This is a genomic window from Erwinia sp. Leaf53 (assembly GCF_001422605.1).
Lineage (GTDB): Bacteria > Pseudomonadota > Gammaproteobacteria > Enterobacterales > Enterobacteriaceae > Erwinia.
The window spans coordinates 1-56560 of sequence record NZ_LMLK01000026.1; the positions used below are offsets into that span (position 1 = coordinate 1).

General features: G+C 60.2%; 51 protein-coding genes and 1 pseudogene (1 of these 52 cut by a window edge). 26 read left to right on the forward strand and 26 right to left on the reverse strand.

All coding sequences use genetic code 11. The features are described 5' to 3' along the window. Nucleotides 1–441 precede the first annotated feature (441 nt). Nucleotides 442–924, reverse strand: coding sequence for a GNAT family N-acetyltransferase (locus ASF13_RS20880; protein WP_056241229.1), 483 nt, complete (start codon nucleotides 922–924; stop codon nucleotides 442–444). Nucleotides 925–1277: 353 nt separating this feature from the next. On the opposite strand from ASF13_RS20880, the gene ASF13_RS20885 reads away from it, so the two are divergent. Then, complete coding sequence (locus ASF13_RS20885; protein ID WP_056241232.1) at nucleotides 1278–2378, forward strand: Fic family protein; 1101 nt, start codon at nucleotides 1278–1280, stop codon at nucleotides 2376–2378. On the opposite strand, the gene ASF13_RS20890 is transcribed toward ASF13_RS20885, so the two are convergent. Further along, on the reverse strand, nucleotides 2367–3296 hold the full coding sequence (locus tag ASF13_RS20890) for a nucleoside recognition domain-containing protein (protein WP_056241235.1): 930 nt from the start codon (nucleotides 3294–3296) through the stop codon (nucleotides 2367–2369). The two genes, ASF13_RS20885 and ASF13_RS20890, sit on opposite strands and share 12 nt — an antisense overlap. A 236-nt stretch (nucleotides 3297–3532) precedes the next feature. On the opposite strand from ASF13_RS20890, the gene ASF13_RS20895 reads away from it, so the two are divergent. Then, entirely contained in the window at nucleotides 3533–3892 is a 360-nt protein-coding gene (locus ASF13_RS20895; protein WP_056241239.1) for an MmcQ/YjbR family DNA-binding protein, read from the forward strand. Nucleotides 3893–3945: 53 nt separating this feature from the next. On the opposite strand, the gene ASF13_RS20900 is transcribed toward ASF13_RS20895, so the two are convergent. Beyond that, nucleotides 3946–4155, reverse strand: a complete 210-nt coding sequence (locus ASF13_RS20900; RefSeq protein ID WP_056241241.1) for an osmotically-inducible lipoprotein OsmB — start codon at nucleotides 4153–4155, stop codon at nucleotides 3946–3948. 207 nt (nucleotides 4156–4362) lie between these two features. Here ASF13_RS20900 and ASF13_RS20905 point away from each other — a divergent pair, with 207 nt between their 5' ends. Continuing rightward, nucleotides 4363–5379 carry a lipoate--protein ligase A gene (locus ASF13_RS20905; protein WP_056241244.1) on the forward strand — a complete coding sequence of 339 codons (1017 nt, stop codon included), beginning with the start codon at nucleotides 4363–4365 and terminating at the stop codon, nucleotides 5377–5379. 110 nt (nucleotides 5380–5489) lie between these two features. On the opposite strand, the gene ASF13_RS20910 is transcribed toward ASF13_RS20905, so the two are convergent. Continuing rightward, entirely contained in the window at nucleotides 5490–6389 is a 900-nt protein-coding gene (locus ASF13_RS20910) for a LysR family transcriptional regulator (RefSeq protein WP_056241245.1), read from the reverse strand. Between the two features lie 566 nt (nucleotides 6390–6955). Between ASF13_RS20910 and ASF13_RS20915 the strand changes: the two genes are divergently transcribed. Both ASF13_RS20915 and ASF13_RS20920 read left to right on the forward strand, forming a co-directional pair. Next, nucleotides 6956–8278: an MFS transporter gene (locus ASF13_RS20915; RefSeq protein WP_056241247.1), complete on the forward strand. Its 1323-nt coding sequence runs from the start codon at nucleotides 6956–6958 to the stop codon at nucleotides 8276–8278. Nucleotides 8279–8280: 2 nt separating this feature from the next. After that, the gene (locus ASF13_RS20920; protein ID WP_056241249.1) at nucleotides 8281–9753 is read left to right on the forward strand and encodes an amidase; all 1473 of its coding nucleotides are present in this window, start codon (nucleotides 8281–8283) and stop codon (nucleotides 9751–9753) included. A gap of 57 nt (nucleotides 9754–9810) precedes the next feature. Here ASF13_RS20920 and ASF13_RS20925 read toward each other — a convergent pair whose 3' ends face one another. Next, the gene (locus ASF13_RS20925) at nucleotides 9811–10230 is read right to left on the reverse strand and encodes a TraR/DksA C4-type zinc finger protein (RefSeq protein WP_056241251.1); all 420 of its coding nucleotides are present in this window, start codon (nucleotides 10228–10230) and stop codon (nucleotides 9811–9813) included. Nucleotides 10231–10443: 213 nt separating this feature from the next. Further along, the gene (locus tag ASF13_RS20930; protein WP_056241253.1) at nucleotides 10444–11640 is read right to left on the reverse strand and encodes a GTP-binding protein; all 1197 of its coding nucleotides are present in this window, start codon (nucleotides 11638–11640) and stop codon (nucleotides 10444–10446) included. A gap of 122 nt (nucleotides 11641–11762) precedes the next feature. Here ASF13_RS20930 and ASF13_RS20935 point away from each other — a divergent pair, with 122 nt between their 5' ends. From ASF13_RS20935 to ASF13_RS20950, 4 genes are all read left to right on the forward strand, one after another. Then, nucleotides 11763–12755, forward strand: a complete 993-nt coding sequence (locus ASF13_RS20935) for an ABC transporter substrate-binding protein (RefSeq protein WP_056241762.1) — start codon at nucleotides 11763–11765, stop codon at nucleotides 12753–12755. After that, nucleotides 12752–13771 carry an iron ABC transporter permease gene (locus ASF13_RS20940; RefSeq protein ID WP_056241256.1) on the forward strand — a complete coding sequence of 340 codons (1020 nt, stop codon included), beginning with the start codon at nucleotides 12752–12754 and terminating at the stop codon, nucleotides 13769–13771. Before ASF13_RS20935 ends, ASF13_RS20940 begins: the two co-directional genes overlap by 4 nt. Further along, nucleotides 13771–14559 (forward strand): ABC transporter ATP-binding protein, encoded by a 789-nt coding sequence (locus ASF13_RS20945; protein ID WP_056241258.1) that lies wholly within the window; start codon nucleotides 13771–13773, stop codon nucleotides 14557–14559. Before ASF13_RS20940 ends, ASF13_RS20945 begins: the two co-directional genes overlap by 1 nt. Nucleotides 14560–14906: 347 nt before the next feature. Then, entirely contained in the window at nucleotides 14907–16832 is a 1926-nt protein-coding gene (locus ASF13_RS20950) for an ABC-F family ATP-binding cassette domain-containing protein (RefSeq protein ID WP_056241261.1), read from the forward strand. Between the two features lie 136 nt (nucleotides 16833–16968). Here the strand turns inward: ASF13_RS20950 and ASF13_RS20955 are convergent, their stop codons facing one another. Further along, a complete protein-coding gene (locus ASF13_RS20955; protein ID WP_056241263.1) occupies nucleotides 16969–17364 on the reverse strand; it encodes a YgiW/YdeI family stress tolerance OB fold protein in 396 nt (131 codons plus the stop codon). Between the two features lie 176 nt (nucleotides 17365–17540). Next, nucleotides 17541–18449, reverse strand: coding sequence for an SDR family oxidoreductase (locus tag ASF13_RS20960; protein ID WP_056241267.1), 909 nt, complete (start codon nucleotides 18447–18449; stop codon nucleotides 17541–17543). Between the two features lie 379 nt (nucleotides 18450–18828). Here ASF13_RS20960 and ASF13_RS20965 point away from each other — a divergent pair, with 379 nt between their 5' ends. The 4 genes from ASF13_RS20965 to ASF13_RS20980 all read left to right on the forward strand — a co-directional run bounded on the left by ASF13_RS20965 (nucleotide 18829) and on the right by ASF13_RS20980 (nucleotide 23513). Then, on the forward strand, nucleotides 18829–20067 hold the full coding sequence (locus tag ASF13_RS20965; protein ID WP_056241270.1) for an MFS transporter: 1239 nt from the start codon (nucleotides 18829–18831) through the stop codon (nucleotides 20065–20067). A 22-nt stretch (nucleotides 20068–20089) separates the two neighbouring features. Then, a complete protein-coding gene (locus tag ASF13_RS20970) occupies nucleotides 20090–21154 on the forward strand; it encodes a sugar phosphate isomerase/epimerase (RefSeq protein ID WP_056241273.1) in 1065 nt (354 codons plus the stop codon). Next, nucleotides 21151–22299, forward strand: coding sequence for a Gfo/Idh/MocA family protein (locus tag ASF13_RS20975; RefSeq protein WP_056241274.1), 1149 nt, complete (start codon nucleotides 21151–21153; stop codon nucleotides 22297–22299). Before ASF13_RS20970 ends, ASF13_RS20975 begins: the two co-directional genes overlap by 4 nt. A 233-nt stretch (nucleotides 22300–22532) precedes the next feature. Then, nucleotides 22533–23513, forward strand: coding sequence for a LacI family DNA-binding transcriptional regulator (locus ASF13_RS20980; protein WP_056241277.1), 981 nt, complete (start codon nucleotides 22533–22535; stop codon nucleotides 23511–23513). A 278-nt stretch (nucleotides 23514–23791) separates the two neighbouring features. Here the strand turns inward: ASF13_RS20980 and ASF13_RS20985 are convergent, their stop codons facing one another. The 4 genes from ASF13_RS20985 to ASF13_RS20995 form a co-directional block, all read right to left on the reverse strand. After that, nucleotides 23792–24652, reverse strand: coding sequence for a sugar phosphate isomerase/epimerase (locus ASF13_RS20985; protein ID WP_082502401.1), 861 nt, complete (start codon nucleotides 24650–24652; stop codon nucleotides 23792–23794). 235 nt (nucleotides 24653–24887) lie between these two features. After that, nucleotides 24888–25748 (reverse strand): hypothetical protein, encoded by an 861-nt coding sequence (locus ASF13_RS20990; protein WP_056241280.1) that lies wholly within the window; start codon nucleotides 25746–25748, stop codon nucleotides 24888–24890. 102 nt (nucleotides 25749–25850) lie between these two features. Next, the gene (locus tag ASF13_RS24535) at nucleotides 25851–26009 is read right to left on the reverse strand and encodes a hypothetical protein (RefSeq protein ID WP_156365633.1); all 159 of its coding nucleotides are present in this window, start codon (nucleotides 26007–26009) and stop codon (nucleotides 25851–25853) included. Between the two features lie 129 nt (nucleotides 26010–26138). Further along, nucleotides 26139–27404: an MFS transporter gene (locus ASF13_RS20995; protein ID WP_056241283.1), complete on the reverse strand. Its 1266-nt coding sequence runs from the start codon at nucleotides 27402–27404 to the stop codon at nucleotides 26139–26141. Nucleotides 27405–27770: 366 nt separating this feature from the next. Here ASF13_RS20995 and ASF13_RS21000 point away from each other — a divergent pair, with 366 nt between their 5' ends. The 5 genes and pseudogenes from ASF13_RS21000 to ASF13_RS21010 all read left to right on the forward strand — a co-directional run bounded on the left by ASF13_RS21000 (nucleotide 27771) and on the right by ASF13_RS21010 (nucleotide 29831). Then, entirely contained in the window at nucleotides 27771–27980 is a 210-nt protein-coding gene (locus tag ASF13_RS21000) for a YdgH/BhsA/McbA-like domain containing protein (RefSeq protein ID WP_056241284.1), read from the forward strand. 247 nt (nucleotides 27981–28227) lie between these two features. Then, nucleotides 28228–28350 (forward strand): annotated as a pseudogene (locus ASF13_RS25090) (DUF2778 domain-containing protein); the annotation flags it as partial. Nucleotides 28351–28402: 52 nt separating this feature from the next. Continuing rightward, nucleotides 28403–28894 (forward strand): type VI secretion system tube protein TssD, encoded by a 492-nt coding sequence (locus ASF13_RS21005; RefSeq protein ID WP_056241287.1) that lies wholly within the window; start codon nucleotides 28403–28405, stop codon nucleotides 28892–28894. 80 nt (nucleotides 28895–28974) lie between these two features. Next, entirely contained in the window at nucleotides 28975–29334 is a 360-nt protein-coding gene (locus ASF13_RS23855; RefSeq protein ID WP_072166467.1) for a tlde1 domain-containing protein, read from the forward strand. Continuing rightward, nucleotides 29331–29831 carry a hypothetical protein gene (locus ASF13_RS21010; protein WP_056241290.1) on the forward strand — a complete coding sequence of 167 codons (501 nt, stop codon included), beginning with the start codon at nucleotides 29331–29333 and terminating at the stop codon, nucleotides 29829–29831. Before ASF13_RS23855 ends, ASF13_RS21010 begins: the two co-directional genes overlap by 4 nt. Nucleotides 29832–29928: 97 nt before the next feature. Here ASF13_RS21010 and ASF13_RS21015 read toward each other — a convergent pair whose 3' ends face one another. From ASF13_RS21015 to ASF13_RS21045, 7 genes are all read right to left on the reverse strand, one after another. Next, nucleotides 29929–30561 carry a TetR/AcrR family transcriptional regulator gene (locus tag ASF13_RS21015; RefSeq protein WP_056241292.1) on the reverse strand — a complete coding sequence of 211 codons (633 nt, stop codon included), beginning with the start codon at nucleotides 30559–30561 and terminating at the stop codon, nucleotides 29929–29931. Nucleotides 30562–30594: 33 nt separating this feature from the next. Then, nucleotides 30595–31746, reverse strand: a complete 1152-nt coding sequence (locus ASF13_RS21020; RefSeq protein ID WP_056241295.1) for a pyridoxal phosphate-dependent aminotransferase — start codon at nucleotides 31744–31746, stop codon at nucleotides 30595–30597. A gap of 132 nt (nucleotides 31747–31878) precedes the next feature. Next, nucleotides 31879–32685, reverse strand: a complete 807-nt coding sequence (locus ASF13_RS21025; RefSeq protein ID WP_056241298.1) for an SDR family oxidoreductase — start codon at nucleotides 32683–32685, stop codon at nucleotides 31879–31881. Further along, nucleotides 32682–34370, reverse strand: a complete 1689-nt coding sequence (locus tag ASF13_RS21030) for a hydantoinase B/oxoprolinase family protein (protein WP_056241302.1) — start codon at nucleotides 34368–34370, stop codon at nucleotides 32682–32684. The genes ASF13_RS21025 and ASF13_RS21030 overlap by 4 nt, the downstream gene beginning before the upstream one ends. Next, the gene (locus tag ASF13_RS21035) at nucleotides 34370–36457 is read right to left on the reverse strand and encodes a hydantoinase/oxoprolinase family protein (RefSeq protein ID WP_056241305.1); all 2088 of its coding nucleotides are present in this window, start codon (nucleotides 36455–36457) and stop codon (nucleotides 34370–34372) included. Before ASF13_RS21035 ends, ASF13_RS21030 begins: the two co-directional genes overlap by 1 nt. A 53-nt stretch (nucleotides 36458–36510) precedes the next feature. Then, on the reverse strand, nucleotides 36511–37851 hold the full coding sequence (locus ASF13_RS21040; RefSeq protein ID WP_056241306.1) for an MFS transporter: 1341 nt from the start codon (nucleotides 37849–37851) through the stop codon (nucleotides 36511–36513). A 66-nt stretch (nucleotides 37852–37917) separates the two neighbouring features. Continuing rightward, nucleotides 37918–38550 carry an aldolase gene (locus tag ASF13_RS21045; protein WP_056241309.1) on the reverse strand — a complete coding sequence of 211 codons (633 nt, stop codon included), beginning with the start codon at nucleotides 38548–38550 and terminating at the stop codon, nucleotides 37918–37920. 1228 nt (nucleotides 38551–39778) lie between these two features. Between ASF13_RS21045 and ASF13_RS24540 the strand changes: the two genes are divergently transcribed. The 6 genes from ASF13_RS24540 (at nucleotide 39779) to ASF13_RS21070 (ending at nucleotide 49527) form a co-directional block, all read left to right on the forward strand. Then, complete coding sequence (locus ASF13_RS24540) at nucleotides 39779–39994, forward strand: hypothetical protein (protein ID WP_156365634.1); 216 nt, start codon at nucleotides 39779–39781, stop codon at nucleotides 39992–39994. 103 nt (nucleotides 39995–40097) lie between these two features. Then, nucleotides 40098–41384, forward strand: a complete 1287-nt coding sequence (locus tag ASF13_RS21050; RefSeq protein WP_056241312.1) for an HlyD family secretion protein — start codon at nucleotides 40098–40100, stop codon at nucleotides 41382–41384. Further along, complete coding sequence (locus ASF13_RS21055; RefSeq protein ID WP_056241315.1) at nucleotides 41377–43476, forward strand: peptidase domain-containing ABC transporter; 2100 nt, start codon at nucleotides 41377–41379, stop codon at nucleotides 43474–43476. Before ASF13_RS21050 ends, ASF13_RS21055 begins: the two co-directional genes overlap by 8 nt. Nucleotides 43477–43557: 81 nt before the next feature. Further along, the gene (locus ASF13_RS21060) at nucleotides 43558–44907 is read left to right on the forward strand and encodes a hypothetical protein (RefSeq protein WP_056241319.1); all 1350 of its coding nucleotides are present in this window, start codon (nucleotides 43558–43560) and stop codon (nucleotides 44905–44907) included. Next, a complete protein-coding gene (locus ASF13_RS21065) occupies nucleotides 44904–46817 on the forward strand; it encodes a hypothetical protein (protein WP_156365635.1) in 1914 nt (637 codons plus the stop codon). The genes ASF13_RS21060 and ASF13_RS21065 overlap by 4 nt, the downstream gene beginning before the upstream one ends. Then, complete coding sequence (locus ASF13_RS21070) at nucleotides 46804–49527, forward strand: DEAD/DEAH box helicase family protein (protein ID WP_056241323.1); 2724 nt, start codon at nucleotides 46804–46806, stop codon at nucleotides 49525–49527. Before ASF13_RS21065 ends, ASF13_RS21070 begins: the two co-directional genes overlap by 14 nt. Nucleotides 49528–49542: 15 nt before the next feature. On the opposite strand, the gene ASF13_RS21075 is transcribed toward ASF13_RS21070, so the two are convergent. Continuing rightward, a complete protein-coding gene (locus tag ASF13_RS21075) occupies nucleotides 49543–50124 on the reverse strand; it encodes a flavin reductase family protein (RefSeq protein ID WP_056241327.1) in 582 nt (193 codons plus the stop codon). A gap of 103 nt (nucleotides 50125–50227) precedes the next feature. Next, nucleotides 50228–51136, reverse strand: a complete 909-nt coding sequence (locus ASF13_RS21080) for a DMT family transporter (RefSeq protein ID WP_056241330.1) — start codon at nucleotides 51134–51136, stop codon at nucleotides 50228–50230. Between the two features lie 80 nt (nucleotides 51137–51216). On the opposite strand from ASF13_RS21080, the gene map reads away from it, so the two are divergent. Next, nucleotides 51217–52005 carry a type I methionyl aminopeptidase gene (gene map / locus ASF13_RS21085; RefSeq protein WP_056241333.1) on the forward strand — a complete coding sequence of 263 codons (789 nt, stop codon included), beginning with the start codon at nucleotides 51217–51219 and terminating at the stop codon, nucleotides 52003–52005. Between the two features lie 39 nt (nucleotides 52006–52044). Here the strand turns inward: map and ASF13_RS21090 are convergent, their stop codons facing one another. From ASF13_RS21090 to ASF13_RS21110, 5 genes are all read right to left on the reverse strand, one after another. Beyond that, nucleotides 52045–52680: an NrsF family protein gene (locus tag ASF13_RS21090; protein ID WP_056241334.1), complete on the reverse strand. Its 636-nt coding sequence runs from the start codon at nucleotides 52678–52680 to the stop codon at nucleotides 52045–52047. After that, nucleotides 52664–53221, reverse strand: a complete 558-nt coding sequence (locus ASF13_RS21095; RefSeq protein WP_056241769.1) for an RNA polymerase sigma factor — start codon at nucleotides 53219–53221, stop codon at nucleotides 52664–52666. Before ASF13_RS21095 ends, ASF13_RS21090 begins: the two co-directional genes overlap by 17 nt. Before the next feature lie 116 nt (nucleotides 53222–53337). After that, complete coding sequence (locus ASF13_RS21100) at nucleotides 53338–54588, reverse strand: protein-disulfide reductase DsbD (protein WP_056241337.1); 1251 nt, start codon at nucleotides 54586–54588, stop codon at nucleotides 53338–53340. A 26-nt stretch (nucleotides 54589–54614) separates the two neighbouring features. Further along, nucleotides 54615–55190: a peroxiredoxin gene (locus tag ASF13_RS21105; RefSeq protein ID WP_056241340.1), complete on the reverse strand. Its 576-nt coding sequence runs from the start codon at nucleotides 55188–55190 to the stop codon at nucleotides 54615–54617. Between the two features lie 454 nt (nucleotides 55191–55644). Next, nucleotides 55645–56070 carry a hypothetical protein gene (locus ASF13_RS21110; protein ID WP_200929802.1) on the reverse strand — a complete coding sequence of 142 codons (426 nt, stop codon included), beginning with the start codon at nucleotides 56068–56070 and terminating at the stop codon, nucleotides 55645–55647. Nucleotides 56071–56493: 423 nt separating this feature from the next. On the opposite strand from ASF13_RS21110, the gene ASF13_RS21115 reads away from it, so the two are divergent. Further along, on the forward strand, nucleotides 56494–56560 hold the beginning of the coding sequence (locus tag ASF13_RS21115; RefSeq protein ID WP_056241772.1) for a cupin domain-containing protein. The gene runs 329 nt beyond the window's last position; 67 of the gene's 396 nt are visible here — the first part of the coding sequence; its start codon is at nucleotides 56494–56496; its stop codon lies off the right edge, out of view.

Below are 56560 nucleotides of genomic sequence, written 5' to 3' on the forward strand. Positions count from 1 at the left end.
AGAAAAACTCCGTTCCGTATGCCGTCATGAGTCTCATCCTTTGAAAGCAGAGAAAAACTCCGTTCCGTATGCCGTCATGAGTCTCATCCTTTGAAAGCAGCGATCGCTGTGGTGAGACTGTAGCGCGGACATGTCTATTTGGTCAGAGACGGACATCTGAATTTAGCTACTACACTATCAGTGCGCATAATGTATATTATGTTAAATTGAATATCAACCTGGCGATACCCATTCAGGCTCAGCCCTGACCTGCCTTTCCCCAGCCAGATCGTCGTTATTATGCTGTAGTGCTCTGTTATTATGCTGTAGTGCTCTTATGAAACCTGACCTGCCTAAACGGCCAGGCGATGAACATCAGATATTCCGGCGCCGTGCCGGCTTCTGTCAGTCATCAGCACCAGCGCCTACCTTCCGGATTCAACGTCTGGCGTTTGCGGTGGTTCAACTCTCCTCACTCAACGCCTTACTCATCCGGTAGTTCACAAAGGTTTCTCCTCTCACTTCCACCTGCTGCTGTTCCAGCACCTGATAACCGCGGCCAAGATAAAACGGCTGCGCGGTAATGCTGCCGTGCGTGGTGACCTGTTTAATACCTTGCTGCCTCAGGTCGCTTTCGAGGCGATCGGCCAGCCGCGTTGCCACACCACGGCGCGGAAAATCCGGATGGGTAAACAGCAAATCGAGATACCCGTCTGGCTCAGTACGGCTGAATCCGGCAATTCTCTCACCGATAATCGCCAACAGGATCTGCCCGCTGCTCATCATTCGCTGCCAGCGTTCGCGGTCGCAGGTCGACCAGGCCGCAATCTGGCCAGGAGTGTAATCACCGGCGGCCAGCTGCCTGACCGATGCCTGGTAAAGAGTGATAATCTGCTCCAGGTCCTCTGGCTGGTAAGGCCTGAGTACGATTTTATTGCAATTCATCTGTAACCTCATGATTATATACAATACATTCCTGCCGATCGCGCTACGTGAAATCTGCAAAAACATCAGGGTAATGGATACTGCAGATTTCACACAGCGCAGGCAAAATCCGGCCGCAGAAATTGTCTTAATCCGCTCGCCGGCCTCTACGATAACGCATTCAGCACTATCCCGATCGGGATTAATCACGTTCTTACCCCCACAACCTCATCATGGATCCCTGCCCGACCGCGTAATCCTCAGTCGGTGAGTCAATTAACTCTTATAATCGACTCGTTTTATGAGTAGAATAAGATTTTAATCGACTCATAAAGTGAGGCGAATACCCCTTCTAATTGACTCAGGAGCGCAGCATGTGGATTTGGCAGCAGGAAAACTGGCCGGCGTTTGGCTGGGATCGCCAGCAGCTCGATCCGCTGCTGCGTGACGTACGGTTTCTGCAGGGAAAACTCTACGGCAGCAGCCTGCTGCTGGATACCACAACCAGTACGCTGGATAACGTGCTGGCCAATATCCTTTATTCCAGTGATATCGAGGGCGAAAAGCTTAACGCCCGTTCGGTACGTTCATCGCTGGCGCTGCACCTGGGCGTGGATAACGAGCTGGCCTGGCCGGTGGACCAGAAAACTGAAGGTCTGGTCGCCTCGGCGCTGGACGCCATCGAAAACCTTGACCAGCCGCTGACTCGTGAACGCCTGCTGCACTGGCACGCCCTGCTCTTTCCGGATGGCGCGGCACTGTTTCATCCGATCGCCGGCGGGCAGTTTCGCAGCGGCCCGGTGCAGGTCGTTTCCGGCCGGCTGGATAAACCGCTGGTTCACTTTGAAGGCCCGGCGAGTGAAGCGGTTGACGGTGAGGTCGACGCTTTCCTCCGCTGGTTTAACACCAGCGGCGACGATCGGCAGATCGATCCGCTGCTGCGCGCCGGCATCGCCCACCTGTGGTTCTTAACCCTGCATCCGTTTGAAGACGGCAACGGCCGCATCGGGCGCCTGATAATGGACCTTGCGCTGGCGCAGGCCGAACGTAATACGGTACGACTCTACGCCATGTCGCGGACCATCAATACCCACCGACGTGACTATTATCAGGTGCTGGAACAGACGCAGCGTGGCGAACTGGAGATCACCGGCTGGCTCAGCTGGTTTATCGATATGCTGAAAGCCTCGATCGAAGAGACGCTGACGGTGATTGAGCAAACGGTGTTTAAAACCCGCTACTGGCAGCGCTTCGGGCGGTCGGCGTTAGGCGGTGAACAGGTTAAGGTACTGAACCGCCTGCTCGACGGAGACTTTAGCGACGGGATTAACAACAGCCAGTATAAAGCGGTGGCCAGAGTCAGCCGCGCCACCGCCACCCGTCATCTGGCCCAGCTGGTTGAGCTGGGCTACCTGGTCGTTAACCCCGGTGGCGGCCGCAGCACCCGTTACAGCCTTCCAGCGCTAAAACAGTAAAGCATGCAGCACCGAACGTAGCGCAATACCGATCAGCGCGCCGGGCAGCGCAAAGCGGAACAGACGCACAAAGCGGCTGGCGATGCCGAGGTAAATACCAATACCGGGCAGATCCAGCGTCTGCACCATAAAGCCGGCCGAGGCGTTGATCTGCTGCGGGGTTAACAGGCCGCGCTGCAGCAGGTCGGATGCCACGCCAAAATACGCGGTGCCGCCGGCCAGGCACTTGGTCAGCGCCGGTAACACGTAGACGTCGGAAATACTTACCGCGGCCAGCAGCGGCGAAATCAGACGGGTAAGCAGATCGATAGCGCCCGCCTCTTTCAGAATGCCGACGATGGTCAGCGACAGGATCAGCATCGGCACCGAACCGAGCGACAGACGAATGGCGTCCGAGCCTGCACCGTTAATAATGGCGATCGCCCCGCTGGATGACTTGTCCTCAACCGGCATGGTCTCCGGCAGCAACGATCTAACCGATAAGCGCCGGCCAGACAGATACCAGGTCACCGCCGACGCGGCCAGCCCGCCGGCCACTGAGATCCCAATCGCCGCGCCCCACTGCAGCCCGAACGGGATCAGCGGATAGAACACGTTACCCTGCCCCATGGCAAACAGCATCGCCAGGGTAGCGGCCAGATGGCGATCGGAGGTACCGCGTTTTTCCATAATCGCCAGCGCCGCCAGCGGTGCGGCAAAGCTGACGAAGTTAAGCTGGATCAGCGCGAAAATGCCCAGTCCGGTAATGCCAAAAGGTTTTAACAGCGGGCTGAGCAGCGCCACGATGCGATCGAGTATCCCGCGTGCTTCCAGATACTTCATAATAATCAGCATCACTACCATAACCGGGATCAGCGTGTAGAGCGCCACGTCAACCGAAGCCTTGCCCGCCGCCATGATGATCCCAATGATATCCATTCCCTGCTCCGTAAGGTTGAGTAAAGTTTGGCTTAGCTTATCGCATTTTTTGCCTCTGCCAATGCTTAAGGCTGGTTGGCAGAGAAATAATTTGCTGAGTAATCATTTGCATAAAGCAGTATTAACGGCAGAATGTAAGCAAGAGTGTGGAATCGTTTCTGACTAATCACCACGCTGGCGCTTAACAACGTTGGTGAACATGGGTGAACGAGAAAAGACGTTTAAGGAGAGCAACAATGCAGGGTAATGAGATCCATCAGGCGGCGATCGCCACGGCAGAGCTGTTGGCCGCCTCGGCGTGCAGCTATCCGTTCGGGCCGGAACATCAGGTGTTTAAAGTCGCCGATAAAATTTTTCTGTTGCTGACCGAACGTCACGGCGAGAAGATCGTTACCCTGAAGTGTCGCGAGCAGGACGGTGAGCTGCACCGGGCTATTTATGACAGCATCAGACCGGGCTATCATATGAATAAGCGCCACTGGATTACGGTGTGGCCGGGGGAAAAGATTAGCGCAGCGTTAATTAGCCAGTTGGTTGAAGAGTCGTATCGTTTAGTATTAGAGGGTGTACCGAAATACCGGCGGCCGAAATTTTAAGCGGAATTTGTGGCGGCAGTTACCGGAGATAACCACCGCCAGGCAAGCGAGACTCAGCGGCTCACTTCGTGTCCGACCAGGCCACCGATGGCCGCGCCGCCCAGAGTACCCCAGGTGCTGCCGCCGGTAAGAACCGCGCCACCCACGGCACCGACACCCGCGCCAATGGCGGTGTTACGTCCGCGGTGGGACATACCGCACGCGGTGATCGAGAAGGTGACCAACAGGACGACGGCAATAGTACAGCTGCGTTTTAAGAGCATCAAAGACCTCATTACCATTAATGATAATGGAATGTAGTAGAGTTAAGTGTGTTATTTGTACTGACCCGATCCGTTTTAGCCTGCTATTCCCTTTGCAGTCAATTTACTCTCTGCTAGTTTATTACGATAGGTAAAAATTCTTATTTTTTAATGAGTAAAAAAGCATCTTCCAGGATGGTTTTAATAACTAAATGAACGGGAAACTGAATGTCCTCACTACGCCTGCTGTTGTCGCTGTCGCACGATCCCTGGTTTAACCTTGCCGTTGAAGAGTGCATCTTCCGCCAGATGCCGCCGACCCAGCGGGTGCTGTTTCTGTGGCAGAACGCCGAAACGGTGGTGATCGGCCGCGCGCAGAACGCGTGGAAAGAGTGCAATACACGGCGAATGGCGGAAGATAATGTGCGTCTGGCGCGGCGCAGCAGCGGCGGCGGCGCGGTGTTTCACGATCTCGGCAACTGCTGCTTTACCTTTATGGCCGGCAAACCCGGATACGATAAAAGCGTTTCTACCGGTATTATCCTGCAGGCGCTCGCTTCGCTGGGCGTGCAGGCGGAGGCGTCCGGCCGTAATGACCTGGTGGTCAACACCGCAGACGGCGTGCGGAAAGTTTCCGGGTCGGCCTATAAAGAGGCGGCGGATCGCGGTTTCCACCACGGCACGCTGCTGATCGATGCCGATCTGTCGCGGCTGGCCAACTACCTCAACCCGGACCAGAAAAAGCTGCAGGCCAAGGGTATTACCTCGGTGCGGGCCAGGGTGGCCAATCTGCGGGAGCTGGTGCCGGGGATCGACTTTGCTCAAATCTGTGAGGCGACACAGGAAGCCTTTTTCAGCCACTTTAACGAACGCTGCGAGCCGGAACTGATTTCGCCGGATGCCCTGCCCGACCTGCCCGGTTTCGAAGCGCTGTTTGCCCGTCAGAGCAGCTGGGAGTGGAACTTTGGTCAGGCGCCGGAGTTCAGCCATCAGCTGGACGAGCGCTTTAGCTGGGGCGGCGTGGAGATCCATTTCGACGTTGAGCGTGGGACGATCGCGCGCTGCCAGATTTTTACCGACAGCCTGAATCCCGCCCCTCTGGAGCAGCTGGCGCTGGCGTTACCGGGCGTAACCTATCGACCGGCGGACGTAGCCGCCTGCCTGGCGTCGGTACAGGCCGACTATCCACAGCAGCAGGCTGAACTGGCACAGCTGCGCGAATGGCTGCTGATTAGCATTAGTTAGCAGCGGCCCTGCCGCTTTCAGGGGCCGGGCATCCGTTACCTGCCGGTCCGGATTGCGCTGGCCGACGCGCAGCTGCCCTGCGGGTCGGCGATAGGATATGACCCCAGCTGTCAGCCGTTCTGCCTGACCACGATCGCCGCCAGCTGCTGATGGAACAGCCGGGTGGCCATCGACAGATTGCGCTGGCGCGGCAGACACAGGTCAACCTTTACCCGCCCCATCACCGGGTCGGCCAGCGATACCGCAATCAGCTGGTCGTGGTCGGTACTATCGTTAACGTTCAGCTGCGGCTGGATAATCAGCGCCAGGCCGAGCACCGCCAGCCGCTTCTGCACGTCCAGCGAGCTGGCAACGTAGCGGATATCAAAGGTCAGCCCTTCGCGGCGGGCGGCCGACTCCATCAGCTGGCGTACGGCAAAGTTCTCTGACGGAATGCACAGCGGGTACTGCGCCACCTCCTTCAGCGTCAGGCTACTTTTCACCGCCAGCGGATGCTGATGCGACATCACCACCTTGTGCTGCAGTTCACAGCTGTGGGTGATCTGCAGGTCGGCGCTGACCGGCAGATAAAAGGTCAGCGCCACGTCAGCCCGCCCCGCCAGCAGTTCTGCGGCGATATGGGGTGCGCTGCCGGTTTCAATCTCAAACGTCACCCTGGGATGCAACGCGCTGAATCCGGCAATCGCCGGCGCGATAAACGAAGACATCAGGCTTTCGGCGGCGCACAGCCGCACGCTGCCGGAGACAATGCTGTTCGAGGCGGCAATCTTATCCTTAACGCTGTCCAGCTCGGTCAGCGTGGCGTGGATCGCCTGCGCCAGAAACTCCCCTTCGCGCGTCAGCTTAATGCCGCGCGGGCTGCGTTCAACCAGAGCGGCACCGTAATAGTGTTCGAGGATCTCAATCTGGCGGCTCACCGCCGTGGCGGTGACAAACAGTTTCTCCGCCGCCTCGCGCAGCGACGCGGATTTGGCGACCTGACTGAAATATCGCAGTGCCCTGAGCTGCATAATTGCTCCTGCCATGCAAAGTTATAAGATGAAAATTATCATCACCGTTTTTTATTGATGATGCAAATACCCTCAGAGACAGGAATGAATATATCGCTGCCCGCTTATGGCGCATCGCGATCGCTATTTGTGCAGCGTTGAATTTAAGCGTCCGATCACATTTTTCGTTCTGAAAGAAACAGGTTAGCAATCATCATATTAACCGGAAAACCCCTTTCAGCGGATCGATAAGCAAACCATGACAGAGCGCACATTTTTAGTGCGTTATCATCATTTTTATTTTTGAAAACAGATCGCTGTGACGGCATAGCCGGACTCTAATCCAGCAATTTCAATGCATTACTGTAGTTCATCTTCACGGACGTTTTTATCACTACCTCCTGAGTGCTCACATTTTGTTGACACTACTCCAGCGCAATTGTGCTGGTCGGGGCACGCGGCCTTTGTTATATCTGACCTTCGCAGCCTGCTGCGGCAATTAATTCAGGCAGTCATCATCATCACGACGGGCATTAACCCTGACCAGCAATAATAACATTCTGCTCAATTCAACAGGAGCTTCTGCTATGTCGCATGAAACAACCGCGCCCCGGCGCGCAAGCCGTAAAGAAGTGGTTGCCGTGGTGTTGGGGGCAGCGGTCGAGTTTTTTGATTTCAGCGCCTACGCCACCTTCGCTATTATGATCGGCAACGTCTTCTTCCCGTCGGAAACGCCGTTTATGAGCCTGCTGCTCTCCGTTTCCGTGTTCGGCATCGGCTTTATTGTGCGGCCGCTGGGGGCGATCTTTATCGGCAGCTACGCCGACCGCGCCGGGCGCAAACCGGCGATGCTGCTGACCATGGCGCTGATGACCATCGGCACCGGCGGGCTGGTGTTCCTGCCCGGCTATGAAACCATCGGTATCGCCGCGCCGATCCTGCTGGTGCTGATCCGCATGATGCAGGGGCTGGCCTGGGGCGGCGAAGCCGGACCGGCCACCACCTTTATTATGGAAGCGGCACCGGAAGGCAAACGGGCATTCTACGCCAGCTGGCAGATTGTCGCCCAGGGAGTTGCCGGCATCAGCGCCGGGCTGATCGGCTACTCGCTGACCGTCTGGCTGACGCCGGAGCAGCTCGCCAGCTGGGGCTGGCGCCTGCCCTTCGCCTTTGGCCTGCTGATCCTGCCGATTGCCATCTACCTGCGCCGCCACCTGCATGAAAGTTTTACCCCGGCAGAACAGAGCAGCAAAACCACCACCCGCGGGCTGCTGTCACAGGTGATGAAAAATCACCGCAGCCTGGTATTGCTGGGGATCTTTATGCTCTCCGGCAGCACCATCACCCAGTACTTCCTGAACTATATGACCACCTATGCGCTGAGCGAGCTGCACTTTGACTCCGGTACGGCAATGATCTCCACCATGATGATCGGCGGCTGCGTGGTGGTTTTCTCGCTGGTCGGCGGCTGGATGGCGGATCGCTTTGGCCGCAAAGTGACCATTATCGCGCCGCGCCTGCTGCTGTTGATACTGCTGCTGCCGGCGCTGGACCTGATTAACAGCACGCGCAGTGAACCGGTGTTCTTTGCGGTGATCGCCGTGCTGGCGGCACTGCAGTGCATCAGCGGCTCCGGCGTTCTGGTCGTGCTGTGCGAGAACTTCCCGAAAGCGATCCGCTCCACCGGTTTTTCCATCGCCTATGCCTTCGGCATCACCCTGTTCGGTGGTACCGCGCAGATCGTCTTCTCCTGGCTGATCAAAAGCACCGGCGACCCGGTGTCGCCCGGCTGGTATCTGATTGCCGCCAATATTCTGTGCCTGATCTCGGTGGCGCTGATTAAGACCCGCACCTCGTCGCGGCCGCCGGTCATCACGCATCGCCCTCTGTTAAACCCTGAGGATCTCTGACTATGAGCACTGTAATGAGCTGGGAGGCATGGGCCTCCGCGGATGCCGTCGCGCTGGCGGCAAAGGTTAAATCGGGTGAGGTAACGGCGGCGGAACTCGCCCATCAGGCCGCCGACGCCGTTGCCCGCGTCAATCCGACGACTGGCGCGGTGGTTGAACTGTTTGACGACGCCATCCACGCGCCGGCCACCGACGGTACGCGGCTGGATGGCCCGTTTGCTGGCGTACCCTTCCTGATGAAAGACCTCGGCCCGGGCGTTAAAGGCCGCCTGCAGGAGCAGGGATCGAAATTTCTGCGCGGCAATCGCCCGGCGGCGGATGCATTCCTGACGCAGCAGATCCGCCACGCCGGGCTGAACATTATCGGCCGCAGCGCCACGCCGGAGTTTGGCGTCTGCGGCTCGGCGGAAAACCCTGACATCTACGTCACCCGCAATCCGTGGAATCCGGAATACACCACCTTTGGTTCTTCGGCCGGGGCTTCGGCCTCGGTGGCCGCCGGGGTGCTGCCGCTGGCGCACGCCACCGACGGCGGCGGTTCGATCCGTATTCCCGCCGGATCGCACGGGCTGATCGGCCTGAAAAGCTCGCGCGGCGTGTTCTCCATCGCCCCGGCGCTCTCCGATATCAGCGGCTACGTCTCCACCCAGGGCTGCGTCAGCCGCTCGGTGCGGGACAGCGCCCTGTTTGTCGACAGCTGCCGCGGCGGTGCGCCGGGGGAGTTTATGCCCTACTGGCAGAGCGCGGAGCCGTGCAGCGAGCTGATCAAACGCGACCCGCCGCCGCTGCGCATCGCTATCTCCCATGAGTGGGGGGATTACCGCGCCGACCCGCACTTTGTTCGCGAACTGGAGCGCGCCGCCGGGCTGCTGGCCGAGCTGGGGCATCAGGTAGAGTGGCAGGTGCCGGATATCGACTTTGAGGCGGCGTTTGCCGCGCAGACCAGCTGCTATATCGGCAACTTTGCGCAGTTTATCGCCCGCCTGCTGGAGAAAAAGGGGCTGGATGCGCCGCCGGAAGATCTTGTCGAGCCGATCAATATTAAGATCTGGCAGAAAGGCATTGATATGAGCTACAGCGAACGCTGGAAAATGCAGGACGTGTTTAACACTACCGCACGGCGGCTGGGCAACTTTTATCAGCAGTGGGATATTATCCTCACCCCGACCTTTGCCAAACCGACGCCGCTGCTGGGCGATAAACGCTATCTGACCACCAGCGACAACCCGGACGTGCTGGACTGGTTCTACGGCCTGTGGGATATCTTCGCCTATACGCCGCTGGCCAGCGTCACCGGCACCCCCGGCATCTCCCTGCCGCTCGGCCACCAGCAGTCCGGCATTCCACTGGGCATTCACGCGCAGACCCGCCAGGGCAACGACGCGCAGCTGCTCCAGCTGGCCGCCCAGCTGGAGCGTGCGCTGGGGGGAAGATTTGGTGTTGGCCACCAGCCAATGGTGCACGTGACAGGGTAAAAACAGAAAGCCGCGATAAATCATCAGATTATCGCGGCTTAAACGGATTCAAAACAGTTACTTCCTGTACCCCAGTTCCCGAATCTCCTGCGCTGCCTTGGCATCAATACTCAGCTCCGCCGTGGGCCGTAGCAGCAGGCGCGGCAGGCCGATTGGGTCGCCGGACTCCAGGCAGTAGCCGTATTCGCCGTTACGCAGACGCAGCAACGCCGCATCTATTTTCGGCAGCAGACGACTTTGGCGATCGATCTGCCGGAACAGCAGCCGCAGTTCCTCCTCTCTTAACGCTTTATCCGCTTCGTCACCGTGATTATCGCCGCCCTGCAGCCCCTGCTTCAGCTCGGCAATATGCAGCAGCAGGGCCTGTTTCTCCTGCTCCAGCCGCTGACGGAAAAATGCCTGCTGTTGCGTATTCATATAGTGCTCTGGTTTCATCGCCAGGATTTTCTGTTCTTCGGTCTGTTTCTTTGCTGGCATCTTTGCCCTCTGCTGCTTATGAACGGTCATCACGCCGTCTTAGTAGATAGTTGATGCGGTAGTAGTCATGATTCTTTACGTGCTCTGCACACTCTCCGGTCAAAGCCGTAGCCGCGTGATTCGCTCACGCAAAGGGTTTTGACTGTTCAGCGGCTATGTATGACCAATACGTCGATGGACGCGGGGCCTTTCCCTGAAGCTGAGTGGTGGCGGTCAAACCTGCAGCCGCGCCACGCTCGTCGGCCAGGGATCGCTAAACTCCCCGCCCGCCTGCCACCAGGCGATCTCCCGTTCGGTCAGAAAACAGCGTTTAAGCGCCGCGACAAACGGATCGAGCTGGTCGCGCAGGCCAATCACCGTCAGGCTGCAGCGCCGGTCGCCAAAGCGCCCCGGCATCGCGTCCAGCTGCTGTTGCAGCATCGCCCGCTCCCCGGCATTGAGTCGGTTATCCTCGTGGCGCAACACCCCCGCCTTCCAGTAGCTGATAAACTCCAGCCCGATGCTGCCCGCCGTCTGGTTCCACAGCAACGCCAGATCGTCGCGCCCCGGCAGCCAGAAGAAGCCTTTACTGCGATGGATACCCATGCCGGTAAACTGCTGCCAGGTATCCCACAGCCGCTGCGGGTGGAACGGTCTGTCATCCTCAATCACCCGTGACTCAATATCATAGGGCGCGCGCTGCGGCGTCATGCGGTCCACCTGCGGCGCCAGCTCCTCAATCAGCCGTCCCACGCGATGAAAGTCATAGTCCGGCGCGTTGAGCACCCTCTCTATCGGCAGATTCCCCCACGGCAGGGCCATCACCGCCACGCCCGGATTAATCGGATGTACCGCCTGGGCGATACTGACCACCTGCTCTGCCGTCAGCCGGTCGGTTTTCGTCAGCAACAGCTGGCTGCAGAACAGCAGCTGCTCGGCCAGCAGGTTCTCCACGCCGCGTTGCCCGGCAGCCAGATGACGCTGCCAGCGTGGCAGCAGGTCCGCGCCGCCGTGATAGTCGCCGTTAAGCATCACCGCATCCATCAGCGTCAGAAATCCCGTTAACCGGACTAAGGGATGGTCGCGCAGCGCTCTCACCAGCGGCAGCGGATGGCTGCTCCCCGAGGTTTCCAGCAGGATATGTGCGGGGCGATTGCCGGAAACCAGCCGTTGCAGCGCCAGCTCAAGCTTCTGAACACCGGTAACGCTGCTGATACTGTCGGCTGAGAGCGTAATAAAGCGGTTTTCGTGGCCGGCGATACCGGTACTGGCAATCAGCACGCCGTCCACGTCCAGTTCGCTCATGTCGTTAACGATCACGCTAACCGGCAGCGACCGTTGCCCGGCCTGCTGCAGCAGGCTTTTCAGCAGGGTGGTTTTACCGGCGCCAAGAAAGCCGTTAAGGATGGTCAGGGGAAGTCGCGGTTGCATGCTGAGATCTCACTGTCACGGCGCTTGACTCGGGATACGCCTGAATGCAGAATAATTGTTATGTTATAACATATCTAAATTCAGGTGTTAACCCCGTGAAATCCAGAAAACTGCTGTTGCCGATGCTCTCCGCCCTCTCCCTTGCCGTCTCTCTTTCCGTCTCTGCCGCGTATCCGCTAACCGTGCATAACTGCGATCGCGATGAAACCTTTCAGGCCGCCCCACAGCGGGTGGTAACCATCGGTCAGCATGAAACCGAACTGCTACTGGCGCTGGGTCTGGAGAAGAAAATTGCCGGGACTTCGGTGTGGTTTGGTCCGCTGCCGGATGGGGTACGGGCAGCCGGAAAGGATCTTAAGCGACTGGCCGATAATGCCCCCGGCTTTGAGGCGGTAGTGGCACAGAAGCCGGATCTGGTATTAGCGCAGTACAGCTGGCATCTCGGCCCCCAGGGGGAAGTCGCCAGCCGCGAACGCTTTGAGCAGCTGGGGATCAACACCTGGCTCTCCCCCGCTGACTGCATCGGCAAAGCGGTGACGGCGGAATCAAACGGTGACGGTGCCCGCAGCGCGCCATTCTCGCTGGATGCGATCTACCAGGAAATCAGCCAGCTGGCGCAGATTTTTGACGTTGAGCCGCGTGGGCTGGCGCTGACCGAACAGCTGGCCGGGCGCATTACCCGCGTACAGCAGCAGCTGAAGGCGTCGCAGGTGCGGCCGCTGAAGGTGCTTTACTGGTTCTCCAGCACCCGGCTGAACGGCGATCCCTGGGTGGCCGGGCGCGATGGCGCGCCGGGCTGGATCAGCCGCACGCTGGGCCTGCAAAACGTGATTGCGTCAAATCAGGAGTGGCCGGCGGTCAGCTGGGAACAGATCGCCCGCCTGCAGCCGGACGTCATTGTGCTGGCCAGTATGGATCGCCGCCTCTACCCGGCAGACGATATCACGCAGAAAATGGCGTTTCTGCACAGCGATCCGGTGACCAGAGAGCTACCGGCGGTAAAAAATAACCAGTTGATCGTGGTACCGGCGATGTCGCTCAATCCGTCGCTGCGTAACGTCGACGCCGTTGAGCTGATCGGTCAGCAGATTGCCCGTTCTGCGGCGCAGCCATGAACCCGCTGCTGAAAACGTCCCTGCTGCTGACTGCGGGAACGCTGAGCACGGGTGCTCTCACCCTGCTGGCCGCCGCCAGCGGCGAGCTGCCGGTCTCCTTCAGCCATACCCTGCAGGCGGTGAGTAACGGGCTGGGTGTGAGCCAGTATCCGCTGCCGGCTATCGAACAGGGCGTGGTCTGGCAGTACCGGATGAGTCGGGCGGTGATGGCGGCGTTTAGCGGTGGCGGGCTGGCGATCTGTGGCGTGGTATTGCAGGCTCTGCTGCGTAACCCACTGGCCGAACCTTATCTGCTGGGTATATCCGCCGGTGCCTCCACCGGCGCGGTGCTGGTGATGCTACTGGGTTTCGGCGGCAGCCTGCTGTCGGTGAGCGGCGGCGCGTTTCTCGGCGCGCTGGCGGCGTTTGCGGTGATTATGCTGCTGGCGCGCGGGCTGCGCGACGGCCCGGCGCGCATTATCCTCAGCGGTATTGCGGCAACGCAGCTGTTTAACGCCCTTACCGCCTGCGTGGTCAGCACCTCGGCCAACGCCGAGCAGTCGCGCGGCGTGATGTTCTGGCTGCTGGGCAGCCTGAGCGGCGTGCGCTGGCCGGACGTGCTACTGAGCATGGCAGTTACCGGTCCGGCGCTGCTGCTGTTTCTGTCGTTTGCCCGCACGCTGGACACGTTCAGCTTTGGTGAGGAGGTGGCCAGCACGCTGGGTACCGCCGTCACACCGGTACGTATTCTGCTGTTACTGACCGCCGCGCTGCTGACCGCGGTGCTGGTGAGCATTATCGGCGCGGTAGGATTTATCGGGCTGGTGATCCCGCATCTGACCCGCTTCTTTATCGGACCGCCGCATCTGCGGCTGCTGCCGGCTGCCTTCCTCGCCGGGGCACACTTTATGATTATCGCCGACCTGCTGTCGCGCAGCCTGATTGCCCATCAGGTACTGCCGATCGGCGTGGTTACCGCGCTGGTCGGTGCACCGGTGTTTGCCGCGATCCTCTGGCGGCAACGGGGGGCAGCCTGATGCAGCTTAGCGCACGGCAGCTGACCCTGACCCGCCAGGCGCAGACGATTTTACAACGGATTGATTTTGACGCCGCCAGCGGGCAGACCGTTGGCCTGCTGGGGCCGAACGGCAGCGGGAAATCGACGCTGCTCAAGTGCCTTGCGGGGCTGCATCCCGATCCGCAGCGCACGGTGCTGCTTGACCGGCAGCCCTTACGCCTGCTCTCGGCCCGCCAGCGAGCGCAGCGGCTGGCGCTGGTCAGCCAGCACGCCGAGGCAGAAGATGCGCTGAGCGTGGAGGAGATCGTGCGTCTTGGCCGCAGCCCGCACCGGGGAGCCTTTAGCCCGTGGCAGAGAGAGGACGCACAGGCGGTCGCCGCCGCGCTGGAGATGACCCACCTGCAGCCGCTGCGCCAGCGCCGCTGGCAGCAGCTCTCCGGCGGCGAAAAACAGCGCTGTCAGATTGCCCGTGCGCTGGCGCAGCAGCCGCAGGTGCTGCTGCTGGATGAGCCGACCAACCATCTGGATATTCAGCACCAGCTGGCGCTGATGCAGCTGATCGCCAGCCTGCCGGTAACCGTGGTGGTGGCGCTGCACGATCTCAACCTCGCCGCGCGCTACTGCCAGCATCTGGTGGTGCTGAAGCAGGGTGAGGTCGCCGCCGCCGGCACGCCGCAGCAGGTGCTGACGCCGCAGCGTATCGCCGCCATCTGGCAGGTGGATGCCAGCGTCGAGCAGCGCCATCCGGGGGTGATGCGCATCGATTTCCACTGCCCGCTCTGTGCAGCTGGTGTTACGGCGGGTTAACCAGCCAACAATTCAGCGCTGATTTGCCGCTATTTAACTTAACCCTGAAGCCACTGTAATCCGGCCAGTTTTATTATTTAGCTGGCCGCCGCTGCGGTTGTTGCTTATACTTTTTTCACCGATTCACTCAGATAAATATATTAAGGAGGATGGCTATGCTCACACGTGAATGGTTTCTTTATTCACCTGTCATCAGCGATCGTCGCTGCTCAGACCTCTCTGCTATGGTGCTGCGATAACGGGTCTGAGAGAAGCCCACTAATCTGAGTTCTTCCCTCCGGCTTACCGGTTATCGTCAGCGACTATGACGAGGGCATTGTTACGCCCAAAAAACTGGACCAGTCATTATGAGTACACTTCTTTCTGCCCAGGCGCTGAGCCTCGATCTGGCCGGCGGCCCGCTGCTGTCTGACCTGAACTTCACCCTCAATACCGGCGACCGTATCGGCCTGATCGGCGATAACGGCTGCGGTAAAAGTACCCTGTTAAACCTGCTCAGCGGCAGGCTGGCCCCCGGCCGTGGCAGCCTCACCCGTGCCGCCCGCTGCGTGGTGGCGCAGGTGGAACAGTTTCTGCCGCCGGAACTGGCGCGACTGCCTCTGCGGGAGGTGCTATTAAACGGCCTGCCCGGCAACGCCGAACCGCCGCAGCGCTGGCAGGCTGAGCTACTGCTGGAGCAGACCGGTTTCGCTCCCCCGCTCTGGCAGCAAACCGCCGCCGAACTGAGCGGCGGCCAGCAGACCCGCCTGCTGCTGGCCCGCGCGCTGATCCGCCAGCCGGACCTGCTGCTGCTGGATGAGCCGGGCAACCACCTCGACCTGCCGACGCTGCTGTGGCTGGAGCAGTTTTTACAGCAGTGGCGCGGCAGCCTGGTGATGGTCTCCCACGACCGCCAGCTGCTGGACGCCGTCACCAACGTGAGCTGGATCGTGCGTGACCGTCAGATAGTCAGCATTGCGCTGCCCTGCACGGCGGCACGCACCGCGCTGGCGGAGCAGGATGATGCCGACCGCCACCGGCGTCAGGCGCAGCAAAACGAGATCGACCGGGTGGCGAAAAGCGCCCGCCGGCTGGCATTGTGGGGGCGCGACTATGACAACGAAGGGCTGGCGCGCAAGGCGAAACAAATGGAGAAGCAGGTGGCGCGCCTGCAGGAGCAGCAGACCGGGGTCAGCGCCGGTTCGCGCTGGCAGCTGCGTCTGGCCGGTGAGGCGCTGGCGGCGGACCGGCTGCTGGCGCTGGAGGGGCTGACGGTGCGCGCGGCGGCCGCGGCACCTGTGCTGTATCAGCTGCGCCACCTGCAGGTGAAAAGCAGCGACCGTATCGCGCTGGCCGGGCAGAACGGCAGCGGTAAGTCCTCGCTGCTGCAGCAGCTGTGGCAGGCGTATCAGCAGCGCCCGGCGCAGGTACCGGGCATCACCTTCCACCCGCGCGTGCGCATCGGTTACTACAATCAGCACCAGCAAACGCTGCGCGACGGGCACAGCCTGATCGAGGCGCTGGCCGGGTTCGCCCCGCTCAGCGAGGAGCAGCGACGCCGCGCGTTAATTAGCGCCGGCTTTGGCTGGCAGCGGCATCAGCAGTCGGTGAGCACGCTGAGCGGCGGTGAACGCGCGCGGCTGCTGTTGGTCGGGCTGTCGCTGGCCCGCTACTCGCTGTTACTGCTGGATGAACCGACCAACCACCTCGACCTGGCGGGTAAAGAGGAGCTGGCGGTGGTGCTGCGGGACTATCCGGGGGCGGTGATTATGGTGTCACACGACCGCACGCTGATGACGCAAAGCTGCAACCGCTACTGGCTGATTGACGGCGGGGAACTGACCGAGTGGCACGATCTGGCGGCGGTGAACGATCGGCTGCGCGGCGAGGCTGCGGCGGTGTCGTCTGGTTCGGCCACATCAGCCACCTCGGGTTCCGCACTCTGCTTATCCCCGACGGCAGCAGGTGAGGCGCATATGAAGGCTGACAGCGTTCTGTCCGGAAGCCTCGCATCCGGCAAGGCAGCGTTATCGGAGGCGGGCCCGGACGGCGACGATCCTGGCGTTGCGCTGCAACGTGAAAGCGAAGCCAGAATGCAGGGCCTGACATCCCTCTTTGAAGCGAACGGCGACGTGCAGCAGGTTGAGGAGCAGTGGCTGGAAGAGCTGGTGACGCTGGAAAGCCGGCTGATGGCGGACCAGCAGCGCAAGCCTCACCATCAGAAGCCCGCCCTGCAACAGCAGTGGCAGCAACGCATAAGCCAGCTGAACGGGCTGCTGGGGATCGGCGAGTAACAGCGGCCCGTTGCGCCGCCGTTCCTGACAACAGCAGACGCCATAACAATAAAAAAGGCCGCTGAAAGGCGGCCGATATTCCTATCGCGATCGTGTCCATCAAATCGCGGACTAACCAGGAGGTTAGGATCCGCACTCAGGGCTCACCCAGCTCCTTAACCTCAAGGTAGCGCTTCTCGCCTTCGCCGCGCGCGTAGCCGTTTATGCGCACCAGATCGTCGGCGGAGAACTCTTTGCCGCGAAACGATGACGGGCTGATGGTCAGGTTGAGCGTGCCGGTTTTATCGCGGAACGCGTAGCGGTCGCCGCCGTGGTGCTGGATCAGAAAGCCTTCCAGCGTCATCCACTGCCCCTCTTTAGCCTCTTGCACGTCCTTCACGCTGCTCTCTTTGGTGTCTTCGGTGCCCTTATAGCCGCTGTCCAGCTTGTGCGGCGGCGGGGGCGCTTCGCCAGAGCGGAACCCGCCACCCTCTTCGGCAAGGGCTCCGCCGCTCAGCAACAGCAGTGTGGCAAGGGTCAAAACTTTTTTCATGCTGACCTCCTGGTCGCGAACGTTCTGAATAATGTGACTGAGGCTGCGGCGACAGTATCGCCGCCGCAGCAGGAGATTACAGGTTGACCAGGGCTGCGACGTTTAATACACCGCCGCAGGCGAAGATGACCGGGTGCCTAAGACTGCGGCGGCAGTGTTGCCGCCACAGCCAGAGATTACAGGGTGCCGGTACCGCCGTCCGAGCACCACACCTGGCCGGAGGTGTAGCTGTTTTCTGCCGCGGCCAGCGTGACGTACAGCGGCGCGATCTCGGCGGGCTGGCCTGGGCGGCCGAGCGGCGCGGAGGCACCAAACTCCTCGACTTTGCTCTGCGGCTGACCGCCACACACCTGCAGCGCCGTCCAGTATGGTCCCGGTGCTACCGCGTTGACGCGTATGCCCTGCGGGCCAAGCTGTTTGGCCAGTGATTTGGTAAAGGCGACGATCGCGGCCTTGGTCTGCGCGTAGTCGAGCAGGATTTCACTCGGCTTAAACGCCTGCACCGAGCTGGTGTTAATCACCGAAGCCCCGGCGGGCAGGTGCGGCACCGCCGCTTTGGTGATCCAGAACATCGCATAGACGTTGGTTTTGAAGGTAGCGTCAAAATCCTCGGTGCTCAGGTCAAGAATTGATTCACGGAACTGCTGACGTCCGGCGTTGTTGACCAGCAGATCCAGGCCACCCAGCTGCTCAACGGCCTGACTGACCAGCCGCTGGCAGAAGGCCTCGTCGGTAATATCACCGGGGATCGCCACCGCCTTGCGTCCGGCCTGGCGGATTAGCTCCACCACCTCGCGTGCGTCCTGCTCCTCGTCCGGCAGGTAGTTAATCGCCACGTCCGCCCCTTCACGGGCGAAGGCAATCGCCACCGCGCGGCCGATACCGGAATCACCGCCGGTGATCAGCGCCCGGCGACCGCTCAGCCGGCCGCTGCCCTGATAAGAGGTTTCACCGTGGTCCGGGCGCGGCTGCATTTCGCTGGCGAGACCGGGGAACGGCTGTTTCTGCTGTGCAAACGGCGGCACGGGATAAGTGCTGGCATTAGTGGCGTTAAGTGAGTTGAAAGTACCGGTTTTCTGGCTCATGGGAACTCCTTTGTCGCGACGAATGAAGGGTAAAGCTTAGAACAGGCTGCCGCTGGCGGAAGGTCTGAGCGGCAAAATAATCACCGTGCTGCCCTGTAAACCCTGCTGTTTTAAGTGGGTGGTTTTAGATTAAGGTAATGATAAATAATACTTTAAGGAAATTAGCGAGGCTGATTCTCCGCTCTCAACCTCCACTCATCATCGCCAGAGGCGCAGGTAACAAACTGTGTCTGAGACCCCGCCGGTGACACAAATGGCGAGAAATATTGATTGTGATCCTCCTCGCACTTCAACACGATCGATATGAAATCATAAAAGTAATCGATTACATTTGCCCTGTGATAATAATGTAATCGATTACTTTAGAAGGGGTCCGATAATGGTTTCTTCCGCTACACACACGAATACAGCCGGGCAACATCGCCTGCTGGTCCCGCGCCTGGCGCTGATGATGTTTTTGCAGTTCTTTATCTGGGGCACCTGGTCGGTGACGCTGGGCCTGGTGATGAGCCAGCACAACCTCAGCAGGCTGATTGGTGACGCCTTCTCCGCCGGGCCGATCGCCTCAATCCTGTCGCCGTTTGTGCTGGGTATGGTGGTTGACCGCTTCTTCCCGTCGCAGAAGGTGATGGCGCTGCTGCACCTGGCCGGTGCCGTATTCTTATGGCTGGTACCACAGGCGTTAGTCGCTGAAAACGGCCCGCTGTTGATCGGCCTGCTGTTTGGCTACACCCTGTGCTACATGCCGACGCTGGCGCTGACCAATAACATCGCCTTCCACAGCCTGAGTAACAGTGAAAAAAGTTTCCCGCTGGTGCGGGTGTTTGGCACCATCGGCTGGATCGTCGCCGGCGTGTGCATCGGCGTCAGCGGCATTGCCGCCAGTACCGCCATCTTCCAGCTGGCGGCGGTATGTTCGGTGCTGCTGGCGGCCTACAGCATGACGCTGCCGCACACCCCTGCCCCGGCCAAAGGCCAGCCGTTCGCCCTGCGCGACCTGCTGTGCGCCGACGCCTTCGCGCTGCTGAAGAAAAGCCACTTCCTGATTTTTGCCATCTGCGCCACGCTGATCTCGGTGCCGCTGGGCACCTACTACGCCTTTACCGCTTCGTTCCTGTCCGATGCTGGCATTGCGGACGTCAGCAGCGCGATGTCGTTCGGCCAGATGTCCGAAATCTTCTTTATGCTGATTATCCCGCTGCTGTTCCGCCGGCTCGGCGTGAAGTACATGCTGCTGATCGGCATGGTGGCGTGGTTTGTGCGCTACGTGCTGTTCGCCTACGGCGTCAGCGAAGAGACGCGCTGGCTGCTCTACGCCGGCATCCTGCTGCACGGCGTCTGCTACGACTTCTTCTTCGTGATCGGTTTTATCTACACCGACCGCGTCGCCGGCAGCCAGGTGAAAGGCCAGGCGCAGAGCCTGATTGTCATGTTCACCTACGGCATCGGCATGCTGCTCGGCTCACAGATCTCCGGCGCGTTGTACAACCGCCTGTTTACCCCCGGCGTGGCGCACCAGCCCGCCGACTGGACGACGTTCTGGCTGATCCCGGCGGTGGCCGCGCTGGTTATCGCGGTGATCTTCCTGTTCTCGTTCCGCTACAAAGAAGAACGCTAATTTTTACCCTCAGGAGAGTGCAATGAACACATTAAAAGGGCCGGGTCTGTTCCTGTCGCAGTTTATCGGTCAGGAAGCGCCGTTTAATACGCTGGATAACCTCGCCGCATGGGCGGCGAGCCTCGGTTATAAAGCGCTGCAGATCCCCTGTAACCATCCGCACATTTTTGACGTGCAGCAGGCCGCGGCCAGCCAGGCCTACTGCGACGACATTCAGCAGCGGCTGGCGCGCCACGGGCTGGTCATCAGCGAACTATCCACCCACCTGGAGGGGCAGCTGATCGCCGTGCATCCGGCCTATGATGACGCCTTTAACGACTTTGCCCCGCCGGCGGTACGCGGCGACCGCCACGCCCGCCAGCAGTGGGCCACTGAGGTGCTGATGCAGGCGGCGCAGGCCTCGGCGCGGCTGGGGCTGACCGCGCATGCCACCTTCTCCGGCGCGCTGGCCTGGCCTTACTTCTACCCGTGGCCGCCGCGCAAAGAGGCGCTGATCGACACCGCCTTCGCTGAACTTGCGGCGCGCTGGCGTCCGATCCTTGATGAGTTTGACCGCCACGGCGTCAACCTCTGCTACGAGCTGCACCCGTCGGAGGACCTGCACGACGGGGTCAGCTTCGACCGCTTCCTCGCGGCGGTGGACCACCACCCACGCTGCCATATCCTGTTCGACCCCAGCCATATGCTGCTGCAGCAGATGGACTACCTGGCGTTTATCGACCTCTACCACGAACGTATCAAAGCGTTTCACGTCAAGGATGCCGAATTTATCCGCTCCGGGCGCTGCGGCGTGTACGGTGGCTATCAGCCGTGGCGGGAACGTGCCGGACGCTTCCGTTCACCGGGTGACGGCCAGGTCGACTTCAAGGGCATCTTCAGCCGGCTGGCGCAGTACGGCTATAACGGCTGGGCGGTGCTGGAGTGGGAGTGCTGCCTGAAGGACGCGGCGACCGGCGCGGCCGAAGGCGCAGGGTTTATCGCCGGGCAGATGATTCCGCTGGCGGATCGGGCGTTTGACGACTTCGCCGTCACCGGCAGCGAACTGCCGGCCATTCGCCGCATGCTTGGCCTGGAGGCGCAGCCATGACCATTAAAGCAGCCATTATCGGTTCCGGGTTTATCGGCCCGGCCCATCTCGAAGCCATTCGCCGCCTCGGCTTTGTCGAGGTGGTGGCGCTGTGCGACAGCTCGCAGGCCGCCGCGGAGGAGAAAGCCCGCCGCTACCATATTCCCCATGCCTACGGCGACGTCGCCGAACTGCTGCAACATCCGGGGCTGCAGGTGGTGCATAACTGCACGCCAAACCATCTGCACGCGGCGATCAACCGGCAGATCCTGCAGGCCGGTAAACACGTGTTCTCGGAAAAACCGCTATGCATGACCGCCGCCGAAGCGCGGGAGCTGGTGGCGCTGGCCGAAGAGGCCGGCGTGGTGCACGGCGTCAGCTTTGTCTACCGCCAGTTTGCAATGGTGCAGCAGGCGGCCAGCATGATCCGCCAGCAGCAGGCCGGGCGGATCTTTGCCGTGCACGGCAGCTACCTGCAGGACTGGATGCTGCACGATACCGATTTCAACTGGCGCATCGACCCGCAGCAGGGCGGCGTCTCGCGCACCGTGGCCGATATCGGCTCCCACTGGTGCGACACGCTGCAGTTTGTCACCGGACGCAAAATCGTCGGGGTGCTGGCGGATTTCGCCATCGTTCACCCGTTCCGTAAGGCCAGCCGCGGCGCGCAGAGCACCTTTACCAGCGGCGAGGCGGTGACCGAGTACGACGAGGTGGCGGTACAGACCGAAGATTTCGCCTCGGTGCTGCTGCGCTTCGACGACGGCAGCAAGGGCAGCATGACCGTGTCGCAGGTCAGCGCCGGGCGTAAAAACCGGCTGGCGTTTGAGGTTAACGCCAGCGAACTGTCGCTGGGCTGGGACCAGGAGGTGCCGCAGAAACTGTGGATCGGCCGCCGCGACGGGCCTGACCAGCTGCTGAGCGACGATCCGTCGCTGCTTAATGCGGATATCGCCGCCGCCGCCCACTTCCCCGGCGGGCATATTGAGGGCTGGCCGGACGCGTTTAAAAATATGCTGCTCAACTTCTACAGCACCATCCGCGACGGCGATAGCGCGGCGGCGGGCAACTTTGCCAGCTTCCACGACGGAGCCAACGTGATGTGTATCATCGAGGCGATGGTGCAGAGCCATCAACAGCAGCGCTGGGTGAAGGTGGCGGACTGACAACCTGCCACCCTGCTGCGCTCGTTTCCCCGCCCCGGCGGGGAAAGTCTGCCAGGCTCCGGCCGGTGAGCCGCTAAAAACGTTGCAGACTCCCCCGGCAGCAGGCTGAAGCGGCTCTGCATCACGGGGGATCGTTACGGGCAGGCCAGCCCGGTGCCCTGCCATCCTGAATACAGCGGCATCAGGAACTGTGTTACCCTGTTTTTAACTCATCAGCAGGGACAGTTATCGGGATGTCGATTCAAAAAATTGCACGCCTGGCGGGCGTCTCCGTCGCCACCGTTTCCCGCGTGCTCAACAATCTCGGTACGGTAAAGCCGCAGAATCGTGAACGCGTGCTTAACGCCATCAAAGAGAGCAACTACCAGCCCAACCTGCTGGCGCGCCAGCTGCGTACCGCGCGCAGCAATATGCTGCTGGTGATGGTCTCCAATATTGCTAACCCGTTCTGCGCCGATGTGGTCAAAGGCATTGAGGCCGAGGCGGAAAAAAACGGCTACCGCATTCTGCTGTGCAACTCCGGCTCCGATCTCGCCCGTTCCCAGTCCAGCCTGCAGCTGCTCTCCGGCAAGATGGTCGACGGGGTGATCACCATGGACGCCCTCGCCGCCCTGCCCGGACTGCAAAACCTGATCGGCGATGCCCCCTGGGTGCAGTGCGCCGAATACGACGAGGCGTCGCGCGTTTCCACCGTCGGCATCGACGATCGCCAGGCCTCACGCTTTGTGGCAGAGCAATTCCTTGCCGGCGGCCGGCGGCAGCTGGCGATGATCAATCACGATCTGACCTACAAATATGCCCAGCAGCGTGAACAGGGTTTCCGCGACGTGCTGGCAGAGCAGCAGCAGGCGGTGCCTGAGGTAGCCTACGCCAGCGAACTGACTTACCAGGCGGGGAAAGCGGCGATGGCACAGCTGTTGCAGCACGGCCAGCGCCCGGATGCGGTCTTTGCCGTTTCCGATACGCTGGCCGCCGGGGCGATCGCTACCCTGCGCGAGGCGGGCATTCGCGTGCCCGAAGAGACGGCGGTGATCGGCTTTGACGGCACCGAGCTGGGCCACCTCACCTCGCCGCCGCTCTCAACCATTGAACAACCCTCGCAGGAGATTGGCCGCCAGGCGGTGCTGCTGCTGCTGAACAACATCAACGACCCGGACAGCCAGGCCCAGCACACTACGCTGGCCTGGCGCTACCTGGCGCGGGGATCGGCCTGACGGGTCAGCAGGTCAGCGTGACACCGTCACGAAAGAGAGGATAGTGTTTTGATAAGAAAGTGGCGACTCTGGGCCTGTTGGCTGGTTGGTTTAGCTTTTGTGCTGGCGGCTCTGCTCTTTATCCGCCTTGCCGATTTCGAACCGGACGGCAACGCTTAGCACTTCTTCACGCGGCGAATCAGCAGATGCATTCGCGATAAAACTTCCGTTGAATGCATCCTCAAGCTTTGCAGCGGACTGAACACGCAACGTTCAGCACACGAACCCTGCCTGCTGACTTATTTCTCCAGCGTCTTCAGCTGGCTGACCAGGTAACTGTTGGCCTGCACGATAATCGCCTGAGGATCCTTAGGCAGGTCGTGCTCGACGATAAACCAGCGGGTGTTGGCCTTTACCGCCGCCGGTAGCACCTCATTCCACGCCAGCAGCCCGCTGCCCGCCGGGGCAAAATTCATCTCGTCATCGCGAATGCCGATGCCGGCGTTATCCTTGGCGTGGATCGCCACCACTCTCCCGGCATATTTGTTCAGCAGCCGCACCGGATCCTGCCCGCCGCGTGACACCCAGGCGGCATCCATCTCCAGCTGCAGGTTAGCGGGCTGGCTGTTGTCCAGCAGGATCTCCAGCGCCGTTTTGCCGTCATACTTTTTCATCTCAAAGTCGTGATTATGGTAGGCCAGCGTCATCCCCTGCTGACGCAGCTGACCGCCCAGCGCGTCCAGTTCGTGTGCCAGTTTTTTCCAGCCTTCGGCCGAAGTCGGCCGCTCTTCCGGTTTCAGCCACGGCATCACCAGCAGCGAGTTGCCTACCGCCTGGTTAAACGCCACCACCTCGCGGCTGTTGCTGCGCAGCTCCGCCAGCTGGACGTGATCGGCAATGGCCTTTAACTGATATTTCTTCAGCAGCGCCTGCATCTGCCCGGCACTGACGCCGTGGTTGCCGACCAGCTCCACCGCGCTAAAGCCGCTCCGCTGCGCCAGAGCAAACTGCTGCTCCAGCGTGCCGACGTTGCGCAGCGTGTACATCTGCAGCGCCAGGTGCTCTCTGGCGGCGGTCTCACTGGCGACGGCCGGTGCCAGGCTGGTGAAGGATAACAGCGAGAACAACACGCCGCCGGTGATGAGGTTTACGCGAGCCATGGGAAATCCTTATTGTAGGGTAAGATGCCTAAAGTAATCGATTACTTTTCTGATTTGATAAATGTAATCGATTACTTATGCTACTGGCAGCAGAGGTTTGCTGGCAAGCACGCCATCGTGCGGCTTAGAGTTAATGCTGTAATTTATGAAGCCGATCACAGAAGCGCCCGCTGGCTCCTCTGCCTGTTCTGGCCGTAGTCAATAAGAAGCGCTACCGGTGGTTCCGCATGCCTTATCACGGATTAATCGCGGCGATCCTTTCAAACTCTTTGTGAAGATAGTCCACTGTACGCGGCAGTTCCTGGGTATAAAATGCCTCTGGAACGTCATAATCAGCGGGTGACTCCGCCAGCTCTGACAGCAACTGCGCCACAATGATATAAAGCGGGATATTGTGTTCGACCTGGAATCTGCGGTAGCCCCGCTTCCAGATCATCGAACAGTAATAATCGACATACTTTCGGCTTTCTCTGAAAGGCAGGTTTTCTATCTTGTTCAGCAGGAAGTTGTAGACAGGCAGCGCCAGAACTTTTATACGAGCTACTTCTGTCAGTCTGTCCTTACCCATCGGAACCGTGGCATTTGAAAGACGCGATCGGATACAGGCAATAGGGTTAAGGACGCGCACCAGCTCGTTGCTCATTTCGTCCCCATGCTGTTCTGGCATGACAAGATAGGGTTCTGTATTCAGCAGCAGTTTTTCTCCGACGAAATCCCCCGGCTCAAAACCATTCGGCCTGTCGATAATATCGACCACATTAGGTTCATTTACCCTCTCATTGAGGAAAACCCCCTGTTCGTCCTCTTTAACTTTACCGGTGTCTTTATCAATAAGGTTCAGCACGGCGATCGAAGGCGGGTTAAAAATTTCCTGCACGCGGGCATCGACATTGAAAATCCGGGCGATCGGCTCCACCCCTTCCCTTCGGGAAACGTAGTCAACATCTATCGACGTGATATACGTCATCTCAGGCTGAACCGGATAGGCATCCATATAAGTGGCATACCAGTACATGACAGCCTGACCGCCAACGGTGATCACAGGCGACGGGAGCTGGTGAGCGTTTTTAATCAGATAGCGGTTGAGTTTAACCATCTGATCTTCCGGAGGTATCGATGTTTTAGTCATAAAAAAGCCCATCGGTTAAGATGGGCTCATTGTAACATTGTCATACCAGCCGGGATAATGCGTGATGGCTTACATTGAGAAGAAAGTGACCTTCCGGGCGTTTTTCGCAGGCACAATACCAGCGGGACGTTTTTGCATCACGCTGCCAGGTTGCTGACCATTACGGACAGCTTCGACACGCTGCTGATACTCACGTTGATGACTGATTTTTGCATCTTTAGCTGACATGGTATTTACCGATTAACCGTGTGGGCGTTTGCCTCGAATTTCAAATATACGCAATTTCATAACGCCTTGCAAACCGTATTCGGATGTAAAAACCGTTCCAGAATAGCAACCAGCTGCGACTGCGTTAAGTCAGTTTCCGGTGACCCGATTATATGCCGCAGCCTCATTTTCCAGCGTTTGCCGCCGGCGCAGGTGCGGGAACAGCGTCATCCACACGCCGACCACCACCAGCGTGCCTACCCCGCCCAGCACCGCGGCAGGCACCGCGCCCATCAGCGCCGCCAGCATCCCCGATTCGAACTCGCCGAGCTGGTTCGAGGTATTAATAAAGATGCTGTTCACCGCATTCACCCGCCCGCGCATTTCGTCCGGCGTGTCCAGCTGCACCAGCGCACCACGGATCACCATGCTGACCATATCAAAACCGCCGAGCAGCGCCAGCGCCACCAGCGACAGCCACAGCTGGGTGGAGAGCGCGAACACCAGCGTTGCCACGCCAAAACCGGCCACCGAGCCGAACATAATCATCCCGACGTTTTTCTCCAGCCGGTTACGGCTGAGCCACACCCCCACCAGCAGCGCGCCCACCGAAGGGGCACCGCGCAGCAGCCCCAGCCCCCACGGGCCGGTATGCAGCACGTCCTGGGCAAAAATCGGCAGCAGCGCGGTGGCTCCGCCGAGCAGCACGGCAAACAGATCGAGTGAGATCACCCCCAGCACGTCACGACGTTCACGGATAAATGTCACCCCGGCGAACAGGCTTTTCAGCGTGGCCGGCTGGCGCGGCTGCGGCGGGCGCACGTAGTGAATGCGGGCAACCATCACGATCGACAGCAGATAAAACAGCGCCGAGACGCCGTACACCACCTCCGGCCCGGCCACGTACAGCAGGCCGCCCAGCGTGGGCCCGAGGATCACCGCGCTCTGGCCGCTGACCGCCGCCGCCGCGGTGGCCCGCGCCAGCAAGGGTGCCGGTATCAGAGAGGGCAGCATCGACTGCATCGCCGGGCCTTCAATCGCCTTAGCGACCGCAATCAGAAACACCAGCCCCCACAGCGCGGTTTTTTCCGGCCAGTGCAGCAGGGTCAGCAGGGTTAGCGCCAGCAGCGCCAGCCACTCCAGCAGCTGCCCGGCCAGCGCCAGGCGGCGGCGGTCATAGCGATCGGCCATATGGCCGACCGGCAGCGCCAGCAGCACCGAGGGTAAAAACTGCATCAGCCCGATCATTCCCAGCGCCATGGCGCTCTGGGTCAACGCGTAGATCTGCCAGCTGACCGCCACGGAGAACATCTGGAAACCGAATGAGGAGAAGGTGCGGGCCAGCCAGAACGCGACAAACGGCCTCTGGCGCAGCAGCGAGTCGTCGCTCTGCGCCGGGGAAAGACGGGAAATCATGCGGATCCTTACCTGAAAGTGCCCCGGCCAGCGGCCGGTGAGCGATGTCGTTTCATTGTTATGATTGCCGGTTTCTCCCGGCGGGCAAGATTATGCCAGAGAAGTCCGCCCCGCTAGCGCACTGTTTGTTATAAGGATGTGACAAAAAGTGTCGAGTCCGTGGCGACCGGCAGAGAGCGGATTGTGTGGAGCTAGCCTGGCTGCTGGTGTTTGATTCAGAAGGTCATTCAGAAGGGTATTGTCATTCAGTTTATTTGAAAGATATCAACAAAACCCTCCGCTTTTCCTTCCCCATGAACAGGACTATTATTTATCACATCAAGGCGAAACGCCTTACTACAAACAATAATCTCTGAGGAAATGACCATGAAAACAATCAAAACTTTCGTTGCAGTTGCCGCCCTGACCCTGTTCGCTTCAACCAGCTTTGCCCAGAGCATCAGCGTCAGCGCCTCTACGCTGGACGCCGCCGAAGCGCAAATCGCCGCTCAGGCACAGCAGGCCGGCACCAGCTACAAAATCACATCTGCCCGCCAGAACAACGGTGCCTATATGACGGCTGAACTGGTGAAATAAGCGTTTAACATCTACACGTTACACTGCGACGAAAGCCCCTGATGGGGCTTTTGTCGTTTTCGGCGTTTCTACAATAGTTTTTAAAATATACGGCGGTACAGTAGTCCTTATCCACCAACCTCACTTCTGGCGGTGGATAAGGAGAAAACGGATGTTTAAACACAGGAAGGAGTCTCATATGACGTAGGAGTATTCACAAAGAACAGGTGAGTTAACACACAACGGCCAGCACTACGCACAGGGTTACAGCGGTAAAGACTCAGGTAAGAACAATCCATCAATGGACGATGTCAGCAACACCGGCCCTATCCCGAAGGGCCATTACAGAATATCGGGATATGACAATCATAAGGGCCCCTGGACCATTTAAGGTTAACGTATTGCGTGTTATAAATACACTCATGTAATTAAGGACAATAAATATGGCAATACCTGTATATTTATTTTTAACTGACGATGCTGGAAATATCGTCAAGGGCGGCGTTGATATTCGGGGTCGTGAAAAAAGCATTGAAGTTCTTGGCCTACATCATGGTGTATTCCTGCCAACAGATGATCTGACAGGGGAAATTTCAGGAATGCGAAACCATCTTTCGTATCTTATTGAAAAAGAGATTGATTGCTCTTCACCCTGGCTTTATAAGGCATTAACCAGCGGAAGGACTTTCAGAACGGCAGAACTTAAATTTTTTCAAATTAATACTGCCGGACAGGAAGAGGAGTACTTCAACACGTTACTGGAAGACGTCAAAGTTGTAACGATATTACCAGTAATGCATGACATCAAAGATGAAACAAAGAAACAGTTTAATCACATGGAGGCGATAGAATTCCGTTATCGTAAAATCACTTGGAAATATCTAATGGGGAATATAATACACTCAGATAGCTGGGATGAAAGGAAGTCAGCCTGAAGAGATTTAACGCTGAGGGCCGGAGTTAATTGATGCATTCTCCTCCTTAGCCATAAATAATGCACACAAGGAATGTTCATATGACATGGAAATACTCGCAACGAACTGGTGTATTGACGCATAATGGTCAATTTTTTGCCCAAGGATACAGTGGTGCCGGGATTGGTGAGAACAATCCTGAAAAAGAAACTGAGACTGGTGTAGGTCCGATTCCAAAAGGGCACTACAGAATAGCAGGATCTCATAACACTATCACACAAGTAACAATTATTCTTGAGCCGATTCTTGGCACCAATACTTTTGGCCGCGATCTGTTCAGAATTCATGGCGGTAGCAAATCTGGAGCCCACAATGCTTCTCAAGGCTGCATTGTTATTGATGGCGTTGCAAGGAGGCAACGAATTGTAAACAGTGGCGACTCCATTCTGGTGGTACGATGATGAAAATCAGATATTTAGCGTTGTTACTTACTATTGTCTCGTTCGGTGGTACAGCCACCACGGACATCTCTGAACTTGAAAAAAAAATCACTACTCTCGGCCCCAAAAAAACCATCGCCCAGCTATATGCCAATAATGAAAAAGAGTGGCTGTTAGTGACCTCGAAGATTGCACAAGGCGACCAGAGCTGGCTGCAGTTAGCGGCACAGCTTGCGCCGGGAGCGGACGCAGATTCTGCTGAGTCCCTGTCTTCAGCCTTAGGGTTGGCAATACCGCATAATCCAACGGGCGTATTGGCTATTACCAGCGAACGATATCCTCCTCTCGCGATGGTTAACGTTTGCAGTTTACCCTTCTACTCAATGAATGAAATCGAACTAAACCAGTACGTGGTGGATGCGATACGGGCCCTGTATAATGTGCCCAATGGCAAAGCCTGCCTGGATAAGATAGTCAGTACAATTGGGCAGTCCGACGAGTATCACGAGGACAACTGAGTTCACTCAATGCCCATGACTCCAGACAAAGTCTGCATGATATTCAGATTGAAAAGCGCAATCATCGGGCCTCCGTGCCCAATGATAGGATAATGACTTACTTCACGCGGTCTGCAGAGTGGCTGGCAGCTTCAGCGTTTCCCCCCTGCCCCTCAGCAAACCCACGCAGCCCGCCCAGCAGCACCGCCATTAGCTGGCTGCCGACCTGCTGTTCGCTCAGGCCGACGGTGTCGATCAGGTCAAAGATCTCACGCGGGTCAAACAGGATATTCCACAGAAACACCGCCTTGTCCCCGATATCCGGCAGCGACTGCTCCTGCAGCGCGTCCCGCAGCGCCGGGCGTACGGCGTTGGCCTGCACCAGCAGGTAGTCAGCGCCTTCCCATAAGCGGGCCAGGTAGCCACGGCGGTTACGCATCGGCACCATCGCCGCGCCGCGCTCGCGTACCAGTTTGATCCAGTAGCGGCTGATGCTCTCCAGCCGCTGCACCCCGCTGCCCTGTTGACGTTCGCTGAACTCAAGCAGCAGCTGGCCAACGTCCTGACGGTAGGTGTTCAGCACCTCCTCCACCGAGGCAAACTGCCGGTAGGCGGTGGCCACCGACACCCCGGCTTCGCGGGCGATCTCGGTCATGCTGATCGGCCCTTCGGCTACCTCGAACAGCCTGGCCGCCGCCTGGATCAGGTTTTTGCGGTTCCTCTCCGTATCACTGCGCATTATTTTCGCCATGTTAATTCCTGTCCGTGATGACTTTACAATGCCTTAGCCTAACAACGCCAGACCGCGCTTCAGCCGTTTAACCCCTTCGGTGATGGCCTCACTGTTGGCAGCATAAGACAGGCGCAGGTGTTTTTCACCCGCCGCGCCGAATTCGCTGCCCGGCCGCACGGCAATGCCCTGTTCGCGCAGCATCGCCACCAGGTCGATGGCCGGGATCGGCAGCGCATAGGACGGGAAGCAGTAAAACGCCCCTTCCGGCGGGTTGAGGGTCAGCCCCGGGATGGCGTGCAGGCCATCCATCATCAGCTGCCGCCGCTGGCGGTAGACTGCCACCATCCGCTGCACGTCATCTTTACACTCGGTCAGCGCCACCCGTGCCGCGCGCTGTACCGCCGTATTTACCGAGCCGTTGACCGTGTTGTGTACCCGCGCCGCCGCCGCAATCATCTCTGCCGGGCCGGAGAGATAGCCGACGCGCCAGCCGGTCATGGCATAGCTTTTTGAGAAGGTCTGGCAGTAGAGCGTGCGGCCTCTGAACGCCGACACCTGCAGCACCGAGGTAAAGGGTCGGTCGGTAAATACCAGGTCACTGTAAGCTTCATCGGCAATCACCCGGATATTGTGCTGCTGCACCAGCGCGCCCAGCGTTTCGATCTCCTCCCGGCTGTGAACGATACCGGTGGGGTTGCCGGGGTTGCAGAAGACAAACAGCGCCGCCCCTTCCAGCGTCTGTGCCAGGCGCTGCAGATCCCAGTGCAGATCGGCTTTACACGGCATCGGCACGCAAATCCCGCCGGCCATATTCACCAGGTCCGCATACAGCGAATAGGTCGGATCGGGGATCACCACCCGGTCGCCGGGGTTAACGATAGAGAGAATGGCGGCGGCCAGCCCGGCAGTGCCGCCGTGGGTCACCAGCACTTCACTGGGTTTTACCGCCACGCCCGAGTGCGACTCAATCTCAGCGGCCAGCGCCTGGCACAGCGCCTTCTCTCCGAGCAGCGGCGCGTAGTGGGTGTAGCCGTCGCGCAGCGCATCGGCGGCGGCGGCAACGATACGCGGCGGCGTGTCAAAATCCGGTTCGCCCATCGCCAGTGAGATCATCTCCGCGCCGGAGGCGGGTTGCTGCACGCGCAGCGAGGTGCGTTCGATACGCAGCACGGCCTCGGCCGGGCTGAAAGGTTTTAATGACATAAGTTACCCCTGAACAGGTTAAGAGCCTGACGCATCAGGCTGCTGTATTTCGCCTAAGCTACGGTGTTTCCGCGCTGTCTGAATCCAAACGGGCTGCGACAATGACGCCTGATGAAACTGCTCTGAAGGGCGTTATTCGCGTTCACTCAGACAGTCGGCGGGCGCGCCCTGCCAGCGGCTGATCTCAAGATCACCGGAGATATCACGCAGTCGGGTCGGCGCAATGCGCAACTCTTCAATCACCGTGCGGGGCGGCAGCGACGCACAGAGCACGATCGCCTCTGCCACGTCTTCCGGCTGCACCATCGCGTCACGCACCGCCTGTTCCGGCGGCCTGGCGCGGCTGTTCATAATCGGCGTATTAACCTCTCCCGGCAGAATGCAGGTGGCGCGAATGCCGTCGTTACGGTAGGTGTTGTGCAGGTAGGCCATAAAGTTGCGTACCCCGGCCTTGGCGGCACCGTAGGCCGCCCCGCCCAGCAGATTAGGGCGCAGCGCCGCCAGCGAGGAGACGGTAATCACCGTGCCCGCGCCGCGCTTAAGCATCCCCGGCAGCACCGCCTGGGTGAGCAGGAATACCGCCTTCAGGTTGACGTCCTGCACCTGTTGCCACTCCTGCTCTTCAATCCAGCGGGCGTTGAGGGTTTTACTGGCGCTGCCGGCGTTATTGACCAGAATATCCACCGCGCCGAGTTCGGCTTCAACCGCAGCGATCAGCGCCGTGACCTCCGCTTTACGTTCGATATGGCAGACGCGCGGCCAGACATCACCGCCCTGCTGGCGCAGCGCCGCCGCCACCCCTTCCAGCACCTCAATCCGTCGGCCGACCAGCACCACGCGCGCTCCGGCGGCCGCCAGTGCGGCGGCGCTGCTTCTGCCGATACCGCTGCCCGCCCCGGTCACCAGCGCAACCTGTCCCTTCAGCGTTTGCCCGTTCATTTTGCCTCCTTTAGCAGCGTTTCTGCCGCAATGCCGTAATCCCGCAGCGCGCCTTCCGCACTGATATACCCTTCCTGCAGATCGAACAGGATCGCTTCCCGGCTGCGCTCCGCCACCGGCATCTTGCCGCCGCCGCCGGGCATCTGAATCGTAATCTCATCGCCAGGCTGCACGTCATGCCGTCCGACCGGTTTCGCCAGCGGCTGGCCGTTCAGCGCAATCAGGTTCGGTGCACCGGCCTCGCCGCCCAGCACGCCCTGCGCCGGGTGCTTCTGACGCGAATAGAACATGCTGTGCGACAGCGGGTAGCGGCTGGTGTTGCGGATGGTCATGCGCTGCGCCACGCCGCCGCGCCAGCGCCCGGCACCGCCGGAATCCGGCACGAGGGCCTTTTCCAGAAACAGCAGCGGCGTGGCGGCTTCGATCAGCTCCACCGGGGTGGAGGACATATTGCCAGGGAAACCGGTGACGATGCCGTCCGCCGCCGGGCGGGCGCCGGTGCCGCCGTTGACGCACAGGCTTTCGACAAAGCGGCGACCGTCGTCAAACTGCCCGGCGAACACGTCGCAGGTCACCGGCGCGCTGCCGGAGTGGCCCATCACCCGCTCCGGCATAATCTCTGCCAGCGCGCTGAAGATCGCCGCGTGGGCCATATGGCCGACGCGGTTACGCATCTCCACCGCGCAGGGTGGCCGCGCGTTGGCGATCGATCCTTCCGGCGCGGTAACGCGAATCGATTTAAAGCAGCCTTCGTTGTTCGGCAGGTGCGGCTCCAGCAGGCACTTCAGCGGATAGACGCTGTAGGCGTAGGTGAAGGACATCGGGCAGTTGCTGCCAAACAGCGACTCGGCCGACGAACCGGCGTAGTCGATGGTGATATTGCTGCCCTCGACGATCACCGTCACATTCAGGTGGATATCACCCTCGTAGTCGCCAATATCCACCGCGGCCTGGTAACGGCCATCGGGCACCGCCGTAATCGCCTTGCGCATCGCCTGTTCGGTCAGCGCGTGGATTTTCTCTGCCAGCGGCTGCAGCGAATCGAGATGCAGATCGTCCATCAGCCCCAGCAGCCCGCTGGCACCAATCTGGTTGGCGGCCAGCATGGCGTGCAGGTCACCCTCCACCTGATCCGGGGCGCGCACGTTGGCCAGCAGCAGGTCCAACAGCTGCTGGTTGATGACTCCCTCGTGGACCAGCTTGCTCGGCGGGATCAGAAACCCCTCTTCAAACATGTCGCGTGAGGAGCCCATATTCAGCGAGCCGCCGATATCTGACATATGCGCCGCCGCGCCGGTAAAGGCGACCAGCCGGCCGTCGCGGAATACCGGGGTGACGATGGTAACGTCGTTAAGGTGCCCGGTGCCCAGCCAGGGATCGTTGGTGACCAGGCTGTCGCCCGGCTTCAGCGTCTCCGCCGGGTATTTCGCCAGCAAATGGCGAACGGTGGCCGGCAGCGTGCCGATAAACACCGGTACGCTGGCCTTCGGCTGCGCCAGCGAGTTGCCCTCTGCATCCATCAGCAGGCAGGAGTAATCGCCCACCTCGCGGATAATGCTGGAGAAGGCCATATTGACCAGCGTAGCCGCCGCCTCTTCCGAGATGCTGACCAGCCGGTCCCAGGTGATGCGTAACGCCACCGGATCGTTAAGGAAGCGCAGATTGTCGTGGGTTGTGATGCTCATCAGTTCAGCTCCATCAGGATATTGCCCTGTTCATCCAGCGTCGCGACCGCCCCCGGTCCGACAAAAATCGCACACTCTTTTTCCTGCAGCAGCGCCGGGCCATACACCGACTCTCCGGCCACCAGTAACGCGCGTGGGATCGCCCGGCAGGCGCTGAAGCCGGCCTCGCGGCCAAGGTACACGCGCAGTGATTTTTCCTCTGCCTGCTGCGCCTGCGGATCGGCGCTGTCACGGGTGTACAACGGCGGCGCGTCGGTCTGCACCCGGCCGCGCCAGTTGACGACCTCGACCTCCAGCCCCGGCAGCGTGCGGCCAAAGCGTGCCAGATGCGCCTGTTCAAAGGCGGCGATCAGCGACGCGCCGTCACCGTCGGTGATAAAGGCATCCGGCAGTGGCAGGGTCAGCTGCGAGCCCTGTCCGACGTAGCGCACGTCAGCCATCCTTTGTACCTGCGCGGTGGCCGGGTCAATGCTGGCGGCGGCCAGGGTGGTAAAGGCCTCGTCAAAGCCTTCGGCAAACAGTGCGTTAATTGTGGTCATGCTCATCTCCGGCCGCAGGCGGCAGCGGTCGCTGCGGACAAAGTCGGCACCCGGCGGCGCGGTCAGCAGGCCAAAGGCGGAGTAAACCCCGGCTCCGTTGGGGAAGAACACCCGCTTTACGTGCAGGGTGCGCGCCAGCGACCAGGCGTGACTTGGCCCGGCGCCGCCGAAGGCCAGCATGGTCATCTGCTGCGGGCTGACGTTTTTCTCCACCGCGTGGGTGCGCAGCGCCTCGGCCATTTTGCTGTTGGCCACTTCGTGGATGCCCCACGCCGTCTCTTCAATACTCAGCCCCAGCGCCGTCGCCACCCGTTCAATGGCGCGGCGCGCGGCGTCGACGTCCAGCGGCATACGTCCGCCGAGGAAGGCAGCCGGATCCAGCAGCCCGAGCACCAGGTTGGCGTCGGTAACCGTGGGCAGTTCGCCGCCGCGCGCGTAGCAGGCAGGCCCCGGGAAGGCGCTGGCGCTCTCCGGGCCGATCTCCAGCAGCCCCAGCCGATCGACGCGGGCGATGCTGCCGCCGCCGGCACCGATCTCAATCATATCCACCACCGGCAGCTTGACCGGCAGGCCGCTGCCCTTCAGCAGGCGGTCGGCGCGGCCTACCTCATAATCGGTGGTGATCGACGGCACGCCGCCGCGTACCACGCAGGCTTTGGCGGTGGTGCCGCCCATATCAAAGGCCAGCACCTGCGAGAGCGCGTTTTTACGCGCAAAGGCGGCGGTGGCAACAATGCCGCCCGCCGGGCCGGACTCGATGATGCGCGTCGGGTAGTCGGCGGCCACCTGCGGTGCCATCAGCCCGCCGTTGGAGCCCATCACCAGCCAGTCGCAGGTGAAGCCGCCGTCGCGCAGTTTGCGCTCCAGCTGCGCCATATAGTGGCGGGCTTTTGGCTGGACAAAAGCGTTCATCGCCGTCAGCACGCCGCGATCGTATTCGCGGATCTCGCGGGAGACCTTGTGCGAAACGGAGACCGAGACGCCCGGCAGTTCACGTTGCAAAATAGCTTCAATGCGCAGCTCATGTTCCGGCCAGGCATAGGCGTGCAGACACAGCACCGCTACCGCTTCGTAACCGTCATTTTTCAGCCGTGCGGCCAGCGTGACCACCTCCGCCTCATCCAGTGGCGTGACAACGTCACCACGAGCCGTGACCCGTTCACTGATTTCAAACGCCTGAGAGCGCGGCAGCAGCGGCGCAGCGGGCGCGCCGTTAAGGTCGTAGATGTCGTAGCGGTATTCGCGGCCCAGCACCAGTACATCGCGGAAGCCCTTTGTCACCAGCAGCGCCGTTTTTGCCCCGCGCCGCTCCAGCAGCGCGTTAATCGCCAGCGTGGTGCCGTGGGTGATGGTGTGGATCTGGCTGGCCTGTAGCCCGGCCATCGCCACCAGTTCGGTTAAGCCGGTATAAGCGCCTTCTGATGGATCGTGCGGCGTGGTCAGCGTTTTATGGCGCAGCGTGCTGCCGGTGGCATCGTTCAGCAGCACCAGGTCGGTAAAGGTGCCGCCGATATCAAACCCCATGCGCCAGGGTGAATCCTGTTTCATAGTGACCTCAGATGTTCAGAATGTTCAGAGTGTTCGGTTGGCCCGGCGCGCCGTTATACGTCGCGCAGCGGTTTACCGGCGGTCTCTTTCAGATACAGGGTGCTGACCAGGGTCAGCGCGGCGGTGGCGATCACCATATAGCTGGGGATGCTGGCGATGCCGGTCAGGCCGATCAGCCAGGTCATCAGCAGCGGCGCGGAGCCACCGAAGATCACCGTGGAGAGGTTAAAACCGATGCTGTAGGCGCTGTAGCGCACGGTGGTCGGAAACATCTCCGCCAGCGCGGCCTGAATCACTCCCGCGTGCCCGGCAAAGGCCAGCGCCAGCAGGATGGCCGCCATACAGGCCAGCGGCAGCATGCCCAGCGTCAGCAGCCAGAAACACGGCCACGCCAGCACCGCCATCGCCATCGCCGAAGCAATCAGCAGCGGCTTGCGTCCCAGCCGGTCAGAGAGCCACGCCATCAGCGGAATGGCGGCGATAATGGTCAGCAGGCCGCAGGCGGTCACCATCAGGCTCTGCACCTGGGTAAAGTGCATCACCTTATTCAGATAGGTCGGCATATAGACGAACAGAATGTAGTAGCCGGGGCCGTTAACGGCGGGCAGCGTGATCGCCAGCAGGATGGCTTTCAGGTGCCGCTTTGAGGTCAGCACCTCACGCAGCGGGTTAGCCACCACGCGTTTTTCGCTCTTCATCAGACGGAAGTGCGGCGTGTCTTCAATGCGGGTGCGGATATAGACGCCGATCAGCGCCATCGGGATCGCCAGCAGGAACGGCACGCGCCACACCCAGGCCACCATCGCCTGCGGGCCGTACAGGTTGATCAGGCCGCTGATCAGCAGGCTGCCGAACAGCAGCGCGATAAACGAGCCCATCACCAGCGGCGACATCACCACCGCACGGCGGTGATCTTCCGCGTACTCGGCAACAAACGACCCGGCACCGGAGACTTCACCGCCCGCCGAGAAGCCCTGCACGATGCGCAGTAAAATCAGCAGCGCCGGTGCCGCCCAGCCGATGCTCTGATAGCTGGGCAGCAGGCCGATAGCGGCGGTCGCCAGCGAGATCATCAGCAGCAGGATCGCCAGCAGCTTCTGGCGGCCAATTTTGTCGCCGAAGTAACCGCAGATAATGCCGCCAAACGGCCGCACCACAAAGCTGACGGTAAAGCCGAGATAGGTCAGCATCAGCCCGGCATCGGTCATCCCCATCTCGCTGGAGGAGAACACCAGCACCAGCGTACTGACCAGCAGGCCATAAATGCCGTAGTCATACCATTCGACAAAGGAGCCGACGCCACCGGCCAGCGACGCGCGCCTGACCACGCTGTTTTGTGCCGCCGCTTTTGATGGCATCGGGTAATCCATCGGGACTGCCTGAGATTTATTCATGGTTGTGCCCTGCTACAGTGTTGACGAAATCCGGTCAGCGCGGCTGAACCGGCACGGCGTATTCCGCTAGCGGTACTGACGGGTGACTTCGGCGGTCATCTCCGCTTCGCGCTTAGCCACCTCTCTGACTTTTTCCAGCACACCGGCGGCGCGCCAGAACGGGATCACAATCACGCCATCGGCATCGGCGACCACGATATCGCCGGCGCAGCACACCACGCCGCCGATCGCCACCGGTTCACCAATCACACCCGGACCATTCTTATACGGACCGGCCGGCGTGGTGCCGCGGGCAAAAGTCGGAAAACCGGTCGACTCAATCACGCTGCGATCGCGGATCGCGCCGTCGATAATCTGCCCGCATGCCCCGGCGTGCTGGAAACGCTGGGTCAGCTGTTCGCCCACCAGCGCCCGGTCGGTGTGGCCCATACCGTTAATCACCATCACGTCACCCGGCTCGATATACTCCAGCGCCATAATCACCGCCGCGTTATCGCCCGCGGTCACCTGTACCGGCAGCGCAAACCCGCAAAACTGGCTCTGCCCGGCCAGCGGAACAATCCCGGCATCACACATACTCAGCCGTTCCATCGCATCACCGATATTGGCTACCGGAAACGCGGAAAATGCTTCCAGCCACTCGGAAGATGGCCGCGTCCAGCGCGGGGCAATACGAACCTCTGCAGTTTCAAGTGCCATAACTTACCTCGTCGTAATTGTGATAATGATTTCTCGAATGAGAATGTTTTATCACTTTAAAAATTAATCTGGCAATCAATTTCTGCGGAGGGAATTAATGGAAAAGGTGAGATCTGTCACAATAAAATGACATACCTTGATTAAGTTGAAGTGACGAAAATCATTCAAAAACATAACGTTAAAATAATTAAAATCGAAAATTACAGACGATCAAAAAATGCAGGCAGCATCACATAAATCAGGTCATTCTATTTTCTTATGGTTTTGGAGTTAAACATAATGCAGGGTTAACTAAATTCTGCCGAAAATAAACGCACGCATGCTCTCCCCGCCCCAAAAATGTGCACAAAGCCAGTAAAGGAACATTATTTTCATCAATTTTGCACCCCGCCGGACCATTCTTCCCCATTACCCGTGCAATTAAGGTGCAAGCTTCTTCCCCGATCCAATATGCGACGAGGAATAACTCAGCCAACGCCATCGCTGATTATCAGGGAGGGCAGCGGGATGAGCCCGGAGCGGGATAACCCGCGCAGGGTCGCCCGCTGACAGGCCCGGCACTCTCGATCTAAAGGGCAACGAGCCCTAAAAAAGCAGCAGCCCCCACCAAAAGCCGATTATCAGGGAAGGCAGCGGGATGAGCCCGGAGCGGGGTAACCCGCGCAGGGTCGCCCGCTGACAGGCCCGGCACTCTCGATCTATAAGGCAACGAGCCCTAAAAAAGCACCAGCCCCCCCAAAAGCCGATTATCAGGGAAGGCAGCGGGATGAGCCCGGAGCGGGATAACCCGCGCAGGGTCGCCCGCTGACAGGCCCGGCACTCTCGATCTAAAAGGCAACGAGCCCTAAAAAAGCACCAGCCCCCCCCCAAAAGCCGATTATCAGGGAAGGCAGCGGGATGAGCCCGGAGCAGGATAACCCGCGCAGGGTCGCCCGCTGACAGGCCCGGCACTCTCGATCACAAAGGCAACGAGCCCTTCTATCACCATTCCATAATTCAATAGTATTTTTTATGATTTATCACCCCACCTGTATCACCAAAACAGTCATAAAATTAATGATTTCCATAAATCACCTGACCGCCAGTCTCATAAACACAGCCAAAACTCCGCCACAGAGACTGGTTGCTAACAACCGTTCTGCTATGCTCTTTTCAGCCTGCTGTTAATGGCTTACCTCCCCTGATGCTCAGTCATCAGGCACATCAAGTTTATTGCGGAGTAGTGGAAATGACTTCAACCATTCGTGAATTAACTGAAACAGAAATTGATGATGTTGCAGGTGGCGGTCTCCTGGGTAGCGTAGTGGGGCTAACCAGTTCCTTAGGTCTCAACCTCGGTTCTGTCGTCCAGGTCACGCCGGGCCAGGGCGTCACCGTGGCGCTGCCGGGCGTACAGGCGGCGACCGTTGGCGTTGGCGGCCTGCTGGGCAAACTGCTGTTCTGATACTGCCCGTCAAACATCCTCTTCAGGAAAAAAAGCCTCCGCCGCGTCGGGGGCTTTTTTTAGTATGCTATGCTGCCACAGAACATCTGACCAGGGATATGCCATGCCGATACAGTTTCGCCCGGAGGTGACGCAGCATCAGCAAAGCCGCTGGAACGGCCAGGTGCTGCTGCTGAACGGCTGGCCGCTGTGGCTGACCCTGCTGCTGACCGCCGGCTTTATCATCGCACTGCTTACCTTACTGATTTCAGGTACCTACACCCGCCGCATTACCGTTAACGGTGAAATCATCACCGAACCGCGCACCATCAACCTGTTTGCCCCGGAACAGGGCATCGTCTCAAAGCTGCTGGTGGCCGACGGTCAGCAGGTTAACGCAGGTACGCCGCTCTACCAGCTGGACGTCAGCCAGGTGACCGACACGGGCAGCGTCAGCGGCACCACCCTCACCATCCTCGAACAGCAGACGAAACAGCTGGACGCCATTATCAGCCAGCTGCAGAGCAACAAACGGGAAACGCTGTCCAGCCTGCAACAACAGCTGAAACAGTATCAGCAGGCGCAGCAGGGCCTGGAGGGGATGGTGACCACGGCCCGCGAAGGCCTGCAGGCGATGCGTGCCAGTCGGGATTCCTATGAAGCCTCGCTGCGCAAGGGGCTGATCAACACCGATCAGATGAATAACCAGCGTTACCTCTACTATCAGCAGCAGAGCGTATTTCAGAGCCTGAACTCGCAGGCGCTGCAACAGTCGCTGCAGATCACCACCCTGAAAAGCGAGCTGCAGACCAAAGCCGCCGACTTCGATAATCAGATCGCCCAGTCGCGCTATCAGCGTGATGACCTCGCGCGCCAGCGGGCAGAGACCGGCGCGCGCGGCAGCCGGATGATCATCGCCCCGACCCGCGGCGTGGTCTCCTCGCTCAGCGTGACGCCAGGGCAGATGGTCAACGCCGGCGACAGCCTGATCCAGCTGGTGCCCTCCTCGCATGCCAGCGTGCTCTTTGTCGCCTGGCTGCCCGACGACAGCCGCCCGCACGTGGCACCGGGGGAAACCATCAATATCCGCTATGCCGCCTTCCCCTATGAGAAGTACGGCCAGTTCCCCGGCCGCATTGTCTCCGTCTCCGCTGCGCCGGTGCCGGTGCGTGAGCTGGAGGGGTGGGCCAGCGTGCCGCGCGACCCGGCCGGTCGGGTTAACGGCTCCTGGTATAAGGCCACGGTGGCGCTGGATAACGGTGGCCTGAGCTGGCAGGGCCAGCCGCTGGTGCTCTCCAGCGGCATGCAGGCGCAGTCGACGCTGTTTCTGGAAAAACGCCCGCTCTATCAGTGGATGCTCTCCCCCTATTACAGCCTGAAGAAAAGCATCACGGGACCCGTCAATGAATAAAGAAGACGTGCAGCAACTGGCCAGCCGCCTGCACCTGGGCCTGCGACGCCGCGTGCCACAAATCATCCAGACCGAAGCCGCCGAGTGCGGGCTGGCCTGTCTGGCAATGGTCTGCGGCTGGTTTGGCCTGCATACCGACCTGCTGACGCTGCGCCAGCGGTTTGACGTCTCCAGCCGCGGCGTGACGCTGCGCACGCTGATGGCGGTGGCCGGCGCGCTGAATCTGAAATCGCGCGCGCTGCAGCTGGATATCGACCAGCTTGCGGCGCTGAAAACCCCGGCGATCCTGCACTGGGATATGAACCATTTTGTGGTACTGGTCGCCGTGCGCGGCAGCCAGGTAATTATCCACGATCCGGCTTCCGGGCGACGGGTGCTGAGCCTGAACGATGTGTCGCAGCACTTCACCGGCGTGGCGCTGGAGCTGTGGCCGGACGGTGAATTCACCCGTCAGAAACGCCAGAAACGCGTCAGCATCCGCTCGCTGATGGGCAGCATCAGCGGCCTGCCCGCCACCCTGACCAAAATCGCCTGCCTGGCGCTGATGATCGAGTCGGTTAACCTGCTGCTGCCGGTGGGGATGCAGCTGGTGATGGACCATGTGATCCCGGCGCGGGACGCCGACCTGCTGACGCTGATTTGCCTCGGCCTGCTGTTCTTTGTGCTGTTCCGCACCGGCATGGGCATCGTGCGATCCTGGACCACGCTGGTGATGACCACGTTGATCGACGTGCAGTGGAAGGCACGGCTGTTTGACCATCTGATGGCGCTGCCGCTGGCGTGGTTTGAAAAGCGCAAGCTGGGGGACATTCAGTCGCGCTTTCTCTCCCTTGATACGCTGAAAGCCACGCTGACCACCAACGTCGTTAACAGCCTGATGGACGGCGTGATGACCATCGGGCTGCTGGTGATGATGGTACTGTACGGCGGCTGGCTGGTGTGGGTGGTGCTGGCATTCACCGCGATTTACTGCCTGTTCCGCCTGAGCACCTATCAGCGTTACCGGCAGATCTCGGAAGAGATGCTGGTAAAAAATGCCCGTTCCGGCTCGCACTTTATGGAAACCCTGTACGGCATCACCACGCTGAAGGTGCTCGGGCTCTCCGGCACCCGGGCGCAGCACTGGCTGAATATGAATATCGACGCCGCCAACGTCGGGGTGCGCAAGGCCAAATTTGAGATGCTGTTCAGCGGCGGCAGCACGCTAATCGCCACCCTGGATCAGATCGCCCTGCTGTGGCTGGGAGCCACTCAGGTCATTGACGGCCATATGACGCTGGGGATGTTTGTCGCCTTCAACACCTACCGCGGGCAGTTTTCGGAGCGCACCGCCAACCTGCTGGAAATGCTGCTGCAGCTGCGCATGCTGTCGCTGCACGCCGAACGCATCGCCGACATCGCGCTGACCGAAACCGAACCGGTACAGCCGGACCGGCCGCTGCTGCGCCCCGGCGAACCGGCCGGGCTGGAGGTGCACAACCTCGGTTTCCAGTACGATGCGCTCTCCGCGCCGCTGTTCCGCGAACTGAGCTTCAGCGTCGCTCCCGGCGAGTGCCTGGCGATTACCGGCCCCTCCGGCAAGGGCAAAACCACGCTGATGAAGATCCTCACCGGTCTGCTGCAGCCCACCGTTGGCGAGGTGCGGCTTAACGGTCTGGATATCAGCCAGGCGGGCAGCAATAACTACCGCGCCTGCATCGCCTGCGTGCTGCAGGAGGACACGCTGTTTGCCGGTTCGATCGCCGATAATATTGCCGGCTTCGACGGCCAGAAGGATGAGGCCTGGCTGCTGGAGTGCGCACAGCGCAGCGCGATCCACGAGGATATTATGCGCATGCCGATGGGCTATGAGACGCTGATCAGCGAGCTGGGCAGCAGCCTCTCCGGCGGCCAGAAACAGCGGCTGCTGATCGCCCGAGCGCTCTACCGCCGCCCGGCGATCCTGTTTCTCGATGAGGCGACCAGCCACCTGGATACCGACAGCGAAGCGCGGGTTAACACCGCCATTCAGGGGCTGAATATCACCCGGGTGATCATCGCCCACCGGCCTTCGACCATTGCCTCGGCGGATCGGGTAATGACGCTGGGCTGACGGCGAACGCACGGGCGGATTCAGGAATTTCCACCGGCTGCCGATACTCCCTTATCACAGTGATAAGGGAGTCATGAAAGGATGCAACTCGCGGAGTTTCTTACCGAATATGATCAGCGCCTGACGGCAGAAATCAATAGCGACCCGCTGGGCAACCTGGTTATCTGGTCTGCGTTCGGGCAGCGGGTTTTTCGCCACCGACTCAGCTCGATTTCAAACGACGTGCGCCAGTATACCCTCAATCTGCTGCACCACGCGGTGATCAAACGCCTTACCGAATCCGGCGACCTGACCCCGGCGGACTACCCCGACCTCAACAGCCTGGCGTTTAAACACGCCTGCCTGACGTACCTGGAGAACCTGTTTGTTTACAGTATGCTCAGCGCGCAGGATCGCGAGGACGTGGTGTTGAGCGGGGTTCCCGGCATCCGCATGGGGCAGAAAAACCGGCTGGAGAAGCGTGAGCGGCTGCTGTTCAGCCATCGGGGGGACGGCTGGCTGCTGGAACGACAGACGCTGCTGGGCATCAGCGGCCGCTATAAAACGCCGATGATGGAGATGCAGTTTTTTGACCGGCACTACCACTACAGCGGCGCGGAAAGCGGCGCCGTCTGGCAGAGGGCGCAGGTGCTGCTGGGGCACGGCGGCGTGCTGCATCCGCTGTTTACCGCGCTGGTAACCCACCTGCAGCAGCAGCTGGCGCTGCCCGCTGCCCGCCGTATCGCCCGCTTCAGCCAGTGCGATCCGGCGCTGGCCGCACACTACGTGGCGGCTTTTCGCTCGCGGGAACACTGCGGCAGCTACGCGCGTGAATTCTGGCTGGAGGTCACCGGGCTGGATGATGCCGCCGCCGGTGCGCTGGGCGACGTCATTTTGCAGTGGCCGCCGGCCACCGCATTGCACAACGCTGAGGTGTTCAGGCTTGCGCGTGCCGCACTGCCTGCCGGTGATGCACGCCAGCGGCTGGATGATATCCGCCTGACCGAACCGCTGCTGACCGGTATCGATCTGCTGTTCCGCACGCTGACCTGCCGCCGGCACAACAGCCTGCGGCAGATTGAGGCCGACTGGCGCGCGATGCAGCGGGATGCGCAGACCCTGCCTGCGCTGGCCGTACAGGCGGAACAGGCCGAGGTGGCGTGGCTGGCGGAGAGCACCGCCGGCGAGCGGCGCAGGCAGCTGCTGGACATTGCCCGCGCCGGTACGCTGGCAGAGCAGATTGCCCTGCTGCTGAGCTGGCATCAACGGGTGATGGCGCTGCGCGGTCAGCTGCCCTGGCTGCGGGAGACCGCCCCCGGCCGTTACGCCGTCAGCGTGCTCTCAGCCGCAGTCGACGAGGAGGAGCGGCAGCTGCCAGGCCGCTGGAAAAACAGTTACTACCTGCCGCAGTTTCAGTATCTGCTGCAGGGGTTATGGGGGAACACACCGTGAAACTGCTGACCGAATTTGAACAGCAGCTGGCGGCGTTGCGCAGCCGGGCTCCGCTCGTCCGGGTGTGGATGACCAGCTTTAACCTCAACATCCCGTTTATTGAAAAATACCTGTTGCCGCGTGTGCTGGATGGCGAAGTGGAGCCAGTTACCCGCATGGATTATGAGCTGCTGCAGAGCAGACTCAATGAGAGCGGCCTCGACCTGCGCATCTTCTGCGATCACCGGCTGGCCGGCAGCGACCAGGTGAAGCGCACCGCGCTGAAGATTCATCCGGTGGCTCCCCGCCTGCTGCAGTGGCCGGATGCTGAAATAACGCCGGATCGGCATACCCTGTTTCACCCCAAGGTGATCCTGTTGCAGAACGGCCTCGGCGAGACGATCCTCGGCACCGGCAGCGCAAACCTGACGCTGGGCGGCTGGGGCCGCAATCAGGAGGTGTTTCGCTTCTATCCGGTGAGTGCGCGGGTGCAGTATCAGGCCATTCTCGACTTCTTTGCCCCGCTGCGCCCGTTTCAGGAGCAGGAGAGCCAGCACGAAGGCGGCCTGCCCCCGCGCTGTCGCTATCTGCCGGGGGAGACGGGCTGGCGATTTGTTCACAGCTTCCAGCCCGGTAGTTTTCTCAGCACCCTGTTTCGCGGTATGCGCCGCGGAAGGTTGACGGTCTGGTCGCCTTACCTGGCCGCCGATCTGGCCGGGTTCTGGCAACAGCTGGCGGAAGAGAGTCATAACGCCAGCCTGTCGGTCAGCCTGGTCAGCGATCGGGTGGACGGCCGCGTTTACCGCACCCGCCGGAGCGAAGCGCTGCTGGAGCTGATGGCAGAAGAGAAGCTGCATTTCTGTCATAACCCGCTGCAACAGCCGCACAGCGAGCTGATGCACGCCAAGATCTGGCATCTGCACGACGGTGAACGCGCCAGAATGGCCACCGGCTCGTGGAATTTCACCCCCAGCGGCGTGGGTCACAATATTGAGGCCGGGGTGGTGCAGACGGTCCCGGTCGGTCTGGCGATCGCCGGGGCCGCCCTGCCGCCGGAAGAGGTACACTTTGCCAGCCCTGAACAGCTGGAAGCACTTGGCCCGGACTGGCCGCTGCCGCCACCGTTCGACCTGCAGGTGCACTGGGACTGGCAGCGCGGTGAGTACACTATCAGCGGCAGCTGGGCGGAGGGTAAACCGCAGAGCGGTTACCGGCTGCATCTGCCGGGCGTTAAGGGCAACCTGACGCTGGAGTGGGCGCAGCGCCGCAGCAAGGGCAAAAACAGCTTCCGCCTGATCTCACCGACAACGCTGCACGTGGCCGATAACACCGCACTGCTCCACGATCGTGCCTGGCAGGCGTGGCGCAGGCGTGAAGTTCCGTTTTCCGGGCCGATCGTGGAGAGCCATCCGCACTGCCGCCCGGCACAGGGTTATGCCTCGCTGAACGATCTGCTGCAGGATTTGATTTTACAGCGCGACCCGCAGCAGTCGGACAGCCTGCTGCTGCGCGGTCTGGCAGAAAACCTGGAAACGGATGGCTCTCCGGTGGAGCATGCAACAGACACCGCGCAGGATACCGTGTCGTGGCACGGCCTGTTTCTGGCCTGCTCACAGCTGCGCACCAGGCTGGATGCAGCGGCAACCGGCCAGGCCTTTTACCAGCAGACGTTTGGTTTTCCCGGCGGCCTGGCTGAACTGGTGGCCTTTGCACGTCAGCCGCAGGCGCACCCCAGCCCACTGTTCCGCTGGTTTCTGATTCAGGAGTTAAGTTCGCTGGTAAACCATGCCGGGGAGCTGGCAGAAGCGTGGCCGGAGCTGTCCGGATTGCCGTGGTCGCGCCTGGCACTGCCCTCCTTAAAACTCCCGGTGACAGTGTCACCGCAATATCAGCGCTGGATTAAGAAGAACTGCGGTTATGAAAAACAGTAAACAAGACAAACCGGTTAGCGTGGTACAGGTCGCAGAACGGATCAATTTTGACCTCAGCCAGCCGGACTGGCTGCCGCAACCGGGCGGTAACAGCATGGCTGACCGCCAGGCAGAAGGCGTTGCCGGACTGCTTAACCGCCTGCACGCTGGCGGGCTGGCCCTGCTGGCAGATGAAGTTGGCATGGGCAAAACGCTGCAGGCGCTGGCCGTGATGGCGTGGAACTGGCAGAAGAACCCCGCGGCTAAGGTGCTGGTCATGGCACCGAACCGGGATATCTGCCAGCACTGGGAGACGGAATTTGCTACCTTTTTCGCAAAGCACGTCCGGGATAAGACGCTCTGCCCGGCGCTTACCGTGGCTTACCGGCTGGAGGACCTGGTCACCGCCGTGCAGGCCGGCAGCAGCCAGCTCTGTATCACCACTATCCATGCGCTGAGCCATCTGCTGAGCAGCGCGGAGAAAGAGACCACCGACGATCGTGCTCAGGCTGCTTTTACGGCCGCCAGCCGGATCCATCAGCGGCTTAAAGCGGCGCTGGGCGCACAGGGATTTGACCTGCTGGTGATTGATGAGGCGCACTATTTTCGCCACGCGTGGAGCGGCAGCCAGCGGGCATCTGCCGCGCGCGGACTGTTCGGCCCCCCCGCGCAGCCGCTGAGTCAGCAGGTGCTGCTGATGACCGCCACGCCGAGCTACTCCTCGCTGGATGATATTCCCAATATGTTCAGCTACTTTCTCGCCGCTGAAGGGAGTAACAGCCTGCCGGATGCGGACGAGCTGCTCCGGCGCTTCGCCATCCGGCGGATGCGTATTCTGTCCGGTGCCGGGGGGAAAGCGTTTAACAAATATCACTATCGTGAAGAGCGGGCGCTTCCTGCCTCACTGGCCGGTGACGAACGGGCGGAGCTGTTTTTTGCGCTCTACCATAAGCTGCTGTTAAAAGAGAACGAGCAGGCCGACGCGCCACGTCGTTTTTTCTATGGATATCTGGAAGGGTTTGAGTCCACCACCCCGCAGCGTCCGACCGAACAGGCTGACAATGATAATCAGGGGCAGTCGTGGCATCAGGCACCCGACTCCTCACTGTTGCAGCAGCTGACAGAGGCTCATCAGAAATTCACCGGCAGTGTGCCGGAGCACCCGAAATATCAGCAGCTGGTCGATCTCTGCCGCGCCAGCGATCCGCTGACGCCTTGCAAAAATATCGAAGAGCATAAGCATCTGGTGTTCGTACGCCGTATCCCCTCCGTGCGCGAATTAACCCGCCGCATCAATGATGATTATGACCGCCAGCAGGCACGGCTGCTGCTGGAGGCCTGGCTGCCGGAAGACCAGGTGGCGGAAAATCTTGCGCAGTGGCACCAGGATAAATGGTCACGCAGCTGGTTTAACGGGATGGTTCGTTGGCAGTCAGCGGTGTCGCAGAATGCCTCCCGTACCGGTAAAAAACGCGCCAGGACGAGATCTGAGACCGCAGCTGTTACCGATCCTGTCTACCAGGATGAATATGATGCCGACGCTGACCACGACCTGCCGCACCGGGAGGACGATGCTACGGGTTCGCGCATCGCCGATCTGTTTACGGTAAAAAAAGGGGGTAACCCCGAAGAAAACCGCAGCGACTGCGCCAACGTGCGCCAGCGCTTTCGCAAAAAAGAGAGCCTGTTTGCTCTGTTTCTTGAGCCGGCAGCGGACTATTGCCAGGCTGAGTACCCAGGGGGGGATCACGCTGCTGAACAGGATCGGGATCGCATTAACTATGTGCTGGCCGCGCAGCATTACCGCCTGCTCGGGCAACAGGCAGTGCAGCGGCGGCTCCCCATCAGCCAGCCAGCCACCACCGCCTGGGCACTGGTCTGGCCGCTGCTGATCGCATCTGAGCAGCAGCAAATTCTTGACTGGCGCAAGACAAACCCGCGCATCGTGGAGAACTTTTCCCGCTATCTGCAAAGCGGTTTCCTCTACGCCAGCCCGGTAATGATCGAGCTATACTGCTGGTACACCGGCTTCTGGCGGCAGCGCCAGCAACGGGGAGAAGCTGAAGGCGTTGAAGGCGAATACCGCGCTTTTATCCGCTTTGTGCAACCGAAAATCGCCGGGTCGCATCTTTTTAACTACTTTTCCGCCGCGCTGCGCACCTTTGAGGCGCTGTGCACAAAGGTCGTCTCGCGTTCGCTGGAAGACTGCGATACGCCCTGGACATTTATCAGCAGCATGCACAGCCCCGCCCGCTTTGCCAGCGGTGAAACGGGCAACCGGACGCCGCTGAAAATCGGTTTTAACAGCCCGTTCTACCCCAACGTGCTGGTCGCCACCGCCGTGTTCCAGGAGGGCGTTAACCTGCACCTGCAGTGCCGTAAGGTGCACCACTACGGGCTGGCCTGGACACCAGGCGCAAATGAGCAACGTATCGGCCGGGTGGATCGGCTGTTCGGGCTGCTAAACCATCAGCTGCGCCAGCGGGGGGAAACGCGCCTGACCATTAACTACCCTTATCTGGAAAACTCCTTCGACCAGGAGCAGCTGGCGCGCTTTATCATCGCCAAACACCAGGTGGAAAAGCGGGTAGATGCCTGCCGCGTCCAGGCGTTCAGCGGCGAGATTGATATGCAGGTGGACGGCAGCCGCTGGCGCGACTATCTGCGCCAGCCCGATCCTGACGCCAGCGCGATCGATCCCTGGCCGGCGCTGCGGGAGGATGAGGGCTGACCGCCCTCGCCCCGGTCACTCTTCCGCTACGTTCAGCGACTCGCCGGTGGCGTAGAACTGGCCGCCGGCCACGTAGTGCAGGCTGCGCAGAGACGGGTCCGCCTGTTCGAAATGCCAGTGACCGTCGCTGAACACCCGGCTGTCGGCCCAGGCCCCGATCACTTCACCAATAAACAGGTCGTGCGCCTGCTGGTTATGCGGCTCGTTAATCAGGCGGCAGGCCAGCCAGCCGGAGCAGCCAGCAACAAACGGCAGGTCGAAGCCGTCGAAGCCGAACAGCTCCACGCCGTGACGCGCCAGCTTATCCGGCTGGTCGGCCAGGCTGCTGTGGCCCACCGCGTGGGTCAGTTTGATTTGCGCCACCGTCGGCACCTGAAGAACAAACTGACCGCTACCTTCAATCAGCTGGCGCGTCACCGCGATTTTATCCAGCACCACCAGCACTTTCGGCGGATTGAAATCCAGCCCGGTAGCCCAGGCGGCGGCCATCACATTGTCCACGCCGTCATGCCGCCCGGAGACCAGCACCGTCGGCCCGTGGTTAATTAAACGCCAGGATTTTTCTAAGGCTACGGGGCGAATAAACGTATTGTTCATCAGGACAGCTCTCTTTTGATTAGTGAAGTCGACTCAATCTCGATCCTATGTTTATCGGACACCCATCATTATTTTCTCGTCAGGCCGCCGTTCACCGGAATGGTTAATTTGCAACCTTCCTGACACGATAACGCTGTACAAACGTACTCAACACCCCCGGCAGGCACATGCCCAGCAGGATAAAAGCGCCACCGGTCAGTACGTTATCAGACAGGGTTTCGTGCAGCAGCCAGACGGCAAACAGCGCGGAGAATACCGGGTCAAGATTGTAGATCAGAATCGCCCGCGTTGGGGTGGTGAAGCGCTGATAGTGGGTCTGCACCCAGAAGGCAAATACGGTCGAGAAGACGGCGGTTATCAGCAGTGCGGTCAGCAGCGAGGTGTCAACATGGTCGGGGAACAGCGGCTGACCGGTGCCCAGCAGTGCCAGCAGCATCATCACCGTCATGGTAGCAATCTGAATCACCGTCAGCGTCAGCGTATCGTGACGGCCGCTCCAGCGGTCCAGCGCGAGGATATGCAGGGCAGAGAAAAACGAGCCGGCAATCACCAGCAGATCGCCCTGCCGCAGTTGCAGGCTGCTGATGTCTGACATCAGGGCCAGCCCGAGCAGCGCACAGCCGGTCGCCAGCCAGGCGTCTGCACCGGGGAAACGGCCGGCCAGCAGCGCCGCCAGTAACAGCACCCAGATCACATTCAGGCCCGCAAGAAAACCGGTGCTGGCCGCCGAGGTCTGTTGCAGCCCGAAGATCAGTAACAGATAGGTCGCGCCCAGTAACGTCCCCAGCAGCACGCCGGTCATCAGGGTGCTGCGCTGCACCCTCAGCAGTTTTTTGCCGGTCAGTGGCAGCATCAGCAGCGTCGACAGCAGAAAACGCAGGAACAGCACCATCAGCACCGGATAGACATCCACCGCGCTTTTCATCACCGGAAAGCCGATTCCCCAGCCCGCCGCCACGCAAACCAGTAATCCCTCCGCCAGCCAGCGCTGACGTGCATTCACCTTTTCCATGCTATCCCTGAATCAGTGTTTCAATTAACTCGTTGAATCTATTAAAATGCCTTATCAGACACTGAAATACGAGAATTGAGATGGAAAAAGTCAAAATCCACTCCGCGGCGGAGATTGAACAGGCGCGTACCGCGGGCAACCTGGCGGCGCAGGTGCTGGCGATGATCGGCGAACACGTGCGTCCGGGCGTCACCACCGAGCAGCTCGACGCGATCTGCCACGACTATATCGTCAACACGCTGAAGTGCATCCCGGCCAATATCGGCTATCACGGCTATACCAAAACCGTCTGCACCTCGGTGAATCACGTGGTGTGCCACGGCATCCCTACCGATAAGAAAGGCCTGCGCGACGGTGATATCGTCAATATTGACGTGGCGCTGATCTGCGACGGCTGGTTTGGCGATACCAGCCGCATGTACTACGTCGGCACGCCGTCGATTCGTGCAAAGCGCCTGGTTGAAGTCACCTACGAGGCGATGCTGGCCGGTATCCGCGCCGTGCGCCCTGGCAACACCCTAGGCGATATCGGCTCCGCGATCCAGAAGCTGGCCGAAGCCAGCGGCTTCAGCGTGGTGCGCGAGTACTGCGGCCACGGCATTGGCCGTATCTATCACGACGTACCGCAGATCCTGCACTACGGTAATCCGGGCCAGGGCATGGTGCTGGAACCGGGGATGATCTTCACCATTGAACCGATGATCAACGCCGGTAAGCAGGCGGTGAGCGTGCTGGGCGACGGCTGGACGGTGGTGACCAAAGACCGCTCACTGTCGGCGCAGTGGGAGCACACCGTTGCCGTCACCGAAACCGGCTTCGATCTGTTAACGCCGTGGCCGGACGGGCTGGGTGATTACTCGCCGGTGTAATAGCGGTTAACGTTCCTGAGGGCTGCCGCCGGGCTGCCCTCAGGAACGCGGCAGGCCAACCAGCCAGCGGCCGCTGACGAGAGTCAGCGCGATAATGCTGATAAAGGCGGCGACGTGCAGCAGCAGATCCAGCGGATGCTGATGCACCGGGTGGCACAGCATCAGCAGCGCCATCGCCATACAGGCGACGCCAAAACCGGCCGCCGCCAGGCTTTGTAACGGATAGAGCGTGCGGGTGCGCCGCAGGTAGAGCAGCGTTATCAGCACCATCGGCACGCTGACCGTCAGCATAAAGCGATAGCAGCTGCTGGCATCATGATCGGCCGACGGCAGCGTCGCGGTCGCCTGCCCCATCAGCAGCGCCAGCAGCCAGCCAGCGGCCAGCGGCAGTAACCATTTCCAGCTCAGCTTACGCCGTCCGGCGATACTTAACGTGAAGGCCTGCAGCATGGCAAACAGCCCGGCCAGCAGGCACAGCGCCAGCTGCAGCAGCGCCCATTCTGCACCGGGCTGCGACCAGTCGGTCAGCGGCCGGGCGGAAAGCAGGCTCATCAACGCGCCGCACGGCAGCGCGATCAACAGCCAGCTCAACAGCCGCCACGGCCGGGTAAGCGGCCGCCGCACCGGTACGGCATCACGGCTCAGTTCGGCGATAAGTTTACGATGATCGGTCATTTTTTTCTCCATAGCGCCGCAGGGTGGTCAGCGCCCGATGCAGCAGCGACTTCACCGCCGCGACGCTCAGCTGGCTTTTACTGGCCGCCTCGGCCAGGCTCATCTCCCGCAGATGAATATCTTCCACCACCTCACGCTGGCGCAGCGGCAGCTGGCCGAGAATGCCCTGCAGTTCGCGCTGGCGGTCGCGCTGATGCAGGGAAAATCCCGGCTCATCACCGCGCGCCGCCGGCGCGTCTGGCGGTTCGCTCACGTCACCGTTCGGGCCATCAGCAGCCGGGTGCCAGCGGCGATCGCGGCCGCGACGTCGCAGCGCATCCGTGCTGCGCGCGGAGACGATCGCCGTCAGCCACGGTAAAAATGGGCAGCGCGGATCGTAGGTGTGCCGCACCCGGTGCAGGCTGAGCAGCACGTCCTGGATCACATCCTCGGTGAGCAGCGGATCGGCAATCTGCCGCCGTATCAGCGCGCGGATCGCCGGCAGCAGGCTGGTCAGCAGGCGGGCGTACGCCTGGCCGTCGCCGCGCTGGGCACGGGCCATCAGCCGCGGCCACGCTTCACGCGGCGCGGGCTGTGGCGAACTCTCTTGCTCTGCGACGGTCACGCTGGCATTCCCTTCCTCACGAAATCCGGCGCGCCCGCAGGCGCGCAGAATGGTTATGTTTTTTTCGCCGCCGCACGTTCCAGCGCACTGACCACAATCGCCGGGGTCAGCACCTGCGGCAGCACTTCCGGCTTACCGCCGCTGGCGGGGTAGACCAGGTAGAACGGCAGGCCGCCCTGACCAAACTTCGTCAGCATATCGTCAATATCCGGGTTAAATTTGGTTGAGTCGCCAACCATATACAGGGTATCGGTGCGCGCCAGCGCCGCTTTCACCGCGGCGGTGGAGAGTGACGTGCGTTCGTTCACCTGGCAGGTAATACACCAGGAGGCGGTAAAGTTAACCAGAATCGGCCGACCTTTGCCCTCGTTTTCGCTCAGCGCCTGCGGCGTCCAGGCGACGGGCGTGGTTTTCTCCTGCCCCGCCGGTGGCGTGCTGGTGGCTAACGCCGTCGGCGCTGCCGTGACCTTCATCACCCCCGGCAGCGGGATCACCGTCACCAGCAGCAGCACGGAGGCCACCGCCAGCAGCGCCTTATAGCTGCGCCCGGCAAACTGGCGGTGCTGCGCAATGCCGTAGATCCAGGCAGCAAAACTGACCACCACCGAAGCCGCCAGCAGCGCGGCCAGCGCGGTGGTGCCCGCCTGCTGCGCCAGCACCCAAACCAGCCATCCCCAGGCGGCAAACATCGGGAATGCCAGCCCGCGCCGCAGCGTCGCCATCCAGGCGCCGGGACGCGGCAGCCGCTGCGCCAGCGCCGGGAACAGCGAAATCAGCACAAAAGGCGCGGCGAAGCCGAGCGCCAGCATCAGGAAAATCAGCAGCGCCACGGCGGTCGGCTGCACCAGCGCATAGCCGACCGCGCCGGCCATAAAGGGCGCCGAGCACGGCGTGGCGACGATAATGGATAGCGCGCCGGTCAGCGCCGAGCGGGTAAAGGTACCCTTGCCGCCTTCAAGCGCTCCTGCACGCTGTGCCGTTAAGCCGACTTCAAACACCCCCAGCAGATTAACGGCAGCCAGCAGGATCACCAGCGCCAGCGCGGCGACCACCAGCGGAGACTGCAGCTGGAAGCCCCAGCCGACCGCCGTACCGCCGGCGCGCAGGGCCAGCAACAGCGCGGCCAGCGCCAGCATGGTCACCACCACGCCGAGCAGAAAGCCCAGCCCCTCTTTACGCGTTTCCGCGGCGTTGCCCTGCTGCCCGAGCAGGCTGAGCGCCTTCAGTGAGATCACCGGGAAAACGCAGGGCATAAAATTCAGGATCAGGCCGCCTGCAAAGGCGGCCAGCATGGCGGTTAACATGATGCTGGCCTCGATGATGTTGCGGGTTACAGTGCTTTAGCGGGATGCGTTTCGCTGTACTGCTTCACGGCGGCCATCGTTTTGTCGATGTGCGTTTCCGGGTTGCGGTCGGTATAGCTGAGCAGGATTTTGCCGTCCATAGCTATCACATAGGAGGTGCGGTCAGAGAGCGTTTTATCTGCCAGCTTGATCAACGTATCGTACTCGGTAGCCACTTTCGCGCCCGGGTCAGCCGCGACGGCAAACTTATCGCGGCACTCAAGGCGCGAGAACTCGCCGATCTGATCGACATTGCCGGCCGTAACGCCAACCACGCTGGCCCCGAGCTTTTTGAAGCCGTCGGTCGCTTCGGCAAAGGCGTGTGCCTCAATGGTGCAACCGGCGCTAAAGGCGGCCGGGAAGAAGTAGAGCACTACCGGCCCTTTCTTCAGCGCCTGCTGCAGCGAGAAGCTCATCGGCTTGCCGCCCAGCGCCGCCTGCAGGGTAAAGTCCGGCGCTTTTTCACCGGCCTTAAGTGCCGCCTGCGCCGGCAGCGCAGCGACGGACAAGCCCAGAACGGCGGTGGCGGTCAGTGCGGAGAACATTTTTTTCATGCGGGTCATAGTCCACTCCTGTCAGATAAGATTCAGATTAAGGGTATGCTTTCTTCTATGGTTCGCCAGCATGCGCAGAAAGTTTCGCAGGAATGCATAAAAAGTTAAAAAAGTGAGGTATCCGGCGAAGGGGACGCCCCCTTAAAGTGAACTTTAATGCGCAAGGGGGCGAGTTGATTAGGTTGTTTTTCAACCTTTGGTTGAGTCTTCTCAGGGAACGGGTTAAAATTGTCTTTGGATGGTTACAGGGATTTCGGCAACGGAATCGCATCCCACTTCCCGATAACGGGTTCATCCATGATGGTAAAGTGTCCTGCCCCGCCCTAAGGCGGCTGAGACCCCCGCAAGGGGGTCGATTCTTTCAGGATCTGAATAGTTTCCCCTTCCTGCCTTGACTCTCTTTTTTGACACTATCTTCAGCTGTTTGCTCAGCGCCTTAATCTCTCTGTGCTGTAACGTTCCCTTACCGGTATCGGTTTCGTGCCTCTTTTGGCATCGCCGCTGTTTTCGGGCGTTTTGCGGTGTCCATCGCAATTTTAAAGATACTCACCGACTTGTTAGGTACAGGCACACCCGGTGCTCCGGGTCCTTCACGCACAAAAAAGGCCGAGAGAATGTGCATCCTTAGCAGGCGTTTCTCTTTGTAGAAGGCGATACAAATTTTATAAGGTTCGACCTGTCCAGTGGCGCTGTTCATCATGTCCAGCGTGAAAAATTTCTCAGCCGCCGTGTGATACAAATTCATTGCAGGCAGATTCTTCAGGATATGTCTTAGCTGTTTTGAAGCCTCATAGCGCTCCATACATATGGCTATTTTCTCGCGACCATCTTCGTAGCGGAAAGAGATATTCCAGGCAGTAGCATCCTTTGCGATGGCAGTGAAGGCCATAGGTCACCACAAATGTGTAAGTCTGACTTCGGCCTTTCAAACCGATCTCATGCGCATCCAGATGCGACAGTGAATAAGAAACGTTGTTAAAAACGAAGGCAGGCCAGTTTTGGATCGACACGATTTGATACTTTGCCACGCTGCGTTACCTGAAATCGATGAGGAACATGCGCTACCCTCCAGGAGTAACGTTCTCACTGATGCTATTGCGAGCAGCCTGGGCACTTCAAGGGTTTCATCTATAAAATTACGTTGTCATAGCGAGATAATAAATCACATCAATAATATGAAGTTACAGAGAGAAAGTGAAACGCCCGGTTCATTCATTTTTTTGCACAGTAACTAAAAATTTGTCATAAGGCCGACGAGGTTACCGCTGGCATACTGGCTGCTGTGATCTGTTTTAATCAGGGATTTCTGATGATCGACGTAACGAAAAAAGCCAGCACCCCCACCACCGATGGCCCGGCCAGCTACTTCAGCGGTAGGG

Coding starts and splice junctions, on each gene's coding strand:
- ASF13_RS20880 (WP_056241229.1), bottom strand. CDS start 924: ATGAATTGCAATAAAATCGTACTCAGGCCTTACCAGCCAGAGGACCTG.
- ASF13_RS20885 (WP_056241232.1), top strand. CDS start 1,278: ATGTGGATTTGGCAGCAGGAAAACTGGCCGGCGTTTGGCTGGGATCGC.
- ASF13_RS20890 (WP_056241235.1), bottom strand. CDS start 3,296: ATGGATATCATTGGGATCATCATGGCGGCGGGCAAGGCTTCGGTTGAC.
- ASF13_RS20895 (WP_056241239.1), top strand. CDS start 3,533: ATGCAGGGTAATGAGATCCATCAGGCGGCGATCGCCACGGCAGAGCTG.
- ASF13_RS20900 (WP_056241241.1), bottom strand. CDS start 4,155: ATGCTCTTAAAACGCAGCTGTACTATTGCCGTCGTCCTGTTGGTCACC.
- ASF13_RS20905 (WP_056241244.1), top strand. CDS start 4,363: ATGTCCTCACTACGCCTGCTGTTGTCGCTGTCGCACGATCCCTGGTTT.
- ASF13_RS20910 (WP_056241245.1), bottom strand. CDS start 6,389: ATGCAGCTCAGGGCACTGCGATATTTCAGTCAGGTCGCCAAATCCGCG.
- ASF13_RS20915 (WP_056241247.1), top strand. CDS start 6,956: ATGTCGCATGAAACAACCGCGCCCCGGCGCGCAAGCCGTAAAGAAGTG.
- ASF13_RS20920 (WP_056241249.1), top strand. CDS start 8,281: ATGAGCACTGTAATGAGCTGGGAGGCATGGGCCTCCGCGGATGCCGTC.
- ASF13_RS20925 (WP_056241251.1), bottom strand. CDS start 10,230: ATGCCAGCAAAGAAACAGACCGAAGAACAGAAAATCCTGGCGATGAAA.
- ASF13_RS20930 (WP_056241253.1), bottom strand. CDS start 11,640: ATGCAACCGCGACTTCCCCTGACCATCCTTAACGGCTTTCTTGGCGCC.
- ASF13_RS20935 (WP_056241762.1), top strand. CDS start 11,763: ATGCTCTCCGCCCTCTCCCTTGCCGTCTCTCTTTCCGTCTCTGCCGCG.
- ASF13_RS20940 (WP_056241256.1), top strand. CDS start 12,752: ATGAACCCGCTGCTGAAAACGTCCCTGCTGCTGACTGCGGGAACGCTG.
- ASF13_RS20945 (WP_056241258.1), top strand. CDS start 13,771: ATGCAGCTTAGCGCACGGCAGCTGACCCTGACCCGCCAGGCGCAGACG.
- ASF13_RS20950 (WP_056241261.1), top strand. CDS start 14,907: ATGAGTACACTTCTTTCTGCCCAGGCGCTGAGCCTCGATCTGGCCGGC.
- ASF13_RS20955 (WP_056241263.1), bottom strand. CDS start 17,364: ATGAAAAAAGTTTTGACCCTTGCCACACTGCTGTTGCTGAGCGGCGGA.
- ASF13_RS20960 (WP_056241267.1), bottom strand. CDS start 18,449: ATGAGCCAGAAAACCGGTACTTTCAACTCACTTAACGCCACTAATGCC.
- ASF13_RS20965 (WP_056241270.1), top strand. CDS start 18,829: ATGGTTTCTTCCGCTACACACACGAATACAGCCGGGCAACATCGCCTG.
- ASF13_RS20970 (WP_056241273.1), top strand. CDS start 20,090: ATGAACACATTAAAAGGGCCGGGTCTGTTCCTGTCGCAGTTTATCGGT.
- ASF13_RS20975 (WP_056241274.1), top strand. CDS start 21,151: ATGACCATTAAAGCAGCCATTATCGGTTCCGGGTTTATCGGCCCGGCC.
- ASF13_RS20980 (WP_056241277.1), top strand. CDS start 22,533: ATGTCGATTCAAAAAATTGCACGCCTGGCGGGCGTCTCCGTCGCCACC.
- ASF13_RS20985 (WP_082502401.1), bottom strand. CDS start 24,652: ATGGCTCGCGTAAACCTCATCACCGGCGGCGTGTTGTTCTCGCTGTTA.
- ASF13_RS20990 (WP_056241280.1), bottom strand. CDS start 25,748: ATGGTTAAACTCAACCGCTATCTGATTAAAAACGCTCACCAGCTCCCG.
- ASF13_RS24535 (WP_156365633.1), bottom strand. CDS start 26,009: ATGTCAGCTAAAGATGCAAAAATCAGTCATCAACGTGAGTATCAGCAG.
- ASF13_RS20995 (WP_056241283.1), bottom strand. CDS start 27,404: ATGATTTCCCGTCTTTCCCCGGCGCAGAGCGACGACTCGCTGCTGCGC.
- ASF13_RS21000 (WP_056241284.1), top strand. CDS start 27,771: ATGAAAACAATCAAAACTTTCGTTGCAGTTGCCGCCCTGACCCTGTTC.
- ASF13_RS21005 (WP_056241287.1), top strand. CDS start 28,403: ATGGCAATACCTGTATATTTATTTTTAACTGACGATGCTGGAAATATC.
- ASF13_RS23855 (WP_072166467.1), top strand. CDS start 28,975: ATGACATGGAAATACTCGCAACGAACTGGTGTATTGACGCATAATGGT.
- ASF13_RS21010 (WP_056241290.1), top strand. CDS start 29,331: ATGATGAAAATCAGATATTTAGCGTTGTTACTTACTATTGTCTCGTTC.
- ASF13_RS21015 (WP_056241292.1), bottom strand. CDS start 30,561: ATGGCGAAAATAATGCGCAGTGATACGGAGAGGAACCGCAAAAACCTG.
- ASF13_RS21020 (WP_056241295.1), bottom strand. CDS start 31,746: ATGTCATTAAAACCTTTCAGCCCGGCCGAGGCCGTGCTGCGTATCGAA.
- ASF13_RS21025 (WP_056241298.1), bottom strand. CDS start 32,685: ATGAACGGGCAAACGCTGAAGGGACAGGTTGCGCTGGTGACCGGGGCG.
- ASF13_RS21030 (WP_056241302.1), bottom strand. CDS start 34,370: ATGAGCATCACAACCCACGACAATCTGCGCTTCCTTAACGATCCGGTG.
- ASF13_RS21035 (WP_056241305.1), bottom strand. CDS start 36,457: ATGAAACAGGATTCACCCTGGCGCATGGGGTTTGATATCGGCGGCACC.
- ASF13_RS21040 (WP_056241306.1), bottom strand. CDS start 37,851: ATGAATAAATCTCAGGCAGTCCCGATGGATTACCCGATGCCATCAAAA.
- ASF13_RS21045 (WP_056241309.1), bottom strand. CDS start 38,550: ATGGCACTTGAAACTGCAGAGGTTCGTATTGCCCCGCGCTGGACGCGG.
- ASF13_RS24540 (WP_156365634.1), top strand. CDS start 39,779: ATGACTTCAACCATTCGTGAATTAACTGAAACAGAAATTGATGATGTT.
- ASF13_RS21050 (WP_056241312.1), top strand. CDS start 40,098: ATGCCGATACAGTTTCGCCCGGAGGTGACGCAGCATCAGCAAAGCCGC.
- ASF13_RS21055 (WP_056241315.1), top strand. CDS start 41,377: ATGAATAAAGAAGACGTGCAGCAACTGGCCAGCCGCCTGCACCTGGGC.
- ASF13_RS21060 (WP_056241319.1), top strand. CDS start 43,558: ATGCAACTCGCGGAGTTTCTTACCGAATATGATCAGCGCCTGACGGCA.
- ASF13_RS21070 (WP_056241323.1), top strand. CDS start 46,804: ATGAAAAACAGTAAACAAGACAAACCGGTTAGCGTGGTACAGGTCGCA.
- ASF13_RS21075 (WP_056241327.1), bottom strand. CDS start 50,124: ATGAACAATACGTTTATTCGCCCCGTAGCCTTAGAAAAATCCTGGCGT.
- ASF13_RS21080 (WP_056241330.1), bottom strand. CDS start 51,136: ATGGAAAAGGTGAATGCACGTCAGCGCTGGCTGGCGGAGGGATTACTG.
- map (WP_056241333.1), top strand. CDS start 51,217: ATGGAAAAAGTCAAAATCCACTCCGCGGCGGAGATTGAACAGGCGCGT.
- ASF13_RS21090 (WP_056241334.1), bottom strand. CDS start 52,680: ATGACCGATCATCGTAAACTTATCGCCGAACTGAGCCGTGATGCCGTA.
- ASF13_RS21095 (WP_056241769.1), bottom strand. CDS start 53,221: ATGGCCCGTGCCCAGCGCGGCGACGGCCAGGCGTACGCCCGCCTGCTG.
- ASF13_RS21100 (WP_056241337.1), bottom strand. CDS start 54,588: ATGTTAACCGCCATGCTGGCCGCCTTTGCAGGCGGCCTGATCCTGAAT.
- ASF13_RS21105 (WP_056241340.1), bottom strand. CDS start 55,190: ATGACCCGCATGAAAAAAATGTTCTCCGCACTGACCGCCACCGCCGTT.
- ASF13_RS21110 (WP_200929802.1), bottom strand. CDS start 56,070: ATGGCCTTCACTGCCATCGCAAAGGATGCTACTGCCTGGAATATCTCT.